General features: G+C 39.6%; 51 protein-coding genes (2 of these 51 only partly in view). 14 read left to right on the top strand and 37 right to left on the bottom strand.

Annotated elements, in window-relative coordinates; translation table 11 throughout:
• Window positions 1-638 carry the beginning of a response regulator gene (locus tag ACULLG_RS13905; RefSeq protein WP_452127402.1) on the bottom strand. Its footprint begins 2758 nt before the window's first position, so the window shows 638 of its 3396 coding nt (coding positions 1-638); its start codon is at window positions 636-638; the stop codon falls past the left edge of the window.
• Window positions 639-790: 152 nt separating this feature from the next.
• Entirely contained in the window at window positions 791-1210 is a 420-nt protein-coding gene (locus tag ACULLG_RS13900; protein WP_452127401.1) for a DUF2141 domain-containing protein, read from the bottom strand.
• Between the two features lie 207 nt (window positions 1211-1417).
• Between ACULLG_RS13900 and ACULLG_RS13895 the strand changes: the two genes are divergently transcribed.
• Both ACULLG_RS13895 and ACULLG_RS13890 read left to right on the top strand, forming a co-directional pair.
• Window positions 1418-2461, top strand: coding sequence for a serine hydrolase domain-containing protein (locus tag ACULLG_RS13895; protein ID WP_452127400.1), 1044 nt, complete (start codon window positions 1418-1420; stop codon window positions 2459-2461).
• A 109-nt stretch (window positions 2462-2570) separates the two neighbouring features.
• Window positions 2571-4733 (top strand): TonB-dependent receptor, encoded by a 2163-nt coding sequence (locus tag ACULLG_RS13890; protein ID WP_452127399.1) that lies wholly within the window; start codon window positions 2571-2573, stop codon window positions 4731-4733.
• 15 nt (window positions 4734-4748) lie between these two features.
• On the opposite strand, the gene ACULLG_RS13885 is transcribed toward ACULLG_RS13890, so the two are convergent.
• Both ACULLG_RS13885 and ACULLG_RS13880 read right to left on the bottom strand, forming a co-directional pair.
• Complete coding sequence (locus ACULLG_RS13885; RefSeq protein WP_452127398.1) at window positions 4749-5171, bottom strand: DoxX family protein; 423 nt, start codon at window positions 5169-5171, stop codon at window positions 4749-4751.
• 105 nt (window positions 5172-5276) lie between these two features.
• Window positions 5277-5756, bottom strand: a complete 480-nt coding sequence (locus ACULLG_RS13880; RefSeq protein WP_452127397.1) for a GNAT family N-acetyltransferase — start codon at window positions 5754-5756, stop codon at window positions 5277-5279.
• A 305-nt stretch (window positions 5757-6061) separates the two neighbouring features.
• Here ACULLG_RS13880 and ACULLG_RS13875 point away from each other — a divergent pair, with 305 nt between their 5' ends.
• Complete coding sequence (locus ACULLG_RS13875) at window positions 6062-7861, top strand: PorP/SprF family type IX secretion system membrane protein (RefSeq protein WP_452127396.1); 1800 nt, start codon at window positions 6062-6064, stop codon at window positions 7859-7861.
• A gap of 9 nt (window positions 7862-7870) precedes the next feature.
• Here ACULLG_RS13875 and ACULLG_RS13870 read toward each other — a convergent pair whose 3' ends face one another.
• From ACULLG_RS13870 to ACULLG_RS13835, 8 genes are all read right to left on the bottom strand, one after another.
• The gene (locus ACULLG_RS13870; protein ID WP_452127395.1) at window positions 7871-8509 is read right to left on the bottom strand and encodes a DinB family protein; all 639 of its coding nucleotides are present in this window, start codon (window positions 8507-8509) and stop codon (window positions 7871-7873) included.
• Between the two features lie 88 nt (window positions 8510-8597).
• On the bottom strand, window positions 8598-9200 hold the full coding sequence (locus ACULLG_RS13865; protein WP_452127394.1) for an FMN-binding negative transcriptional regulator: 603 nt from the start codon (window positions 9198-9200) through the stop codon (window positions 8598-8600).
• A gap of 12 nt (window positions 9201-9212) precedes the next feature.
• A complete protein-coding gene (locus ACULLG_RS13860; protein WP_452127393.1) occupies window positions 9213-9968 on the bottom strand; it encodes a DUF3179 domain-containing (seleno)protein in 756 nt (251 codons plus the stop codon).
• A 130-nt stretch (window positions 9969-10098) separates the two neighbouring features.
• The gene (locus ACULLG_RS13855) at window positions 10099-11004 is read right to left on the bottom strand and encodes a DUF4382 domain-containing protein (RefSeq protein WP_452127392.1); all 906 of its coding nucleotides are present in this window, start codon (window positions 11002-11004) and stop codon (window positions 10099-10101) included.
• A 150-nt stretch (window positions 11005-11154) separates the two neighbouring features.
• The gene (locus tag ACULLG_RS13850; protein WP_452127391.1) at window positions 11155-12153 is read right to left on the bottom strand and encodes a DUF3500 domain-containing protein; all 999 of its coding nucleotides are present in this window, start codon (window positions 12151-12153) and stop codon (window positions 11155-11157) included.
• Between the two features lie 121 nt (window positions 12154-12274).
• Entirely contained in the window at window positions 12275-13063 is a 789-nt protein-coding gene (locus ACULLG_RS13845; RefSeq protein ID WP_452127390.1) for a hypothetical protein, read from the bottom strand.
• 378 nt (window positions 13064-13441) lie between these two features.
• Entirely contained in the window at window positions 13442-14287 is an 846-nt protein-coding gene (locus ACULLG_RS13840; protein ID WP_452127389.1) for a DUF4249 domain-containing protein, read from the bottom strand.
• 4 nt (window positions 14288-14291) lie between these two features.
• The gene (locus ACULLG_RS13835) at window positions 14292-16691 is read right to left on the bottom strand and encodes a TonB-dependent receptor (RefSeq protein WP_452127388.1); all 2400 of its coding nucleotides are present in this window, start codon (window positions 16689-16691) and stop codon (window positions 14292-14294) included.
• A gap of 270 nt (window positions 16692-16961) precedes the next feature.
• Here ACULLG_RS13835 and ACULLG_RS13830 point away from each other — a divergent pair, with 270 nt between their 5' ends.
• The 8 genes from ACULLG_RS13830 (at window position 16962) to ACULLG_RS13795 (ending at window position 22521) form a co-directional block, all read left to right on the top strand.
• Window positions 16962-18104: a hypothetical protein gene (locus tag ACULLG_RS13830; protein ID WP_452127387.1), complete on the top strand. Its 1143-nt coding sequence runs from the start codon at window positions 16962-16964 to the stop codon at window positions 18102-18104.
• A gap of 229 nt (window positions 18105-18333) precedes the next feature.
• The gene (locus ACULLG_RS13825; protein WP_452127386.1) at window positions 18334-18960 is read left to right on the top strand and encodes a hypothetical protein; all 627 of its coding nucleotides are present in this window, start codon (window positions 18334-18336) and stop codon (window positions 18958-18960) included.
• Between the two features lie 2 nt (window positions 18961-18962).
• Window positions 18963-20285: a 2TM domain-containing protein gene (locus ACULLG_RS13820; RefSeq protein ID WP_452127385.1), complete on the top strand. Its 1323-nt coding sequence runs from the start codon at window positions 18963-18965 to the stop codon at window positions 20283-20285.
• Between the two features lie 126 nt (window positions 20286-20411).
• On the top strand, window positions 20412-20690 hold the full coding sequence (locus ACULLG_RS13815; protein WP_452127384.1) for a 2TM domain-containing protein: 279 nt from the start codon (window positions 20412-20414) through the stop codon (window positions 20688-20690).
• A 39-nt stretch (window positions 20691-20729) separates the two neighbouring features.
• Complete coding sequence (locus tag ACULLG_RS13810) at window positions 20730-21032, top strand: 2TM domain-containing protein (protein ID WP_452127383.1); 303 nt, start codon at window positions 20730-20732, stop codon at window positions 21030-21032.
• A 2-nt stretch (window positions 21033-21034) separates the two neighbouring features.
• Window positions 21035-21340 carry a 2TM domain-containing protein gene (locus ACULLG_RS13805; RefSeq protein ID WP_452127382.1) on the top strand — a complete coding sequence of 102 codons (306 nt, stop codon included), beginning with the start codon at window positions 21035-21037 and terminating at the stop codon, window positions 21338-21340.
• A 44-nt stretch (window positions 21341-21384) separates the two neighbouring features.
• Window positions 21385-21714, top strand: a complete 330-nt coding sequence (locus tag ACULLG_RS13800) for a 2TM domain-containing protein (protein WP_452127381.1) — start codon at window positions 21385-21387, stop codon at window positions 21712-21714.
• Window positions 21715-21765: 51 nt separating this feature from the next.
• A complete protein-coding gene (locus ACULLG_RS13795) occupies window positions 21766-22521 on the top strand; it encodes a LytR/AlgR family response regulator transcription factor (RefSeq protein ID WP_452127380.1) in 756 nt (251 codons plus the stop codon).
• Window positions 22522-22617: 96 nt separating this feature from the next.
• On the opposite strand, the gene ACULLG_RS13790 is transcribed toward ACULLG_RS13795, so the two are convergent.
• Both ACULLG_RS13790 and ACULLG_RS13785 read right to left on the bottom strand, forming a co-directional pair.
• Entirely contained in the window at window positions 22618-23802 is a 1185-nt protein-coding gene (locus ACULLG_RS13790) for an LETM1-related biofilm-associated protein (RefSeq protein WP_452127379.1), read from the bottom strand.
• A 65-nt stretch (window positions 23803-23867) separates the two neighbouring features.
• On the bottom strand, window positions 23868-24410 hold the full coding sequence (locus tag ACULLG_RS13785) for a mechanosensitive ion channel family protein (RefSeq protein WP_452127378.1): 543 nt from the start codon (window positions 24408-24410) through the stop codon (window positions 23868-23870).
• A 191-nt stretch (window positions 24411-24601) separates the two neighbouring features.
• Between ACULLG_RS13785 and ACULLG_RS13780 the strand changes: the two genes are divergently transcribed.
• Window positions 24602-25246: an OmpW/AlkL family protein gene (locus ACULLG_RS13780; protein WP_452127377.1), complete on the top strand. Its 645-nt coding sequence runs from the start codon at window positions 24602-24604 to the stop codon at window positions 25244-25246.
• A 95-nt stretch (window positions 25247-25341) separates the two neighbouring features.
• Here the strand turns inward: ACULLG_RS13780 and ACULLG_RS13775 are convergent, their stop codons facing one another.
• The 7 genes from ACULLG_RS13775 to ACULLG_RS13745 form a co-directional block, all read right to left on the bottom strand.
• Window positions 25342-26271, bottom strand: a complete 930-nt coding sequence (locus ACULLG_RS13775) for a GNAT family N-acetyltransferase (protein WP_452127376.1) — start codon at window positions 26269-26271, stop codon at window positions 25342-25344.
• Window positions 26272-26425: 154 nt separating this feature from the next.
• On the bottom strand, window positions 26426-26797 hold the full coding sequence (locus tag ACULLG_RS13770) for a VOC family protein (RefSeq protein ID WP_452127375.1): 372 nt from the start codon (window positions 26795-26797) through the stop codon (window positions 26426-26428).
• Between the two features lie 36 nt (window positions 26798-26833).
• Window positions 26834-27328 carry a nuclear transport factor 2 family protein gene (locus ACULLG_RS13765; protein ID WP_452127374.1) on the bottom strand — a complete coding sequence of 165 codons (495 nt, stop codon included), beginning with the start codon at window positions 27326-27328 and terminating at the stop codon, window positions 26834-26836.
• 80 nt (window positions 27329-27408) lie between these two features.
• Window positions 27409-27990, bottom strand: a complete 582-nt coding sequence (locus ACULLG_RS13760; RefSeq protein WP_452127373.1) for a superoxide dismutase family protein — start codon at window positions 27988-27990, stop codon at window positions 27409-27411.
• Window positions 27991-28406: 416 nt separating this feature from the next.
• On the bottom strand, window positions 28407-29627 hold the full coding sequence (locus ACULLG_RS13755; RefSeq protein ID WP_452127372.1) for a bifunctional alpha/beta hydrolase/OsmC family protein: 1221 nt from the start codon (window positions 29625-29627) through the stop codon (window positions 28407-28409).
• Between the two features lie 40 nt (window positions 29628-29667).
• On the bottom strand, window positions 29668-30366 hold the full coding sequence (locus ACULLG_RS13750) for a DUF2490 domain-containing protein (protein ID WP_452127371.1): 699 nt from the start codon (window positions 30364-30366) through the stop codon (window positions 29668-29670).
• Window positions 30366-33566, bottom strand: coding sequence for a VPS10 domain-containing protein (locus tag ACULLG_RS13745; RefSeq protein WP_452127370.1), 3201 nt, complete (start codon window positions 33564-33566; stop codon window positions 30366-30368). Before ACULLG_RS13745 ends, ACULLG_RS13750 begins: the two co-directional genes overlap by 1 nt.
• A 215-nt stretch (window positions 33567-33781) precedes the next feature.
• On the opposite strand from ACULLG_RS13745, the gene ACULLG_RS13740 reads away from it, so the two are divergent.
• Window positions 33782-34264, top strand: coding sequence for a hypothetical protein (locus ACULLG_RS13740; protein WP_452127369.1), 483 nt, complete (start codon window positions 33782-33784; stop codon window positions 34262-34264).
• Between the two features lie 89 nt (window positions 34265-34353).
• Here ACULLG_RS13740 and ACULLG_RS13735 read toward each other — a convergent pair whose 3' ends face one another.
• The 8 genes from ACULLG_RS13735 to ACULLG_RS13700 all read right to left on the bottom strand — a co-directional run bounded on the left by ACULLG_RS13735 (window position 34354) and on the right by ACULLG_RS13700 (window position 44409).
• Window positions 34354-35751: an amidohydrolase family protein gene (locus ACULLG_RS13735; RefSeq protein ID WP_452127368.1), complete on the bottom strand. Its 1398-nt coding sequence runs from the start codon at window positions 35749-35751 to the stop codon at window positions 34354-34356.
• A 190-nt stretch (window positions 35752-35941) separates the two neighbouring features.
• The gene (locus tag ACULLG_RS13730; RefSeq protein ID WP_452127367.1) at window positions 35942-36523 is read right to left on the bottom strand and encodes a YdeI/OmpD-associated family protein; all 582 of its coding nucleotides are present in this window, start codon (window positions 36521-36523) and stop codon (window positions 35942-35944) included.
• Between the two features lie 3 nt (window positions 36524-36526).
• Window positions 36527-38140, bottom strand: a complete 1614-nt coding sequence (locus ACULLG_RS13725) for a M1 family metallopeptidase (protein WP_452127366.1) — start codon at window positions 38138-38140, stop codon at window positions 36527-36529.
• A 77-nt stretch (window positions 38141-38217) separates the two neighbouring features.
• Entirely contained in the window at window positions 38218-39552 is a 1335-nt protein-coding gene (locus ACULLG_RS13720) for a M28 family peptidase (RefSeq protein WP_452127365.1), read from the bottom strand.
• Window positions 39553-39563: 11 nt separating this feature from the next.
• A complete protein-coding gene (locus ACULLG_RS13715) occupies window positions 39564-40067 on the bottom strand; it encodes a VOC family protein (RefSeq protein WP_452127364.1) in 504 nt (167 codons plus the stop codon).
• A complete protein-coding gene (locus ACULLG_RS13710) occupies window positions 40064-40681 on the bottom strand; it encodes a TMEM175 family protein (RefSeq protein ID WP_452127363.1) in 618 nt (205 codons plus the stop codon). The genes ACULLG_RS13715 and ACULLG_RS13710 overlap by 4 nt, the downstream gene beginning before the upstream one ends.
• Complete coding sequence (locus tag ACULLG_RS13705; RefSeq protein ID WP_452127362.1) at window positions 40682-42202, bottom strand: nuclear transport factor 2 family protein; 1521 nt, start codon at window positions 42200-42202, stop codon at window positions 40682-40684.
• Window positions 42202-44409, bottom strand: a complete 2208-nt coding sequence (locus tag ACULLG_RS13700) for a bifunctional alpha,alpha-trehalose-phosphate synthase (UDP-forming)/trehalose-phosphatase (protein ID WP_452127361.1) — start codon at window positions 44407-44409, stop codon at window positions 42202-42204. The genes ACULLG_RS13705 and ACULLG_RS13700 overlap by 1 nt, the downstream gene beginning before the upstream one ends.
• Before the next feature lie 100 nt (window positions 44410-44509).
• On the opposite strand from ACULLG_RS13700, the gene ACULLG_RS13695 reads away from it, so the two are divergent.
• Window positions 44510-46309 (top strand): glycoside hydrolase family 15 protein, encoded by a 1800-nt coding sequence (locus ACULLG_RS13695; RefSeq protein WP_452127360.1) that lies wholly within the window; start codon window positions 44510-44512, stop codon window positions 46307-46309.
• Here the strand turns inward: ACULLG_RS13695 and ACULLG_RS13690 are convergent.
• The 8 genes from ACULLG_RS13690 to ACULLG_RS13655 all read right to left on the bottom strand — a co-directional run.
• Entirely contained in the window at window positions 46302-47747 is a 1446-nt protein-coding gene (locus ACULLG_RS13690; RefSeq protein ID WP_452127359.1) for a pyridoxal phosphate-dependent decarboxylase family protein, read from the bottom strand. The genes ACULLG_RS13695 and ACULLG_RS13690 overlap by 8 nt on opposite strands.
• A 131-nt stretch (window positions 47748-47878) precedes the next feature.
• Window positions 47879-49690 (bottom strand): acyl-CoA dehydrogenase family protein, encoded by a 1812-nt coding sequence (locus ACULLG_RS13685; RefSeq protein WP_452127358.1) that lies wholly within the window; start codon window positions 49688-49690, stop codon window positions 47879-47881.
• Window positions 49691-49792: 102 nt separating this feature from the next.
• Entirely contained in the window at window positions 49793-50983 is a 1191-nt protein-coding gene (locus tag ACULLG_RS13680; protein WP_452127357.1) for an acetyl-CoA C-acyltransferase, read from the bottom strand.
• A gap of 20 nt (window positions 50984-51003) precedes the next feature.
• A complete protein-coding gene (locus tag ACULLG_RS13675; RefSeq protein ID WP_452127977.1) occupies window positions 51004-51378 on the bottom strand; it encodes a four helix bundle protein in 375 nt (124 codons plus the stop codon).
• Between the two features lie 42 nt (window positions 51379-51420).
• On the bottom strand, window positions 51421-53826 hold the full coding sequence (locus ACULLG_RS13670; protein WP_452127356.1) for a 3-hydroxyacyl-CoA dehydrogenase/enoyl-CoA hydratase family protein: 2406 nt from the start codon (window positions 53824-53826) through the stop codon (window positions 51421-51423).
• Window positions 53827-53839: 13 nt separating this feature from the next.
• On the bottom strand, window positions 53840-54286 hold the full coding sequence (locus tag ACULLG_RS13665) for a MarR family winged helix-turn-helix transcriptional regulator (RefSeq protein ID WP_452127355.1): 447 nt from the start codon (window positions 54284-54286) through the stop codon (window positions 53840-53842).
• Between the two features lie 140 nt (window positions 54287-54426).
• Entirely contained in the window at window positions 54427-56196 is a 1770-nt protein-coding gene (locus tag ACULLG_RS13660) for an AMP-dependent synthetase/ligase (RefSeq protein WP_452127354.1), read from the bottom strand.
• Window positions 56197-56373: 177 nt separating this feature from the next.
• Window positions 56374-57671, bottom strand: partial view of a beta-N-acetylhexosaminidase gene (locus tag ACULLG_RS13655; RefSeq protein ID WP_452127353.1) — the 3' portion only. 343 nt of this gene lie beyond the right edge of the window; 1298 of the gene's 1641 nt are visible here — the last part of the coding sequence; its start codon lies beyond the right edge, outside the window — the gene reads right to left on this strand; the stop codon is at window positions 56374-56376.

The following is a 57671-nucleotide window of genomic DNA, read 5'->3' as shown; positions in this document are numbered from 1 at the left end:
AAAGCCCGATCGTACTGTTCCATTTGCATATAGGTGTCCCCAATATTAAAGAGGCAATTGGCCATTTCGGTCTTATCACCAATTTCAGTGAAAAGATTGAGCGCACGGTTATAAGTATCCATGGCATCCAATTTTTTGCCTGTGTTTTTAAGGATTTCCCCCATCGCATTCAGGGTAGTGGCAATACTGAATGAATCATCCAATTCTTCATAAATCCTTAATATGGAATAATAGATTTCCAGGCTTTTGTCAAAATCCCCGACATCATCAAGAATAAGGGCTTTTTGGTATAGACCGTTTGCCATGGAAAAAGGATCTTTTTTGGTTTTATGAAAATCCAGAAACTTATCTATAAAACCCAGGGCTTCCGCATAGTTACCTTTTTGTCTTTCCAATACGGCGTATTGATAGTTGGCCAGTGATACGCCCCAAGGTATGTTGGCCGTCTCACTGATTCGATAAAAACTGTCAATATGTTTTTGGGCCAATTCCATGTTCCTTTGATAGGTGAGATGTTGCCATGAAATATCTTTTAAAATTTTCACCCGGGCGGAATCGGTTTGGGCATTGGGATAAATTTTCTGTAGACTATCAACAATTGCAGTTTGCGCCTTTACCGAAATAATGGAAAAGCACATAGCTAAAATTATGTGGATTGAGGTTTTTATGGTCTTGGTTTAAAGAGGTTGACGTACGGTTACTTAAATGTAACGCTTAAAGTGTAAAGCACAAAATAAAAGGGCGTACCCTTGGGACGCCCTTTAGTTGATTGATAACTAAATTTTGGTTCTTAAAATCTGATGTTGAATTTTAAATTTTCACCCTCCACTTTGAATTTGGCCGTCTCAAAGTTTGGTGGACCGTAAGACATATCGTTGCCCGATAGACCATAACTTTCCTTTGGCATTCCGTTGCTTTCAAAATCCATTCGCTTGTTCCCATTGGCATCATGTAGTGCCATAATAGCGTAGGTACCTTCGGGTACATTTTGAAAAGTAAACGATACTTTGCCGTTTTCAATGTTACTTTCTAAATTTTGAATTCCTGGGCCTTTCATAAAAGTGTTCTCAGTATGGAGGCTTACCAGCACTTTTCCATCGTCACTTAAAACGTTATCGATGGATACTTCAATGGTGTTTCCGAGATTTTCTTGGGAAAACCCTAAAAAGCAAGTCAACAATAATCCCAATGTTAGTGTTACAGTTTTCATAATGATTGTTTTTGATGTTTTTGATGCCTCAAATCTCCTTCAATCAAGAGGATTTAAAAATTTCAGGATACTGAATTGTCACTTTTATTGACTGAATTGAAACCCGGTAGGTCAGACCACGAATTAATCTATAACTGGCATATTTATTGATAAGATTTGAAACAGCTAAGGGACGAATCCAATATCCAAATAATCAAAAGCGACTACATGAGAACTCTTCTATATCCAATTTTTGCCATTTTATTGATAGCCTGCCAAAAAGACGATGCGGAAACTATACCTGAAGATTCCGAAAATCCAACCGACGTCATTCAAGATGGATTGAACATCACTCTGTTGCAAAAGGCTGTCAAAAATGCTTCGGAATCTTCCAATTTCCATGGGTTATTGGTAATAAAGGACAAGAAAGTGGTCATTGAGGAATATTTTAGGGGAAAAGGACCTGAAGATAGATTTCCAATTCGTTCCATTACCAAAAACTTTACTTCCGCTCTCACCGGAATAGCAATTGATCAAGGGTTATTGCCTGATTTGGATTATCAAATAAAAAATACATATCCGGAGCTAGCAGCAACTTCCAAGGAGCAAATCACGGTTGGACACTTATTAAATATGTCTTCCGGATTGAAATGGAACGAGGAACAAGAAGTTGTGGACTTGATCGAGTTGAAAATCCAAGACCCTATCAATGATCTATTGTCCCGTGATTTGGATACAGAGCCGGGAACTATTTTTAATTACAATACCGTATCACCCCATATTGTCACAGATATTATTGCAAAGAAATCGGGTGTTTCATTTAAAGACTATGCCATTGCCAATCTATTTAATCCTTTGGACATTTCATCATTTTCATGGGATACGGACCCAAGTGGAAATGTTTGGGGAGGTTTGGGATTGGAACTTAGGACTCACGACCTGATTAAATTTGGACAACTTTTTTTGAACAAAGGCATGTGGAATGGAAAAAGAATAATTCCAGAGGAATGGGTAAACCTTTCTTCAACCGCCCAAATAGATATACCACAGTCAACGACCAAATATAGTCTTCAATGGTATGTAGCCGATAATCTGGATCGCAAGGTATATTTTGGACAAGGTTTTGGAGGCCAGGTGTTAATGCTTATCCCAGAAGAAAACATGATGATCGTAGCCGTTCAGGAGTATCTTGTGACCTTTTCACAGAACAATGAACAGTGGAACAATTTCTTAAACAAAGTCTTCCCATTAATTTATCAAGCGATTCAATAAATCACTTTTGGCAAGAACAATTCAGTCTGGTTAAATAACAGTTCGGTAATTCAGATTGGCCGTTGTTTTTTTTCGCAAGCAATTTTGCGGTATCAAATAACGAACAGTCATGAAAAACCAGATTCTATTTTTAATCACTTTTCTATATGCAGGAATATTGGTTTCCCAAACCATGGTGTCCGGAACAGTAACGGATACCAAAAACAATCCCATAGTTGGGGCAAATGTGTACTTGGAAGGCACCTATGATGGAGCTTCGACCACAGAAGGTGGGAAATTCAGTTTTGAGACCACCGAAACAGGCACACAAACTTTGGTTATTTCCATGCTGTCCTTTGACGCCCATTATGAAATAGGAGATGTCAGATATTTTGAAAACCTACAGATTAAATTGATTGAGTCGATAAATGCTTTGACGGGAGTCACCTTGACAGCCGGGACTTTTGAAGCTGGTGACAACTCCAAGGTTTCCGTTTTAAAACCTTTGGATATTGTCACTACTGCTGGAGCTGCAGGAGACTTTGTGGCTGCTTTGCAAACTCTTCCGGGAACTACCACGGTCAACGAGGATGGACGACTTTTTGTTCGAGGAGGTTCGGCAGGGGAGACCCAAGTTTTTATAGATGGCCTTCGAGTTTTTCAGCCCTTCAATGCCACCGCAAACAATATGCCCACAAGAGGTCGATTTTCACCATTTCTATTTAAAGGGATTACATTTAGTACCGGAGGGTATTCCGCCGAATATGGTCAAGCATTGTCAAGTGTCCTCCTTTTAAACACGACCGATGTGCCCGATCAAGAGAAAACTGATATTGCCATGATGTCCGTTGGAGGGGGTGTGGGGCATACTAAGATTTGGGGCGACCAATCATTGAGCATAAACACCTCATATATTAATCTTTCACCCTACGAAACACTTATTCCTTCAAACAAGGGAGTTCGATGGAACAGCCCATACGAATCCGTCGCTGGGGAAGCCGTTTATAGGAGTAAAGGAGAAAAGAGCATGTTTAAATTGTACACGGGATTCAATCACGCCGATCTGGATATTGACCAAGAAGACATCAATTTTGAAGATTTTATCCGATTTAGATTGAAGAATAATAACCTTTATTTCAATTCGTCCTATAAATACTTTTTTGAGAATGATTGGAGTTTGAGTGCCGGAGCCGCCATTTCATGGGATACAAATAACATTGGATTGGTAGAGGATGTGGTGGAAGCAAAAGAAACAGCTTCGCATATTAAAGCCAAGGCGCGAAAGAGCTTTAGTAACAGGTTCAACATTACTTTTGGTTCTGAGTTGTTCCAAACCGATTTTGAGGAAACCTTTTCAGCTAATGATGGTTCTGTTTTTGAGAGCAATTATGACGACCAATTATGGGCAGGATTTATGGAAGCCGATATCTTTTTGAGTAACCATTTTGCCATGAAACTTGGGGTAAGGGGAGAAAATAGCTCGTTAATGGAAGATGTTACAGTTTCACCTCGCGTATCATTGGCATATAAACCAGGGGACAGGGGCCAGTTTTCATTGGCCTATGGGGATTTTTATCAAAATCCAATGTCAAACGTGGCCAAATTTGGTGAACCCCTTTTATCTGAGAAAACGTCGCATTATATTTTGAACTATCAATACGTTGGTGATGGCAAAACTTTTAGAGCGGAAGGTTATTATAAGGATTATGATAATTTGGTGAAATATGATACAGAACTGCCTCAATTTAACGCTGACTTCAGCAATTTGGGGAGTGGCTACGCCGCTGGTGTGGATGTATTTTGGAGAGATAACAAAAGCATTGACAATTTGGACTATTGGGTTTCTTATTCCTACTTGAATACGGAGAGAGACTATCAGAATTTTAGAGAACGGGCAACACCCAATTTTGCACCAAAACACAATTTCTCTCTAGTAACCAAATACTGGATGGACAAACTGAGGTCACAAGTTGGGTTTTCCTATTCCTATGGTTCGGGCAGACCTTATGATAATCCGAACACACCGGAATTTTTGGCTGAGAGAACAAAATCCTTCAACAATCTAAGCGTCAACTGGGCGTACTTGATTGACCAGCAGAAAATATTGTACTTCTCCGTAAATAATATATTGAGCTTTAACAATGTCAGCGATTATCAATACGCAAACACTCCGGATGTAAACGGAATTTACAACCGCAGAGCGATTACCCCTCCGGCGGACAGTTTCTTCTTTGTAGGTTTCTTCTGGACCATAAGCACAGATAAAAAGAGCAACCAGCTGGATAATTTATAACGCTTATACCTTAAGTTACTGTTGCATTTTTAAATAATAGTCTGCCGAGTGTTTTCCTGAGCCATACACAAAGAAAAAGATGCAGGCCAGCAAAGTGATTGTTGCCAAAATAAGATTGGTTGAATTCATCTCACCCAAAAAATTGGTCAAAACCGCACCAATTATTATGGGCAACTGTGCGGCAGCAGCCCACCGTGTAAGAAGTCCCACAACAATTAAAAAACCACCGACAAAATGAGCTGGGGCAATGTAGTGTAAAAGAATCATGCCTCCGGGCATTTCTTGAAAAGGCCTGACCATTACGGCCATTTGCTCGTGATTTGTCATAAATTCCACTCCCTTGTAAAAAAGAAATATTCCAAGGGCAACGCGCACTAAATCCAAAGGATAGTAGGTATGGGCATTTGCCCATTTGTTCAAATTTTTAACTGTTCCCATGACGTTGGAATTTTAAGAATAATCCTATAATATACTCATTTTTAATGGGATATGGAAATTATAAAAAGCTCTCAGTTCCAATAAAAATATGGGGATTGATTGGTGCTAGACCGGGCTTAAATCCAATTCCATTTGAATATCACTTCTTTCATATGGGGATGAGGTGCCGATCATTTCCCTGAAACCCAATTTCCTATATAAATTTAGCGCCGGGCCCAAGACTCGATTGCTCTCCAAATATAACTTGGTAGCACCAAGGGATTTGGCTTGTTTGATTATATGATTGCCCAATAACTTGCCTATTCCCTTACCTTGTGCTTTAGGTGACACCCCCATTTTTGCCAGTTCGTAATCAAAACCTGGCAAGTTACTTTTCATAAGTGCGCAAACACCTACGGGTTCATCGTTTAACAAGGCCACCGCAATGTAGCCCCCTTTATCCAAAATGTATTCTTTTGGATTGTTCAGGGATACCCGGTCCATTTCCTCAATTTTAAAATACTTTACAATCCATTCCTCGTTCAAAACCCTAAAAGCCTCATAATACGCTTCTGAACATGGAATAATTTTAATATTCTCGTCCATTTTAAATAAAATCATAGTAAGAAGAACAAAAATACTAGGAAATCCTTACATAAACACTGTTATAAAATGGAGGTAACTTGCTGTTTTACAAGAAAAAGAAAGAATTTGCGTTATACCAAAGTGATTATCGTCAATTAACCATGCTATTCAACGAGTAAATTGGTTTCTTAAGGATAAAACACTTATTATTACAATTAAGTTAATAGTACAACTCTTACAAGAATCCCAAATCTTGCTAATGAGACCAGACAAAAACCACATACCTGCCCCCAAACGGGTGTTTAACCTACTTAGACTTTTTAGCTATGGCTATAAAACTACCCCTGTATTTCAAAAATATCGATATAGGTCGTAATGCTCGACTTCTTCTATTGCTTTTACCGTGTTTGTTTTTCTTTGAATCAAACGCGCAGGAAGGCAATCCGTATGTTAGTTATGATGTACCCTTTCAAAATTTGTTGAAGTTCAATCGCTTTTTGATCAACCCAACATTTTCAGCCGTTCGAGAAGACAAATCGTATGTAAACCTATTTCACAGAAGTCAAAGTGCTGACTTTAATGACAACAATCAAAACTACTTTTTAAGCTATAGCGGTCGTCTTAATGATCGTGTTGGTTTAGGCCTAAGTTTGTACAATCAACAAGAAGGAGTTATCTCCAATCTTGGGGTAATGGCAAATTATTCACATGGAATTCAACTGGGCCAAAAAAGCAGCTTGAGCTTTGGTGTAAACATTCCCTATTATGTAAGCAGTTTTGATCCAGATAGGGCTATTACCGTGGATGATGACCCCTTGCTGAACGATGCGACCCAAAATTCCATCATTTCTTTTCAACCTGGTTTGAATCTCTCTTTGGGTAAATTTGATTTTGGTGTATTCGCCCAGAACCTAGTGGACTATAATATGAAATCGGGAAAATCGTTGACCGATTTCAACGAAAAAACCTTTTCAGGGCATATACAGTTTGCACATGAATTTAAAAATGGAGCAGGGATTTTTGAAGATGGAAGGCTTTTACCTTTGGCCAGAGCTCGCTTTGAAGGAAGTCAAGATCCCATTTTTGGGGGTGGATTGATTCTTGACCTACCCAAATTAGGATGGATTCAAGGAGGATATGACCAGTTTTATGGAGCCTCCGCCGGTACCGGTTTCAATTTGAACCGAAGATTGTCTTTCGGTTATAACTTTGAAAAAAACCTCAACAACAACTTTACAAATTTGGGCATAACACATGAAGTTTCCGTCGCATTTTCATTTGTGCCCAATATGTCGAGGAGCATCTTGGCATCCAATGATGAAGGCTCCACCCGAAAACCTATTGAAGGTACTTTTGTGGCAGATATTAAAAAAGAAAAGAAAAAATCCAAGAGAAATAAGCTGGAAACTGAAACTACTTTGAGACCGACCAACAAGGAAGATTTGGCTTTTTGGGAAGAACAAGTGAAACAATTAAAGGAACAACAGGAAGATAATTATGCTGTGATTAACGAATTGATCTTTAAAATGGATTCTTTGGAGAGAAATAGGCAACAAGACATGGAAAAGCGATTTGAGATGGTGATGCGCATGGTTAAAAAACAGACAGATAACAAACGCCCTGATGTTGAAGCCAATGCACAAAAACTGTATTTGGCTAAAAACACTTCAGACTTGGATTCCATTTACGATTCTTTGGAAAAAACACAGGTCGCTGCAAATACATCCACTAAACCTAAAACCAAAGTTCAGCTCAAACCAAAGGCGAAAGCGCCAACAAAGAAAGGAGCTTTTACTGGAGGAGCGTTTAAACCTGTTGAAAAGTTTATTAGTCTAGATGGCATAGGTAAAGGCCATTATATTGTTGCCAACGTCTTTAAAAATGAACGTTACCTCAAGAATTTCATGGCAGAACTAAAAGCCAAAGGCCTCGATGCGAGATCTTTTAAGAACCCAGACAATGGCCTAAACTATGTTTATTTGGCCAAATACCAAGAAAACGAAGATGCCTACGCTGCTTATAGATCAAAGATGAAAGGCGCCTATAAAGATGAAATTTGGATCATGCATGTGAACAATTCACGATACTCCGGATGGGCCGATACCAAGTTTCAGGACAACGAATAAGCAGTAGGCTTAAACACTAGGTAATCGTTTGACAATAAACTTCATTTGACCTCTATGATTGGATTCGTGTTCGCATACATGAAACCATTTACAATAGTTGTTCGTTGGTTTATTTTGAAAAAAAGGCTCTGATTTCTCCAACCAGCTATCATCTCTTTGGGCAAATTCTTGATGCGTGATTTCCCTTACTTCTTTCAATTTACCGAGATAAAAATCCACTTGATGTCCCTTGATTTCTTCTCTAGCATCTTTTCCCATAGACATTGGAACATCCCATTCAGCTTTTATTTCGTCGCTCCAAGAACCCCATTCCATTTCATTGAAGGTGTTGAGCTGATAGTATCTTTCCGTAGCGGCCAAATGTAAAAGCATTGCCCCAATAGAGTTTGATTTGTCATCAATCTGAAAATCTAATTGCTCCACGGTTAAATCTTTCACGGTATTGATTACCCAATGACGCATCATGGTCATAGTAGAAAGCAAAGTCCCAATTTCTGGTGAATATCCCTCTTTTGGGCCAATAAGGTAGAGGTCATCTATGGAACTTTTCTTTTCGTTGGAATTTCCAAAACTTTTATTTGGTGTAAGCGTAAGTCCAGCAGTGACCAAAGCAGTACCGGCCAAAAAATTTCTTCGAGATGTTTTCATGAAATAGGTGTTTAGAAGTAAAGCGTTGTTGTTTAGTTTCTTACAAGATACAAAACAGGGATCCTCTAATTGCTAAAACCTGAAATATTCAATCTTTTATAAGTTTTGCGACTGCGTTGCTTCCGTAATCTTTCCTTTCTGACAGCTCGGAAACTATTTTTGGATGATCTTGTGGTCGGGTCTGCGAAAGTTTATAGGCCGCTTGAATGTCCGTAATAGCAATTCGAAAGCCAACCACACCTTTTACCTGCCTAAGGGTTTTGGGAGATAAATCGTGAAGCGAAACTGGGTTTTTGGAATCCTTTTCGTATTTATTCACGAGTTTATCCAGTGATTCCATGGTCTCCTCTTCATTCAAAACTTTTAGTTTACCATAAACATGAACCGCAATATAGTCCCAAGTAGGCACCTCTTCTTCCTCGTACCATGAAGAGGAAACGTAGGCATGTGGACCATTAAATACGCATAAGACTTCTTTGGATTCTTGAAAAGCCTTCCATTGTGGGTTGGCTTTGGAGATATGACCTTCCAAAACATCCTTACCATTACTATCCAGATCCAATTCCAAAGGAATGTGTGTGGCCCAAGGTTTGCCATCAACCTGATTGATTAAAATTCCAAAGCTGTTTTCTCTTAAAAATGCTTTGACTTCGTCAACATTTTCATTTTTATAATAATGTGGAATATACAAGGTTGGAAAAATTCAGTTAGTATACTTTTTTACGATGTCGGAAACATCATCATATCGTTTCCAAGTTTTTGGGCGTTCGTAATCCAAACCGGATTTCATCACCTTGGCAGTGGGATAATTGTCCTTTATCTGCCCCCAGGTGGTGTCTTCCCAAAAAGTATCTTCAAGTTTTTGAAGCTTTACATTTTTAAGTGAACCTGATACTGCTTTATCGATTAGTGGCCACCAAAGACTTTCGGTTTCACGATCCCACAATACAAAACCGTCGAGCCCGTCCCATACTTTGGGGTCAAAATAGGTATATCCACTGAGTGCGAAGGTGAAAACTTTATCAGCATAAGTTCTTTTATAAACTGCTCCTAAATCTGCCAAGATGCAATAGGCAGCAAAGATGGGTTCACCATCCAACATATCATTGACCACCTCATGACGCGTTAGGTCGGCAACAGAATAGGCTTTGATATCATTTCCCTTTTTTGCCAACAAAAATCGACTGTCTGCGGTCCAAAGAGTATCCGCTTCCTGTACAGTTTGAAATTCTGGCTTTAAAAGTGCCGGAAATCGCTCACGGCCAATACCGTAATGAAATTGTGCCGGTTCCAACCCTAAATTGTCTATTACAAAGTGCTCAGTTTCGTTATCACCTCCGTACAGCAATTTAGTGCCATTTTTCTCAAAAAATTTACCATTTTCCAAGGCGCTTGGTCTTTGGGAAAATCCCAAAACTGTGAACAGTAGAAATAGTAAAGTCAGTTTATTTGGTTTCATGGGTTGCTTTTGAATTCATATGAGAAAGGTACGAAATTGTATTGACCAAAATTTGTTCAAGAGTATGAAAGACATAAAAAAAGCGGGAATTAATTCCCGCTTTTTATTTTATAAAATCTCGCAAAGGTTTTTATTCAATCACCTCTTTTTCCAATTGAAAATCTTGGACAGTTTTGTTGGCGACCGCTATTTCCACGTCAACGGTATCGCTTTTGATATACCCTTCCAATTCGGCAAACACTTTGTAAGAGCCTGCTTCCAGCCCCATAATAGTATAATTGCCATCAGCATCGCTAAAACCTGAAGTGTTTAAGGTGTCTGCTGCTAAGACGGATACCTGTGCACCCTCAAGAGCAACTTGCACTTCTTCTTCCAAAGTAGTAATACTTCCAACAAGGCTTCCGGCCGTGGAAAGGTTACTCACCTTAATTACCGGTTTAAAGTTGAATCCTTTAATACCATCTATTGATTTGGTATTGCCTTTGGCAACGAAAGAACGGCTCACATCAAAGTCCAACAACAAGTCTGCAGACAGCCCACCAGCAACAGTAATTCCTGGCTTTATGAATACTTTAATGCCGGTTTGTTCCCCACTAGGTACTTTCAGGTCAAAAGTTCGGCCATCTGTTAGGACAACGTTTACTCCTTTCACATAGATTCGCAACAGATCATATGTGCCCGCAGGAACATCTATGCTTGCAAGTTGCTCCGTAACTCCGTTGGTAAGCTCTAAAAGGTTTATATCCATTTCTTCCTCCATCAACGTAACAAAGGGAGAACCATCTCCGTCATCATCGGAATCCATATCATTGTCAGCGTTATCATCCATTTCATCATCTTCATTGTCAGTGTTTCGAGCTTCAAGCTTAAACACGGTTACATTCGCTTCAGCTACCATATCAAATGGAAAAGGGGCGTCCGTTAATTGTATAGTCAGTTTACCTGTACCATTGGCATTGGAATCGGCATCATCTGAACAGTTTATAAAGGTGAGTGCAAAGGCCATAAGAAGGCCTAGAAAGAGTTTAATTTTCATATTTGAGGCTTTTAAAACAGGGTGAAGGCACCCTTGGGGTTAATGTTTAGTGTTACCCCAAAAATGCAAATCTCTTGATTTAAAACCTTTCATATTTTAAGTTTTTCGATGAAATGCACTGATTTGTAAGCTTTTACCTTCAGTTTTTAGCTAATGGTGGTTGGAGTTTTGATAGTGTTCCCTAATTAGATCCCGTCCAAAATCACCATCAAAATCCCTCCAAACGGAATGGATGTGATTGGCATTGTTTTGAACATTGTCAAACTCAATCAAGAAACTTTTTCCTTGAATTCTATAATAATGTGGTTTTCCCGCTGAGGTAGCCCCTGCCCATCCAAAAAAGATATTTGAAATTTGTTCTTGCTTAACTCTTGCCATTCTTTTTTTAGCCAGTTCGTTTGGCATGGCGAAAATATATTCGCGAATCAGTTTCCAGAGTAACTCTTGTTGCTTTTGATTCAGGGCGTCCATGTTTATACCAATGGTTTCCAACGGTTTTACCTCCGATTCTATAAAAGTGGCAATCTCTCTCAAAGCGATTTTACGAAATATCGCCATGTTTTTTTGATTGGAATTCAAGGAATTGATCAGTTCCAACCCTAGATCTTCTTCTTGGGCCAAAACACGTTGGCCTTTTCTTTCTCCGGACAGGATTTTGGCAGGCGATGCCCCCATAAATCTTGGAGTCAAAGATATTTGGTCGCCTACCGTAGTGAAATTTAATGAAAGGTGATGACCTTCAAAGGACCAGCCCCATACATGATTGCTTTTTGGATCTCCATAAAAAGCGATATAATATTTTTCAGCATCCCTCATGTTTGAATTTCCTTCGAGTTCAAGAAGCACCTCTTCCAACGCAATAATTTTCTTGACTTTCTGGTACCCAGATTGACTAAGATGGCTTTGAAGCATGGTGTGAAAAAATTCTTTTTGGGAGGAATTGAGTTCTGCTAGCGAAACACCAGGTTTATCTAGCATGGAAGCAGGAAAAAAATGCCAGAGTTCTCTAGAATCATCCGTAAAGGCCAGCAATGCTTTTTGCTGTTGCTTTGGATTTAAGGAGTTTAGAAAATTGAGAGTTGAGGTTTGACCAAAGCTTAAGGTATAGACAAAACTAAGGATTAGAGTGGTGCATATTGTTTTGTACATGATTCGCTTTTTAGTAAAGATAGCAGAAAAGAGATGGACAATCCATGGTTGTTTTGTGATGCATATTCCAAAAAAAAAAACAGGGAGCAAACTAGCCCCCTGCTATAATTTAAAATAGGAATTATTGTCTGGCCGCGGATTGGACCGACCCGTCGGTTCCACTAAGATCAGGTCTGAATGCCCATAATTCTTGAATGTCGCCATTAGTGGTATCCCCAAATTCTTTTAAGAAGTCCATAAATGTACCTTCCCCATGTACTTCTTCATACCATTCTGGAAATTTGTCTTCTTCCGACATCCAAGAGCTGCTGTCAAAAAAGTTTACCCATGCCATGTCCTGACCATCCATATTGCTTAATTCGTTAAAATAGACTCCCCATTGCTCATCAGCGTCTTTTGTTTTAAACACTTTGGTGACTTTGTCCAAAACGCCCATAAAATCCCGCCCCTTGAAACGCTTGATATCCAGCATAAAGACAGCTAAATTTTTTAATTTGAAATCTTTGGTGAAATTGGAGTGTTTTGTATCAAATCTCCAATAGGTAACTGGAGATTCGGATAATGAATGGGCGGCAACATTGGCATTCCAATCATCATTATGTCCATTCTCATTCTGAGGAGCGTTGTCCATTGCACTCCAAGGTATGGGTCCCATACTCCAGACATATTTCCCAAAATTTTTGCCGCTCATTACAAAAAATACATTGGCCGCATAAGGTCCATCCGAATGAAACTTTTTATTGTGGGCGGCAATCCCAGCCTCAAATTCGGCTATCTTTTCGGGATGGGCGGTTAGCATTAGATTGGTAAACACTCCATAATCTTTGGTTTCTTGGGCTGAAATTAAAAAAGGAACCAGCAATAGTGCAAACAATAGTTTTTTCAGTTTTGTTGAATTAGTCGTTTTCATAAAGCTTAGAATTAAAGGTTGATATAAATTGAATTAGTCTACAAATTTGGTAATCGACATCTTGCTCAATTCCAAACAGCATGAATCAACCTACAAGTGTGCAAGTAAGGTTCTATATGAGGGAACAAACTAGGAAAGTAGTGGGGGGAGGGATATGTTAAAATCCTAGTATTCTAAGATAATAAAAAACTGGTAATGAATGGTTTAAGTAATAGGCTAATTGCTTTTTTTACCTCAATAATGAATGGTTTATATATAGTTTCCTACAACATGTGCTTACAGAATATTGAATTCCTACAATATATGGGCCACCTCAAAACAAAAATCCCAAAGCCGAAAATTCGGACTTTGGGATTGTCAACCTAAAAAAAACAAAAACTACTCGAACGTAAAACTACTTTCCACTTTTTCGGAAACCCTGAAATAGCCATATGGGGTATTATCAGGATTGTCCACATTTATGCAATTACCAACCAAGGCGACCGGGGTTGCGCTAAATGGATTTCCTGCACTCTCAAATTGTTCCACCAGCAAGCGCAAATAGTTGTGGTAGTCTTCCGAAATACCCAATAATTGAATATCCACAACATCCCCGGGTTCAAACTCTTTGATGTTTTCCTGTTCATCCTCCAATTTTTCATAGTAAAAGGTTACTTCATTCCCGTCCACAAATTCATCTTTGATGTAAAAAAGCTCGGGTAATCTATCATTCCTACTATGAAATCTGAGAAAGTAATAGTTTTCGATATCCGCAGGATCTTGAAAGGAAACATTGACTTCCAAAGCTTCGTCATCTTCACCATCTTCTGTTGATTGTGTTATGGCAGAAAACTCGCTTACGGGAAGCATGGTCTCGGTGGCGGTGTATTGTTCACCTTCATATAATATTTCCAATGTGTATGAATTTCCAACAACTGGAATAAACGTGGATGTGGTATAACGTCCATCATTTTGGTCTTGAAAGGTGAAAATCGCACCACTGTCATTGTTGGTTACTTGGACTATTGCTCCATTTACCGCCGAATTTTGTTGACGCTCGAAAAAGGGTGTGGAGGTACTCAATAAAATGGTTTGTTCATTTCCTGAGGTGCCTTTTTCCCAATCCAGTGAGGCTTCAATGGTCAACCTAATGGGGCCTTCGGGAACATCTACTTCGACAACATCAGTGCAGGAAGCAATACATAGTATTGCAATGCTAAAAAAGATTTTATAAATGCGTTTCATTGTTTTAAAATTTAAAGTTGTAGGTAACGGAGGGAACCATACCAAAAATTGCAGTTCGAGTTGCTTCATTGGCGCCGGTTTCAAAATTTTGCCCAAACGAAATGGATGCGGCATTTTTTCGATTGTAGACATTATAAATGCCAAAGACCCATTCTCCCTTCCATTTCTTATCTGGTCTTCTATTTGGTTTATAAGTGGCCGAAATATCCAGTCTATGGTAAGCCGGTAATCTATCGGCATTACGGTCAGAATAGGATGCAATGGATATGCCCTCGTATTGATATTGTCCGTTCGGATAGGTAACTGGTCTTCCGGTTTGGAAAACGGCATTGGCCCCAAAACTCCATTTTTCATTTAATTGATATGCCCCCGTAATCGAGATGTCGTGGGTTCTGTCATGCGGAGTGTTGTACCAATCCCCATTGTTGATGCCCGGACCACCTGCATTGCCACCAAATGTTCGCTGTTCCGATTTAGAAAGGGTATATGAAATCCAACCTGTTAAGGGACCTTCATTCTTCCTGAACAAAAGTTCAAGACCATAAGCTCTTGATTCCCCGTTCAAAATTTCCCGTTCAATGGTGTTGTTTCCGATGAGGTCCGAACCGTCGATATAGTCAATACGATTATCCACTGTTTTGTAGTATGCTTCCACTTCCATCGAAAACATTTTGTCCATGAAATTTCTAAAATATCCGAGGGCATACTGGTCTGACAATTGCGGTTTTATATATTTCCCACTGGGGGTCCAAACGTCAAGAGGAGTTACGGAAGAGGTGTTGGACAGCAAATGGATGTACTGGGCAGCTCTTGAATAGCCGAATTTGACCGATGAGTAATCATTAAGCTGATAGGCCAAGGCCACTCGGGGTTCAAAATTCCTGAATGTTTCCATGCTCTCATTTTTCTTATACACCGTTTCACCAATAGGGTCCGTCCTTTGGTAAAACCGCAAGGTTGGATTGTAGATCAAGGGTTGGTCATTTGCATATTCTGATAATGGTTGTCCTCCCATTCGGTTGAAATGACTGAATCGTAGACCATATTGTGCGGTAAGCCTATCTGTTAGTTTGTGCTCCGCATTGATATAGGCCGCACTTTCCAAAGCTCTTTTTTTATCGAGTTGGAGTTCGTTTATTGCAGAATTGGGACCGGTAGGTTTAATTTGCCCAGGATCAAACTCGTATTTGATCGTACTAATACCGAAATCGAGTTTAAAAGCATCGCTGAAATAATATTTCAAATCGTATTTGGCATTGTAATTTTTGATGGAGGAAATCCAATCGAACTCAAAATCCTCTATGCCCAATTCATAATCATATTTGCTATAAATGAGGGAGAGATTGGAGAACAATCGATCATTAAAAATATGATTCCATCTTAAGTTTCCGGAAGCATTTCCGTAGCTACTGTTAAATGAGCCATCGAAATCAAAAACATCCCTGCCAAAATATCCTGAAAGAAAGAGCTTGTTGTTATCGTTAAGACGGTAGTTGGTTTTAAGGTTCAGATCATAGAAGCTAACACTATTCTTTTCACCAGCCAGTTTTAGAAATAGATGTGCATAAGATCCTCTTCCGGCAATTAAAAACGAGCCCCGGTCATTGAACATGGGGCCTTCGGCGGCCAATCTGCTGGAAATTGCACCAATGCCACCGGTTAAGGCAAAATTCTTGCTGTTCCCATCTTTTTGACGCACATCCAGCACCGATGAAACCCGTCCTCCAAATTTTGCAGGTATGCCCCCCTTATAGAGTTTAAGGTCCTTTACTGCATCGGCATTAAAGACAGAGAAAAAACCGAGCATATGTGAGGTATTGTATATAATGGCTTCATCCAGGAGCACAAGGTTTTGGTCCACAGCCCCTCCGCGAACATGAAAACCACTTGACCCCTCGCCGTTATTAGTGACCCCAGGTAAAATCTGGAGGGATTTGATCACATCCACCTCACCCAAAACTACGGGCATTTGCTTTACCGTTTTTATATTGAGTTTGGAAACGCTCATTTCTGGTTTTCGAAGTATGGCCCTTTCGGGCTCTTCGGCAGTGACCTCCACTTCGTCCAGTTGTGTGGAAACCTCGGTAATTTCAATATCAATTTTTTGATTTTGGTCCAAGACCACTTGCATGGAGATCTCTTTATATCCCAAATGTGAAAACACCAAGGTGTAGGATCCCTTTGGTGCTGTTAAGGAGTAAAAACCATATTCGTTGGTAATGGCACCAATTGTTGTACCCTGTAAAAAGATGGAGGTGCCAAAAAGGGTCTCCCCGTTCATTTTGTCTTTTATGTTTCCACTGATGGTGTAATTGCTTTGGGCGTGCAGGGTAAGTGAACTTGCCAAAAGGCATAGGGCGGTAAGCAAGCGAATAGGCCTTGGCCTTTCCTTTTTTTCCTTCATTCGTTTTTTGATTTAAGATTAGATTGAATCGTTTTTTGATGTATTCCACCTAATGACAGTGGAAAAGAAGAAAGGTTGCATCTCCATAAAAAGAAATTCGTTTTGGATTGGGTTTTAACTCAAAATTGGGAGTTGTCGGCCATGTTAATCACCTTAAAATCATAAAAGTGTTGGTGTTCATATTGGCAGAAGCGTCATTTAGCTAAGAATCTGAAATAGGTAGGAAAGTTTGGCTAAATTCATTTCAAAATAAACATAACGAAGCTCAAAATGAATAAAATTCTTCTAATTGCAACAGCTGCATTGTTGTTGGTTTCCTGCAAGTCCAAAAATGCTGAAAATACGGCAACGGATGAGAAAAAGAACAAGATTCCAGTTTACGCATGGATTGGCGGACCGGGTGAAGCCACTGATGCAGAATTGACGACTCAATTTAAAGATCTTAAAGGAAAAGGGATAGATGGTTTAATGTATAATGGAGGACATGATCCTGGAACGTATAAAAGAGTTGGAAAATTGGTGAAGGCATCAGGGATGGAGTTTCACACTTGGATTCCGACAATGGTACAGGGAGAAAACCCAAAGATTGACAAAACCTGGTATGCGGTCAACAGGAATGGAGAATCAGCCTTTGAAAAACCAGCTTATGTGGATTATTATAAGTTTTTATGCCCAAGTAAAGAAGGAACCTACAACTTTTTGGCTGAACTCTATGGAGGAGTGGCCGATGTGGAAGAGGTTGATGGTATTCACTTGGATTATATCCGTTTTCCCGATGTGATTTTGGCCCGTGGGCTATGGGATAAATATGGTCTTGTGATGGATAAAGAATATGCTCCATACGACTATTGCTATTGCGATGACTGTACATCCGACTTTAAGGAAAAGACAGGAATAGACATCAAAGCTGCTGAAGATGCTACGCAAGTTGAGGAATGGAAACAATTCAGATACGACCTAATTACCAATATGGTGGGTCGTTTGGCCGATGTGGTCCATGGAAAAGGAAAAAAAATCAATGCAGCGGTGTTCCCTGGGCCGTCAATTTCAAAAAAATTGGTACGGCAAGAATGGAATAAATGGAATTTGGATGCCGTGTATCCCATGAATTACAACGATTTTTATTTAGAAGGACCTGAGTGGGTAGGAGAAATTGTTAAGGAGGAAGTTGGAGCCAGTAAAGCTGGAGTTCCTGTTTATAGTGGATTGTTCATCTGTCCTAAGCCTGAAAAGAAAGGGAATGAGAAAGATCCCGAAAATCATGGATTGCTTCCTGAAGAAATTGGTGAGGCCATTGCGGGCTCCATGAAAAATGGTGCGACCGGAATATGTCTCTTTACCCCTGGCAGAATGACCGATGCACATTGGGAGGCTTTTGAAAAAGCCATCTATAAAGATTACAGCAACCGATAACCAATATTTATAGTTGCAAAGTCCGGCTTTTCTAGTGAATTGCCGGGCTTTTTGTTTAAAAAAATTCCCCGATGCACGGCGTCGGGGTTTCAGATAATCTGTCATTCCCGCAAAAGTGGGAATCTATTCAACAGTTCAGGTGTAAAAACCAACAGTTGGGTCATAGTTTTTGGTGAGATTTACTGTTCGAAAGCACTTTTGCGGTATAAATAATTGAAAACGAACAGTCATGAAAAAACTTATTCTTCTTGTTATTTTATTTGGTTCTATCGGTGTAACATGGGCACAAGACCAATACATGAAAGGTATGGAAAAAGCCTTTCAACTTTGGAAAGACCAAAAACCGATGGAAGCCGCTAATATTTTTGAACGTATTGCAATGGCGGAGAAGGACAACTGGGTTCCCCATTATTACGTCGCCCAAATAAACACCATTTACTCATTTGGGGAAAAAGATTTTGAAAAATTGTCCAAACAATTGGAAAAAGCTAGGGAGTTTTCCGATATGGCCAAATCAATTTCACCGGACAATCCCGAATTATTGGTGCAAGAAGCCCTAATAAATACGGCTTGGATAGCATTTGACGGTGCAACATATGGCATGACCCTTTCAGGAAAAACTACACAACTTTATCAAAGAGCCCTTGAATTGGCTCCTGAAAACCCAAGAGTGGTGTTTTCAAAAGCGGAGTGGGATATGGGATCCGCCAGATATTTTGGTAAGGATACTGCACCATATTGTAAAGATGTGGAGAGAGCCTTGCAACTTTTTGCTAATTTTAACAACGATACTCCATTCTATCCTGCATGGGGAAAAGATAGGGCAGAACAGGTGTCGGCACAATGTAAGTCATAAGTATGCAAAATTTTATCAAAGTTGTCAAGGTTTCTTTATTGATAACTATAGTAGTTGCCATTCTCAGCATTTTTGTCTTTGGGAATGGCGATTATTCATTTGATAAGATCCTTAGGGATATTATCATCAGTTTTATTTTTTCATTTGGATTGACCGCGGTCAATGCATATTACCATGATTGGATGAATGTTCGCTATTCTTGGGAAAAAAGTCCTCAAAAACGATTGTGGATTGGGGCTATAGGCTCTTTCATACTTACAATTATCGCATTCGGAGCACTCAGATATATCATTCATTTTTATTACACAGGTGTATCGTTTATGGAATTTATTAAAAATGAAAAACCAGATTCCTACATCGTTGCAATTGTGATCACCTTGATAGCCTCACTTTTCACGCATGCCTTTTATTTTTATAGGGCGCTGCAGAAAAAGGAAGTGAAAAAACAGAAAATCATTGCAGGATCGGCCTCAGCTCGTTTCGACGCCTTGAAAAATCAATTAGACCCACATTTTTTGTTCAACAGCCTTAATGTGCTCACCAGTTTGATTGAAGAGGATACCGATCAAGCACAAAAGTTCACCACCTCACTTTCCAAAGTGTATCGATATGTTTTGGAGCAGAAGAACAAGGATTTGGTCACTGTTGATGAAGAGCTCAATTTTGCCCGTACCTATGTGAGACTGCTTAAAATGCGGTTTGAGGATAGTATCGTATTCGAAATTCCTGAAAAATGCACTGTTCCTGATGCTAAAATAGTCCCTTTGTCATTGCAATTACTTTTGGAGAATGCGGTCAAACATAATGTGGTAACAGCCTCCAAACCTCTACATTTAAAAGTAACGGAAGAAGATGGGATGTTGGTGGTGCGCAATAACCTCCAAGAAAAGCAGGTGGTTAAAAAAAGTAGTGGAGTCGGACTTCAAAATATTAAACAGCGCTATGGCATATTAACCGACAGGGAGGTTCTTATAGCCAAAACCAATTCCCAATTCAGTGTTGGGTTACCAATGCTTACAGAGCAAATTTCTGTTATAGAAACCCAAGAAAGTTATATAGCCGAGAAACGCTACTTAAAAGCCAAGGAAAGGGTGAAAAGCATAAAGGAATTTTATTCCAATTTAACCGCATATTGTATTGTAATTCCTTTTTTGTGGTGGCTCAATTTTAGGACTACCGACTTTTTATGGGCATTTTTTCCCACTTTGGGATGGGGTTTTGGTGTCATAGCCCATGGAATGGAAGCTTATGGATATAATCCGCTTTGGGGCAGACGATGGGAAGAGCGAAAAATCCAAGAACTGATGGACAAAGATGATTTTTAGTGTTGCCCCAGCATACTAAAAACAATTCATCCACCTAAAATAACAGTTCACGAATTCATTTTTTCATCATCCTTTGTTTATATGGAATTTTGAGATGTAATTAAAAAACATCTAAAATCAAAACATATGGAAATTCAGAATCAACACAGATACGACAGGGCGAAAGAAAGAGTAAGAGAACTCAAATGCTTTTATACCAATTTATTTGCCTATTGCCTAGTAATTCCCTTTTTAGCCTATATAAATTATAGAACCACCAGTTTTATGTGGGTTATTTTTCCGGCATTTGGATGGGGGCTTGGAATATTTTTCCATTGGATTAAGGCAACCGGATATCACCCTTTGCTGGGCAAAAACTGGGAAGAGCGTAAAATACAGGAGTACATGAACAGCGATAAATTCTAATGAATACCTATATTTATTAATCATTCAATACCAACCAGAATGGAGCAGTCAAAGAAGGAAAACAAATACATCCGGGCTAAGGAACGGGTCGATGAGCTCAAGAAATTTTATGCCAATGTATGGTCTTATATCATGGTAATTTCGGCATTGGCACTGATCAACTATTTAACCAATGAATTTCGTTATATGTGGTTTTTATGGGCCGCTTTTGGTTGGGGAATTGGAATTATATTCCATGCAATTGGGACCTTTAATCTCAATCCTTTTTTTGGCAAAAAGTGGGAAGAGCGCAAGATCAAGGAATTAATGGACGAGGATGAAAAAACAAAAAAGTGGAAATAATCATGAAAAATTCTAATCCAGAAAAATACGAGAGGGCAAAAAAACGGGTAGAGGAGATGAAAGGGTTTTATATCCATTTAATGGTGTATATCGTTATCAACACCTTTATTCTTGTCAATATTTATTTAAACACGGACGATTTTTGGCAATGGCCCCACTTTGTGACACTAGGGGCATGGGGAATTGGATTGTTATTCCATGCATCCAAAACCTTGGGATTTAACCTGCTGTTCGGTAAAAACTGGGAGGAGCGCCAAATTCAAAAATACATTGAGAAGGATAAAAAGGAAATGGATAAGTTCAAATAATGGAAAAGAAAATTGATATACAAATCAATATATAAACTAGCAGTATGAGGGATTTGGACAAATATGAACGGGCTAAGAAGCGGGTTAAGGAACTGAAAGGGTTCTACAACCATCTTAAAATCTTCTTCGTTGTCAATGTTATATTCTTTCTTTTTAAAAGCGGATGGTTGACGCCTTATATGCCGGAGGGTTTTCCTACTGAAGCATATTACTTTGATTGGATAAACGGAAACTTTATTATCTGGGGCGTTATCATTGTTGTTCATGGTTTAATTCTCATGAGAAATAAGGTGCCGTACCTAAAAAGATGGGAAGAAAAGCAGATTAAAAAATACATGGAGCAAGAAGAGGAGGAGAGCACAAAATACAATTGACAAATATCAACCTACGAACAAAACTTAGTTTTACCACTAAATCATAAATAAATGCATGCCATAATCATTGAAGACGAGAAACCTGCGGCAAGGAGATTAAACAGGTTGCTTTCAGAACTTAATGTAAATGTTTCAACAATGCTTCATTCCGTTGAAGAATCCATCGAATGGTTCCATAATAACCAGCACCCCGATTTGATTTTTTTGGACATTCAGTTATCGGATGGTCTTTCCTTTGAAATTTTTGAAATCATCGAAGTGAAAAGTGCCATAATTTTCACCACTGCATATGACGAATATGCACTCCAGGCATTCAAGTTAAACAGCATTGATTATTTGCTAAAACCTATCGATGATGAAGAGTTGGAAATGGCAGTAAAAAAGTATCAAAATTTTAAGCCAGAAAATCAAAAAATATCGGTCGATTTTAATGACATAAAAAAGCTACTTGTCAACCCCTTGGAAAGGGAATACAAAAAACGGTTTACGGTCAAGGTCGGACAACATTTGAAAATCATAAACGCGGACGAGGTAGAATGTTTCTTCAGTGAAAACAAGGGCACATATGCTGCAACTATGGATGGAAGAAATTATTTGTTAGACACTACTTTGGAGCAGTTGGAAGAGGAGTTGTCCCCAGAGATTTTTTTCAGGGTAAGTAGAAAGTTCTATGTGAATGTAAATCACATCAAGGACATCATTTCTTACACTAATTCAAGGCTTCAAATCAAACTAAATCGCTATATTGAACAAGAAATCATTGTGAGTAGGGAGCGTGTAAAAGACTTTAAGTTATGGTTGGAATAAAGTATTTTAAAATACTGATTATTAAATTTTTAAACCTAAAAATAAATAGCTATAAATTTTTCTTATAGTAGATTTTTGGCCCAAAATCCAAGAAATTTAGTCAACTCGGTTGTCGTCAAAAGCAGAAGGCAATAATTTTGGGATCAGTTTGATGAAAATGGGTAATAATACCGCTCCTCCGGGCAACATAAAAATGGCCAAAGAAGGAATGGTCTTAAAAATATCCAGCAATTGATTTTGAACTTTTTTACGCTCTTGGGCATTCAATTCTTTGGTTGCCGATTTGGATAAAAGAGAAACCAATTCCTTACTTTCGGTAAGTTCTTTTTTTAATCTTTTGCTGTTTCTCAAAATTAATTTCCCCACATTTTTCGACATCCCTTCGTAAAATTGAACGGCTACATTTTTGTCGTTTAGATACCCGATTTTTGACTTGTTTTCCCTGAAGAAGATTTGAACAAAATCCAGTGTGGATTTCACCTCTTTTTCAGACCTGTTCAGGTCCGTTCCAAGCCCCAAAATATAGTCCCATTCTTTACGGTCCAATTGCTTGTCTTCCCATAAAGTCAAACAGGCCATATCCATGAAATAATCCTTTTCACATTCTGTGAAATTTTCCTTGAACAATTCACGGTACGAGCCGTCCAAATTTGCTGGGTCCAAATCCAAATAGGTGAGTGATGAATCTAAAAGTTGCACAAGTTTATCATCCTCTTTTTGGGTCTCTTTTGAATTTAATGCTTGATACGCAATGTTGATAATTACATATTCCAAAAGTTGGGCATGTTCAATAACCGAGGTGTGGGCCTGCAGATATATTCTAAAAATTAGTACATCAACATACAACAATGAATTGGTAAGACTGTTCCCAAAAGCACGGTTAAAGGCATTACCACCTAGATATATACGGGAATCTATGAGCTTTTCAAGCTGTGATTCGGTCTGGCTACCGGTCAATATTTTGTTAAGGAACGATATTTTACTTACCTCAAGGGATTGATAATAACTGAAAACGGTGTTTACAAAACGCTCAAAATCATTATCCTTTTTCTCAAATCGGTAGGTAAAATATAGCGCAGTGAGTAGATTGATCTTGGCAATCTCATCCTCGGTCAAGTTGTGTTCAACAGTAATGAACTTGGGGATATCAATATGGATTCCATATACAAACCCTGATCTTTTAAGCTCGTGGTACAGAAGTTCAAAGTTTGGGAAGACTTTGGACTCTTCATTTACAAGGTGTCCAAATTTGTTTATCCATCCAGATGCAGAAGGGTTCATTAGGTTAATGTTTGCATCTCAAAATAAAGCAAATTAAAAGACTTTTCTACTGGAAAAATGTGTTATTATTCTGATTCAGATGGATTGGTAAGCTGAGTGCCAGTTTCACTCTGCTTTAAGATTTCGATGCCCTTTTGAATCACCAGGTTGGTGGGAATGGTGATTCTACGTCCATCATCGGTACGCATAAATAGGTAAAAACCGCTAATATCCTCTACCTTTCCGGTCCAATCAAAATCACTGTCCAAAACCCTTATTCTGTCCCCAAGACGGAGGGGATGACTAAAAAATAGGATTACACTTGCAGTTAAATTGGAAAGAATGGACCACTGCGCTACAAATCCGATACCAACAACCGCCAGAACCGAAGAAATAAACACCGAAAACTCTTGTAGGTTGACGCTCCAAATCAGGGCGACCAAAGCAATTCCTACCCCGTAAAAAAGGAGGTTGCTTAAATAAAAAATTATTTTTCGATTGTTGATATCAATAGCACTTATTTTTCCAAAACGACGAATGGCACGTTTGCTCAAAAAGTTTAATGCAAAGATTACGATTGCAACAACAACGGTGCTTAAAATTTCCTGTTGATAAGACATTGGATCCATGGCGACAATGGTTTTGTTCCTGCAAATTACCCAATTATGTTGGCAGATTGAAAAAATAATGGATTTTGTCCGTATCACCATTTTTTTGATTCCTTCAAAGAAAAAATTGACCTTAAAAATGTACAATGATAATGATCATGTTCTCCGAACAAGTGTCGAAGTAGCTTTGACAAATTTTTAAAACATAGGCAATGAAAAAACTAGTTATTTGTGCAATGATCTTACTATTGGGAGCTTCGCAATCCATGACGGCCCAAGAACCAGCAGATAATGGAAGTCCATGGCAGTTTAGACTACGCGGAATTGTGGTGACGCCAGATGAAAACGCTGATATTGAGGCTATTGGTGGAGATGTTGCGATTTCTACCACCGTAGTTCCAGAACTCGACATTTCTTATTTCTTTGATGAAAATTGGTCTTTGGAGTTGATTTTGGCCACTACTAAGCACGATGTTGAAGCTGTTGGAACAGCAGCTGGCGATATTGATTTGGGCCATGTATGGCTTCTTCCACCAACATTGACAGGACAATATCATTTTACAGGAGGTGATTTTATCCCTTATTTGGGCGCCGGTTTAAATCTGACTCTATTTTATGGGGTCGATGAAGGTCCGGTAGCAGACGATGTGGACTATGACACCGCCGTTGGATATGCGCTACAGGGCGGGTTCGATTTTATGCTTAACGACAGGTGGTTTTTAAATGCCGATGTAAAAAAGTTATTCCTGAACACTGATGCCACAGTAAACGCTACAACCGCACTTGGAGCTACCGTTGGAGCCGACGTGGATATCAATCCGTGGATTATTGGCTTTGGAGTAGGGGTGAAACTGTAATTTTTGAGTATTGATTTAGTTGATAAAAGAAACGACTTCACCATGAAGTCGTTTCTTTTTCTGTTCAATAATGGGATTGATTCATTTATTCGAAGTCATTCCAGTTTTAATCGAAATCCATAGACTTTCAATTTCACTTGTACAAAATCTAAATCCAAGGCCCATTTAAACCCGAGCTTTTCATACATCTTCCAGGCCACTTTCATATATTCCGTAGTGTGGATTATAACATTTTCGTGATTTTTCTTTTTGGCTTTTTCGATACATGTTAGACTTAGAGCCTTGCCCACCCCCAAACCTCTTCCATCTGGGTGAACAGCTAGAAGCCTAAATCCAGAAGCATTTTTCTCTAAGGGCGCGGTACCTCCTGAACCATAATATTTCATATTCCCAAAATATAGCACACCTCCAATAATTTTGTTTTGGGGAGTTATAGCAACCAAGAGTTCTACTCCGGGCTTTTTGGTGAACTCCCCAATATGTTCCAAGGTTTTGTAATAGGCTGGCTGGTCATCTTGCTTTGGAAAACCTTCAAGCCCGGCATAAACCTTAACCATAAGCTGACCAATGCGTATATGTTCTGAAGGTTCCGCGTTGCGAACAACAAAGGCTTGCTTCGAATCTGCTGGACCATAACTATTTTGATAACGTTCCGCAAAACCTTGATGATGCAGTTTTTGCTCCAGTTCGGTTAACTTTTCCAAAAAATCATCATCCACAAACCTTTCAAGCACAGACTGTATCCTATGCCATTCCTTTTCAAAACTGGGCAACAACTTTTTCCCTTTATTAGATATTTGAATAAGTGTTTTTCTTCCGTCTTGAGAATCTTTGCGAGTTTGTAAATAACCTTCTGCTGTCATCTTTCTGGTTATTTTGATTATTGCGGGATGCGAGAAACCAAGATAATTTGCAATTTCTGTAACAGATAGTTCGTTCTTTTCCTTCAATAAAAGAAAAATGACATGCCAATTGGGTTCCAACCCTAGCTTTTGGTTGGAGTAGTGTGTTATTGTGCTAGACACAATTTTTTCATTTAGTCTTTTAATGCGAGCAGTAAATCCTAAGTGCCTTAACTGAGGTAAAAAATCATATGCCATATTAAATACGTAACTAGTTACGTAAATATATAAAAATATATGAATTTATACGATTAGGTGGGCAAGGAGCTGTATGGTATTAAATATGTTGATCAATCAAAATTGCATTACCGTCAGGGTCAAGCAATGTAAAACTTCCAGGACCTGAAGAGGTCTCATCAGTTTCAGAAGCCAATGCAATTCCATGGGCTTTCAAATGTTTTTGAATTTCACGTACATCATCAAAATTGGGTATGGTCTCTGCATTTTCGTTCCAACCGGGATTGAATGTCAAAATATTGTTTTCAAACATACCTTGAAAAAGACCGATCAACGCATTTCCATTTTTTAGGATTAAGTAATTATATTCTTTGTTTCCAGCAAATACGGAAAACCCCAACTTTTCATAAAACTCCTTTGAGGTTTCAAGGTCTTTTACAGCCAAACTAATTGAAAAGGCTCCTAATTTCATCTTATTTATAGTTTTAAATACAGTATTCTATTCGATTTAATTGATTTTACCATCGTGAAAACCTGCCCGTTTCCAACTTCCATCTTGGTATACCCATATATTCGTGATTCGAAACTCACTTTCCATATCCGTGCCGTCTTTTGTATGGGAGGAATAAACCTTACCGCTCACTATGGCTGAATGTCCATGATATTCAATATCCAATTCGGTAAGGGTGTATGTGTTGATGATTAACTCACCACCCTTGACCGCTTTATCCCGTTTGATTAGGTATTTAAACCAAGATGCTTTGTCAATGGCTTTGGAGGTGCCGTTGGTATGCTTATAATTTTCTGTTACCATCGACTCAAGTGCCGGGACATCACTTTCTGAAAAAGCTCTATTGAATTGTTCTATTGTTGAAATAAGTTCCTCTTTTTGGTCCAAAGTCAGGGTTTGAGGAGCTGTTTTACAACCCATTGAAATCAACAATAACAATAAAATAGATGCCCATAAATTTTTAACAGACCACATTTGCCGTATTATCGCCATGTTCAATGCACGATTTGATGGATATTGTATGAATCGAAAAAGGGACTCCACAATTGGAATCCCTTTTTTTCAAAAAGTTTCTATTGAATAATTCCAGTACAGGCAACCCTGGCTCCTGCAGCTCCACTAGGTTGGGAGGTGAAGTCATCTACGCCTTGGTGAACTATTACGGCTTTGCCCACAATATTTTTGGTTTCATCGTCACATCCAATACACCATTCATTGGTAGCAAAATCAACTGTTGCATTGCCCTCGGCGTTGGCTACAAAATTTCCGATATCACCTTTGTGATAACCACCCTCAGCTCCCCATTTGGCATGGGGTTGAAACGTGGGGTTCCAGTGCCCGCCAGTCGATTTTCCATCCGCTGAGGAACAGTCTGCTTTTTCATGAATGTGAATGGCGTGCTCTCCTTCGGTAAGGCCGGTCAAGGACGCTTTCATGATGACATTTCCATTTTCTTCGGTAAAAGTTACATCACCGGCAACATTGCTATCGCTTTTGGATTCCATTGAAAATGTGATTGTTTTGACAGCCACAACTTCCTTTTCAACTTCTTCCACAACTTCTTCCGCAGTGGTCTCCGCTTCTTTTTTAGCTTGTTTGCAACTTAAGGCACCGACAAGGATAAAACTCATTGCCATTACTTGTATTTTTTTCATTGTGATTGTTTTAGGTTTTGGGTCAAGTTACTCATTATTTAAACAGAGGACAATAGTTTTGTTTTACAATAATGGATTAGTTTTTATCGATGAAACGCAAAAAAACACCGACGAAATACTATTTTTTACTTTACTCCGTTATTTTGTATGACGACTCGTATCAATTAATTAAACAAACTAAATAGGTGAGTACCTTAGTTCAACAACCCACTAATTACATCAATTTTCTTATTTATTGTAATAAGAGAAAATCCTTTTGTAAGGGGTACAATCAATTGAAAAAGGCGTTATACAATGGGCATATTGGTTACAACGACTACGTACGATCGTTAAAGAAAATCCATCAATCTGCGATAGAATTGGAGTTACGTTACTTCGATATTCTATATATGCGACAATAACCGCATCCCGTCTTTTTACTGCAACAGTTTTGTAATAATCTGTGTTTCACTATGCAGTGTTTTGTGCACCGGACATTTATCTGCTATTTGCATTATTCGGGCTTTTTGTTTGTCATCTAAATCCCCTGTCAACCTTATTTCTCGGTGAAAGGTGTCAATTTTGGCACTGTCCCTTTCGCAATTTTCGCAGTCTTCGGCATGTGATTTACTATAGGAGGTATGAACTTCAACGTTGTCCACTGTCCATCCCTTTCGCCTAGAGTACATTTGAATGGTCATCACTGTACAGGCAGACAAGCCAGCTGAAACAAGCTCGTAGGGTGATGGACCAAAATCATTTCCACCATAACTTTCGGGTTCGTCAGCGATCATATAATGATTTCCTACCTTCATTTGAGTGGTAAACCCATCGGCTTCATCTAAACTTGCCACTACCTGATGTTTAGTTTTTAAACGAGTGTCTTTTTTTACACCGTCATTGAGGTATCTTTTAGCCCATCCAGCTATAACCTCACCGACATATATAGAATCTTCCTTTTTGGATAGCAAGTGGTCCGCTCCGTCCAGCGAAACAAAACTTTTAGGATGATGGGCCGAGATATAGATTTCCTCCGCATTCTTTATTCCAACAGTATCATCTTGTGGTGAATGCATGACAAGCAACGGCTTTCTCAAGGATTTAGCTGTTTCCGGCAACGATTTGGTCTCCAAATCATCCAAAAATTGTTTTTTAATGGTGAAATCCCTTCCACTTAGATTGATTACCGCCTTTCCTTCCGATTGAATTTCCTCGATACCGCTTTTGAGAAGATGTTTAACATGCACTGGATTGGAAGGTGCACCAATTGTGGCGACTGCTTTTATCGACGCAATTTCGCCGGCAGCAAAAATGGAAGCGGCCCCTCCCAAAGAATGCCCCACTATGAGTGTTGGAGCCGAATAATTTTCTTTAAGAAACTGTGCAGCAGCGACCAAATCGTCTACGTTGCCCGAAAAATTGGTATCTGCAAAATCACCCTCACTTTCACCCAGTCCTGTAAAATCAAAACGCAATACCCCAAAACCGTTGGATGTCAACCCTTTACTAATGTTTTTTACGGCCAATAGATTTTTATTGCAAGTGAAGCAATGGGCAAATACCGCAAAGTTATGGGGATGACTATCCACAGGTAGTTCTAATCTCCCGACTAGAGTTTGACCTTGTTCATTCTTGAATGTTACTTTTTGTAGACTCATACCTCTGATGTGTTTTAAAGATAATCAAGTCAACAAGCCATTAGTTGTCCTTGACCTTCTTCTTAAATACACCCCTTAGGTCGGGATTAAAGAAGAAACCTATCTGTAATCGGTCAAAAACGGCTGAACTGAACTGATTCCTCAAGTATCCAAATTGAACACTGCTGTTATCGGTAATATGAACACCCAATGCACCATACAAGCGGTTTTGGCCAAACAAATTGTCCTGAAGGTTTATGAACAATTCGTCATAAAAATTCAAGAAAAATGTATCGGTAAGCGGCAAGGTCATTTGGATTCGATAGCGCGCCCTATGCTGTGTATCAGTGCGGTCCCCAAAATCCAAAAAACGCTGCTCTAATCGATAGCGGTGTTCGAAAAGGAATTCCCAAACTTTATTCTTTAGAATAAACTGCTGAAAAATACGATGTTCTTTGGTATTGGTTTCTCCAGGAAATTCTAAAAAATTGGTATCGGTGGAGATATACCCATAACCCCCGGTTGCTATGGCGGTTGGATTGATATGATAGTTTAGTCCCGTTCTAAGTAATAACTGATTGAAATTGGACGTGGTTTCATAAAATCGGAATTGTGCTTCGGTATGGATACTAAAACGTTCTGAAATCTTATTTGTTCCAAAATACATATACCAGGCACCTAATTCGTCTTCACCAGCTTGTTGGGCGTTAACAGTAATTATTGAGGTCAACAAAACCCCTAGCAACATTGTTTTTTTCATTAATCTAAAGTAAAAGTTGATATTTGTTTAAATGGTGATGTGTCCAAAGCTTCGATGGATTCTCTATACGGTTTCCAATTGGTATTGAAAAAAGAATTGGTCTTGTCCAAAGCCGATTTAAGCTCTTCCCTGGCAAATTGAATCAACCTTTTTTCAGTAGCGGTTACGCCACCTTTGCGAGTTGCCACATAAAAGTTTGCGGTGTTCAATCGTTGCATGACAGAGATTTCAGGATTACGGGTAATCCCTTGGCGTTTATCTTCTTTACCTAAATAGAGTGCTATAACCGAATCGATTTGTTTTATTATCTCCTTAGTGGTATCGATTTCCTTTTTATATTTTTCCTTGTCAAGCCCTTTGAGTTCCTTTTGGAACTTGTTAGCCAAATTTTTGCTCTCTACTAATTGTTTTACCGCGTCGGCCGCAGTTTGAATGTAGTTTTCCAACTCCTTTCCAGTAGCATATACTTCGTTTATGGATGCAGTTGAAGTTTGAAGTCTTGGATCTGTCTTGACCGTTACCTTAGTGGAATCTACTGCTTCTCCATAATTCACTTTGACCTTATAAGTCCCAGGTTTGACCCAAATACCACCGGATTCTGATTTGCTCTTGCTTATTTTTCGTGATGGTCTATCCGGGCCTTTCTCGTCAAGATTCCAATAGACTCTGTGGAAGCCTGGTTTTTTTGGAGTTTTATATTTAAGGGTTCGAATCAATTTGTCTCCATCATAGAACTCGAAGTAGATGGAATCTTTTGTTTTTTTGACTTTGTCGTCAATGATTTCCTCTTCTTTTTCTTCCTTGCCTTCCTCAGTTTTGGGCTCACTTTTTCCTTCTTTTAAATAATAGGTAATCATAGCCCCTGACTTTCTGTTTTCACCGTTGTAGAGCGCATCACCTCCAAATCGACTTCCTGTGGCCTGTTGATATGCAGCTAAATATGCATCAGGACTGTCAAAAAGACTAATATTTTTCTGTAAAATTGTTGAATTGGTTGCCAATGCCCTTAAGGGACGAATGTCATCCAAAACCCAAGCAGCTCTTCCAAAAGTCCCAATGATTAAGTCATTCTCGCGTGGTTGAATGGCCAAGTCCTTAGTGGAAACAGTTGGAAAACCTTCGGTCCACTTTTGCCATGTATCTCCTCCATTGAAAGAGACATAAAGCCCGTCGTCTGTTCCCAGGAACATCAAATTTGGATTTTCTGGGTCCTCAACAATGGATAAAGCATAGCTTTCCACATCACTGGCATCCACGATCCTTGTCCAAGTTTTACCATAGTCCCTGGTTCGGTATACGTAAGGTTCATAGTTAAACCTTCTGTAATCATTGGCCACAAGCAATGCCTCACCTTTGTTGTTTTTGGATGCTTTAATCTGGGGAATCCAGCTACCTTGAGGCAAGCCTTTTAAGTTTTTGGTTACTTCGACCCAGTTATTACCTCCATTTTGTGAATAATGAACACGTCCGTCATCCGTACCGACCCAGAGCATATCTTTTTCCACTGGCGATGGTTCAATGACCAAAATGGTACAATAATTTTCTGCGCCGGTGGCGTCCATGGTAAGTCCACCACTTTCATGTTGTTTTTGTTGTTCCTTGTTGTTGGTGGTTAGATCTGGCGAAATAACCTCCCAGGTCAACCCTTTATTGGTGGATTTATGTACAAACTGACTACCGAAATAAACCGTACTGTTGTCAAAAGGATCTTGACCAATGCCGGCATTCCAATTGAAACGAAGTTTGGTTGTTGCATCTGGAGGTGTTGGTCTTACAGTATAATTGTTTCCAGTTTTCCAATCGTATCGTGATACAAAACCTTGTTGGCTCATAGCATATCCAAACTGATTGTCATCTAAGTCTGGCACTACATCAAAACCATCACCAAATGCGATTTCCTGCCAATAGCTGTTTCGTATACCTTGGGCACGCCACACATATGCTGGGCCTCTCCAAGAGCCATTGTCTTGCATTCCTCCATATACGTTATAGGGATATTCATTGTCTATATTGATGTGATAAAATTGTGCTACAGGGAGATTTCCAATAAAACGCCATGTTTTGCCCCCATCTTTGGTGATGTTTAGGCCACCGTCATTACCGTCGATCATAAACTGACCATTCTCTGGATGGATCCACCAGGCATGATGATCCGGATGCACCCCATTGTTTACCTGATAGGCTGGCATTAATTGTGTGAAGTTCTTTCCACCATCCTCTGAAACGTTTACATAGGTAAAAATAGAGTAGACCCTGTTTTCATTTTCTGGATCGGCATAGATTTCAGAATAATAAAATGGTCTATTGCCAATATCGTTTTTATCATTGATTTTTTCCCATTTAAAACCTCCGTCCTCCGACTTATAGAGCGCATTTTTCTTAGCTTCCACCAAAGCATAAACAATATTGGGTTTGTTCTTTGCAATAGTAATCCCGATACGTCCGAGTTCTCCTTTTGGGAGACCATCTTCATCGGTCAGTTTTTTCCAGTTGGTTCCACCGTCGTGGGAAATGTAAAGCCCACTTCCGGCCCCACCTGACTTAAAAAACCAAGGATCACGTTTATGTTCCCACATGGCCGCTATCAATTTGTTCGGGTTCGTAGGATCCATTACCAGGTCGGCAACTCCCGTTTTGTTGTTTACAAAAAGGATTTTGTTCCATGTTTTACCCCCATCTGTAGTTTTGTATACTCCACGCTCAGGGTGGATTCCCCAGGGAGACCCGATGGCACCAACGTAAACAACATCCGGATTTGTTGGGTCAATGATAACTCGATGGATATGTCTTGTGTTTTCAAGGCCCATGGGTTTCCAAGATTTCCCTCCGTCAAGGGATTTGTAGATGCCATAACCACCATTAAGGCTGTTTCTTGGATTTCCTTCACCGGTACCTACCCAAATTACGGATGGATTGGATTGTTGAATTGCTACAGCTCCAATAGAAGCGGTAACCTCATTATCGAAAATAGGAACCCATTTTATTCCTCCTGAAGTAGACTTCCAAAGACCCCCGGAGGCGGTCCCCACATACATGACATCCGGATTGGAGTGGACCACATCGATAGAGGTGACACGACCACTCATTCCGGCAGGACCTATGTTCCGTGGTTTCATATCCTGAACCAAATCCATTGTAAATTCTTGTGAAAAAAGTGGGAGGGATGCCAAAAGCATCAATAGCGTAAAGTAGTGTTTCATTTTAGTTGAATTATTCGGCTAAAGATACCAAAAACAGTATGTGGAATTCTTAAAAAGGTGTTAAGGGGTTGGATGGTCTGTGCTAACTTTAAGCGTCTCATGTTTTTAATATCTTATCTGTAAGTTATTGTTTTTTAAAGGTTTAGTTGGATTTTTGATAATAAGTTCTCATCTTTAATGTGTTCCCTCCTTAATAGTCATTACAAACCAGCCTTATGAGAGTTTCATTTTTAGCCATCGCATTGATTTTATCGATGAATTCCTTTTCACAAGAAAATTCAGGGAATGTTGGAATGTTTGTTCGGGTGTTTGACCTTCAGGGGAACAAAATAGCCAAAGGGAAAATTCAATTATTGTCCGCAAACGAACTTCAATTGCAAACAAGAAAATTGTCCATAAAACTTCCTGTAAACAACATTGGTAAAATAAAAACTGGAAGGTCAGGCGGAACCAATGTTGGTATGGGCGCTTTGGCGGGAGCGTCTGTCGGATTGGTTTTAGGTGTGGCTGCTGGTGAGGATGGTGGGCTGTATGGATTGAGTTCAACAGAAGGCAATACGGCAGCTATGTCAATTCTGGGAGCAATGTTCGGCTCGGTAGCCGGCGGGCTCTCAACAATTTTCAAAAAGAATCAAAGTTTTCGGATAGATGGCGATATTGAAAAATGGAATGAATTTGTCGAAACCATAACTCCCTGAAAGGGTACCAAAAGTAGCCTTGGCAATCCATAGTTGTTACTCTTTGGCAGGAGATGATTTGAAGTCTAGGAAAATAATCTTAATGGGATTTAATTGTTAGCTGCTCTTTCAGCAATTTCTTTCAGCCTTTTTTCAAGATTAGCACTTGAAATCCATGTGCCACGTGCCATAACCCCAGAAACCTTCGTGAAGTTTTTAAGATCATCCATTGGGTTCTCGGCAAGAAGGACCAAATCTGCTTCAGTACCTTCTTTTATTTCTCCGAAGGTATGCTCCATATCAAAAAAGATGGCGGGATTGATAGTGGCGGATTGCAAGATTTCCAAGGGTTGCATTCCTGCTCTTGCCATTCCCTGCATTTCATGTTGTACGGAAAACCCTGGGACATTGAACAACTGTGGTGCGTCCGAACCTAAAAGAATCCCATGGCCATTGTCTTGAAGTTTTTTGATGAGACTTTTTCTGATGGCATCAAATTGTGCCCATTGCAAAGCATCAAAACCTGAGTTTTCCATGGTCTGTATTTTTACTCGTTTCCAATTTTCCAATGTGGATTTCGGCATGTATTTCATTTCAGGTTCTGCTAACAAACTATCAACATTAGCCGGTGCGAACCATCTTTCGAATAGGCTTTGGGTTGGGACTATCCATACTTTATTTTCTTTTGATAATTCTACTAATTCGTCAATGTTCGTGGTATCTGCCAACGCTGTGAAGTTATAACCAAAAAATCCGTTAGAGGTAGGATCCACATTTTCAGATTCAGGAACCAATCCTTCCAAAAAACCATCCACATGATCAATGGTCGCAAATTTGCTCTTGAGCGCATGTTGGATACCAACATCTACGGGAACGTGTCCAGCAAACGTGATCCCAACTTCATTGGCTGTTTTTACCAGCTGGTCAAAGACGTTTCGTTGAATGCCTGGATGAATTTTCAGAAAATCATAACCCGCCTTTTGATAAGCTGTTACTTTTTCAACAGCCTCTGCTTCCGTTTTTACTGAATTTCCATTAAGTGAGGGACTCGACGTAAATATTCTTGGACCTAAAATCACCCGATCTTTTACTTTTTGCCTAAGTGCCAAATGGTCGGGATGCCCCAACATTCCCCGGATTGTAGTGATACCCTGCGATAAATACAAAAACAATACATCTTCGAGACGTTCTTTTGAAGTGGAAGGCTGTGGAATGTGTGCATGCATCTCTGTCATCCCAGGAATAATAAATTGGCCTTCTGCGTTGATGACCGTTTTGTATTTAGAAAGATCATCAATTTCCAACGCACTGATTTCTTTTATTTTTCCAGAGTCGATGTAAATGTTTTGACCCGTCTTGACCTGCCCCGTTCGAACATCAATAATATTGGCTTTGGAAATTAGAATCAGGGAGGGACTTATCTCTTTTATTTGTTGTTTTGGTTGACATGAGCATCCCAATGTGCAAACAAGTAGAAGAAGGGTGATTTTTTTAAACGTGGCTTTCATAGTTAATGTATTTCGGATGTCTCAAAAGTTGGTCGAGCTGTGTTTTTGCAAATGTTTTTCAACCCTTGAGCACCACATATATTTTTTGGTGTTTTATATGTTTTCCAACAGCTTCAAGTCCAAAAAGGACAAGGTTGACTAAAGATACCAAAAAAGGCAGTGGAATTCTTAATAGAGCTTTTTAGGTAGGCTAGCTGTTTCTGGGGTTTCTGGATTTGATATTGGCCTCACCAAACTGGATGATTTCTTTTATCCTTTTCTGTCGGGTTTCTTCCCTTTTTGCTTGATGCAACCAATAGAGGTAGCTTTTTCGTTGGCTTCGCGTGAAATTCTGAAAATTCTGGAATGCAATTTTGTTGGCATCAAAAGCTTTTTGTAAATCTTGTGGTACTACACCATTTTCCACATCATCCAAAGCAGCCCATGAACCATTTTTTTTGGCCGCTTCAATCGTGGCAAGACCACTTTTGTGCATCAATCCAATTTTGACCAAATCTTTAATATGATCTTTGTTGACTTTACTCCAAACACTTTTGGTTTTTCTTGGGCAGAAGTACTGCCTGCGTTTCCCGTCGCCCAAACTTTTAACGGTACTATCTATCCATCCGTAACACAGAGCCACTCGAACTGCTTCTTCCCAGCGCATGCTAGGCATTGTATGTTCTACTTTGTATAATATCAGGTAGATACCTTCAGAGGAAGCATGGTGTTTGTGAAGCCAGTCCCTCCATTCAGTATCATTTTTAAAATAATGCTCAGGGTACTTGTCCAATTGTTATTTTCTTTCAGTCTCTATGTAAAAGTTGTTATCAAAGGTTAAATCTTCCCCTTTTAAGGTCTCACTTTTCCATTCGGCGTTGGGGAATATCCAATGTTCTTTTTCTTCAACAAAAATGCGTATGGGCATGTCAAAGTCCTCAACAATGTTCACATATCTATATGTTAAGGTATTCCCTGAGAGGGTGTATTCCAACGTTGGAATCATGGTGGTTCTTAGGTACTGGTTGAAGAATGCGGATAGATCCTTTCCTGTTTTTTGACTAATGTAATTTTCAATTTGCTCGGTGGTAACGGTCTGATGATAAAATTCTTTGTTCATTCCCCGAAGAATCTGTCGCCATAATTCGTCATCCTCAATGAGCTGCCTAAGTGTGTGCAACATATTGGCCCCTTTGTAATACATATCTCCAGAACCTGATGAATTTACGTGATACTGGCCTATGATGGGCCTATCATTTTGGATGTTCAATCTTGTGCCAATGACATATTCCGCGGAAGCTTTTTTTCCAAAATGATAGTCCAGATAAAGATTTTCGGAATAGGCGGTAAAACTCTCATGAATCCACATGTCAGCTATATCTTTATAGGTGATGTTGTTCGCAAACCATTCGTGCCCGCCTTCATGTATGATGATAAAATCAAACTTTAGTCCCCAGCCCGATTTGGAAAGATCGCGGCCCAAATAACCATTTTGGTAGTTGTTACCGTAGGTAACTGAACTTTGGTGCTCCATGCCCAAATAGGGAACTTCCACCAGTTTAAAGCTATCTTCATAAAAGGGGTAGGGGCCAAACCAGTGCTCAAAGGCTTCGAGCATCATGGAGGTTTGCTTGAATTGTTCTTTGGCTTCCTTCAAATTGTGACGCAAAACATAATAATCTACATCCAACTCACCTTTTTCACCTGCAAATTTTTCACCAAAATGCACATAATCTCCAATATTTACATTGACGCAATAATTGTTGATGGGGTTGGAAACAAACCATGTGTATATCTTGTCCTCTTTACTTTCATCCACCCTGCGCAGTCTTCCATTGGATACATTCATCAATGACTTTGGAACAGCTACACTTATACGCATGCTGTCCACTTCGTCATACATATGGTCTTTATTGGGCCACCAAACACTTGCACCCAAACCTTGGCAAGATGTTGCTGCAAAGGGATTTCCCTTTTTGTCCCTATCCCATGAAAAACCACCATCCCAAGGTGCTCTAACGGCTTTTTTGGGTTCTCCGGAATACTTTACGACGACATGATTAAAAGCGCCCGGCACTTGCTTCTTTTTCAATTTTACAAAATGGGCAGCTCCTTCTGAAGTAAAATCAAGTTCTTCCCCATCCTGGGAAACAGAGGCAATTTCCAAAGGCTTTTGTAAGTCTATTTGCAATACATCGGCTTCTTCCAAAACTTTGTATCGAATTACGTTGTACCCACCGATGGTCTCGGTTTCTGGGTCAACTTTGATATTCAAATCGTAATAATTCAAATCCCACCAGGCACGCTCAGGCGTAATGCTGCCCCTTAGGGTATCTTGTCTGGTGAAATTTTGCGCAAGGGATACATGTACTGCGCATAAAAAAAGAAAAAGGGTGAAATAATGTTTCATGTTGCTATCAAAACGTTTACTGTTCCTTCTGTTACACTTCGACAGGCTCAGTGTGACAGTATCTGGGGTTACATTTATTATCTGAAAATTTTATTGGGAAAGGCCACTGGACTTTCATGCCCATCTTTTCCAACGGCGGAGACTCCGAAAAAGAAATTGTCAATAACAATGCCATTTAGTGTAAATTCAGACACGTCACCTACATATTTTGAGTTGTCCCAAGTAGGAGATGTGGTGTCTCGCCAATAAATTTTATACCCGACGGCCCCTTCTATTTTGTTCCACTTTAGTTTGGCCGAAGGTTCAACAATTCCACCGATTTCAACTGTAGATGGAGCAGGGGGAGCCCAAGCTATCGATGCCAAATTTATTGCATTTACCGCCGTTAGTTTTTTTGCGTAATCAAAATTCACGTGCTCCAATACATCGCCGTAGGCAATACCATTTTCTTCACGAATGTCTTGGTGTTGTTGGGTGTAATTTTCATGGGCTTCCATTATTCTAATCCCGGCATAACCGGCATCGTTGAAGGGTCTGTGATGTCCACCTCGTCCAAAACGATCCAAACGATAGACCATCATAGGATTCATTTCGGGCATATATATTTTGGTGTTTTTGTGGACGTATCTGGCCAATTGACGGGAAATGCCATCCACTTCACCTCCATAAAAACGTCTTGCTCTTCGCTCGTCTTCTGTTTCCGTAGGGGGCACGGGTTCGGAGAAAATACGGAAATCACGATTACTGATAACTCCATCAACTCCCGTGATATTTCCAATCATGTCATTGTTTAGGATGCCAATGATTTCCCAATTATTTTGCTTGGCATGGGCCGCTAAACCTTTTCCACCAAAAAGGCCTTGTTCTTCCCCTGAAAGCCCAACATAAATAATGCTGTTTTCAAATTGGTAATTGGATAACACCCTTGCCGCTTCAAGGGTACCTGCCATACCACTGGCATTATCATTGGCCCCTGGAGAATCAGATGTAAAATTGTTAGGGTCACTAACACGGGAATCGATGTCACCACTCATTATGATATATCGATTCGGAAATTTTGTCCCTCTTTGAATGGCCACTACGTTTACCACCCAAACGTCTTTTATAATTCGAGAGCCCTCCCCTTTTTTCACCAAGTTTTTCTGATAAAAAACTTCAAGACAGCCATTACAGGTTGAGGAGGTCTTCTCAAATTCGGATTTTATCCATCTTCTGGCTGCTCCAATTCCGCGGGTTTGCGAAACGGTATCACTCAATGTGTGCCGAGTTCCAAAATTGGCCAAAGTGGTGACATCGGTTTTTATTCGCTCTGCAGAAATACTAGTGATGATGTCGTACAATCGGGAATCGGATTGTGAAAAAACGGGTGCAATACTAAATAGCAGCACCAGCAAGGAGTAAAAATGCTTCATTTGTTCTGTATTTAATTTCCAATAAGCTCAATAAAGACTCCATCTGGGTCCTGGACAAGAATAAAAGTCCTGCCATCGGGAAGTTCGATAGGCGTGTCTCCTAATAATTTAACGTTGTGTTCTCTAATTCTTTGGAGAACACTATCTACAGATTTTAGAAAAATAGTGGTGTATCGCATCCCGTTGCGTTCTTGAATGTACTTTTCAGGGCTGTTCTTCTTATTGCTAAACGACATCAACTTGTATTCCGTGGCATTGGGGTCATCGTATAGCTTCAACACCTTTACATCAAACGGAACTCCGCCGGTTAAACCGGTGCTTTCACCAAGAGGCCCCGTTACGCTAAATTCTCCAGTTTGTTTCATTCCAATTACTTGGGTATAGAAATCAAGGGAGGCATCCAAATCCGAAACAATAACTCCCAATGAAATATAGGGCTTATCAAATTCGGTTTCTTCTTGACCCAAACCAATAGTTACGGTCAGAAACAAACAGGCCAATAATATATGTTTCATTTGTAAATCTTTCTAAATTGAACCCCGTGAAAGTAGCAAAAAGGGCCGAGAAGCCCATAGATTATTCCTGGAAGTCCAAATGTTAGCCCAATTTGGAGTTTGGCCAGCACAATGGAAATAATTGCTACAACTGCGTAAATACTAAAATGTCGCGAGTAAAAGAGAAGGTTGACATCCCGGTTTTTCCTTTTTGTTTTTTGATAGGCTCTCAAATACATTATCGCGAAACAAAAAAAAATGAGCAAAAATCCTAAGCTATATAATTGAAACAAAGAGGAAAATTCTTCCATGTTCAGGCTTATACTACCTGCCCACGCTTCTAACAGCGATTTAATGGGAAAGATATAATACAGTACCAAAAACAATAAAATGGAATTTATGGCTATTATCCAGCTATCGATATAATCGGTCCGTCTGAAAAAATTGTAATGGACCGACCATATTCCAACAAGGACAAAAAAGCTAATAGCGAAACTCAAAAAACGAACCCAATCTATCTGCAAGGCTGAATCATTACTTTCTGAACCAACCGAAACTACAAGCAGTGTGGCGGCAAAAGCGAACACTGCATCACTAAAGGCTTCTATTCTACTTATTTTGTGCGGAAATATCATTTAATTTTTAATAAAGATTACCTTGGAAATCTCTCCATTTTTTACCTCATAAATTGCCACGGCCCTGAAATTGGAACCGTTGACAGTGACAAATTCTTCATCGATTACTTTATTACCGATAACAATGCGATTTTTGATTTCACAATGTAAATCAGGGGTCGATTCAAAGAATGCCTCATACGAGACTTTCATTTTGGAAGCTCCTTTTTGAAAAAGCTTATATGGGAAGTTGAAAAGTTCAATATTATCCGAATATGTGGCCATGAATGCATCAATATCCCTTGCGTTGTAGGCTTCCAACTGCGACTGTACTACGGCTTCGGAATCATTTGTTTCTCTATCTGGAAAAATGAATCGCATGGAGTCAATGAGCCCATTTTTGACCTCGTAAATGGCCACTTGATGTCCTTTGCGTCCATCGACCAGTGTGATTTCTTCATCAATTACCGTATTTCCAATTTGAATGCGATTTACTACTTCTACCTTGGCTTCTTTGGTGTTTTTATAAAAACGATCATAATTTTCGGTCATCTTTTCCCTTCCGCGATACATGGTTTCATTTGGAAAACGTTCCACAAGTACGTTTTCTGAATAACACGAAACAAAGCCCAATAAATCTCTATTGTTAAAAGTGTTTACCTGTCTGTTGATGAGTTTAGATATGGATTCTTCTGCCACAAATGCCAATCTGGTGCGGTTCTTATTGATCGCAATACGGCTAATGTTGTTGATTTCCTCTTGTTGAAATTCCATTACAGTATGCCATCCATCTACGTTTTCTGTGTTAAACTTCACCAATGATTTCCCCACCCCGGTTAGGATAGTGGTTGCATTCAACCAACAGAAATCTTGACTTTCCTCTGGAACATCCGCGATTTTTTCAATAGCTCCGGTGTTTGGGTCAAACGATTTAATTTCCCAAGGCGTTTTGGATTTTCCAACAAAACTTATTAAATCAGAATTGGGGATTTTGGAAAGTGAACGACCTACATTTTTTTGTACAGTCCGGTTGGTTCCTTCTTGAAGATTGCTAACAATAAGGTCCATTCTATTCTCAATCAAGACGGTGGCAATCAAGATATGGTCGCTGTACCAAATGTGATATCCTACTTTCTTATCTAGTATGGGTACCGATTCCCCAGTATCCATATCATATTCGTAGAGCAATTGAAGTCCGTCCAAGTCAAGCCGAATGGCAGAAACCGCATTTTTTCCCGGAATTTTTAAAGGGGAATATTCACTGCCAGTAGGTGTGTTGGAAATCCATGAAGTTGTGCTGCCGGCTTCAATATTGAATCTTCGGATATCGGTTTGGTCTTCTCTTGTTGAAGAAAAGAGAACCGTATTGTTGTTCAAAAATGAAGGTTGATTGTCATATCCTTCATTGTTCGAGATATTCTTGGGATTGGTCAATACCGGATTTCCGTGCTCTGCTGACAAATCAAACAAATACACATCTGTATTCACCTGCCCATACACTGAAGCAGTGAGCAGGAATGCAATCAATAACTTGGGGTTCATTATGTTGCTAATCTTTTTAAAAGTGTTCTTACGCGTTTGGTGCTTTCAACATGGTACTTAGCCTGGGTTTTCTTTATCCCAACTTTGACCGTTACCGCTGAATCAGGCAGTTCCTGAAACATAAATTCATCTGTCCAATCATCACCTATGGCAAGAACGAAATCGTAATCATCCTCACCTAATATACGAACGGAAGCCCTTCCTTTGTTCACATTGCTACTTTTTATTTCTACAACTTTGTTCCCGTTGAGTACGCTAATGTCGTCATTGCCTATAAGGCTGGTCAGTACCGTATTGAGTTCGGTGGCCCGCTTTGTGCCAAAATCTGGATCGGTGCTTCTATAATGCCAGGCCAACGAATAATTTTTTTCTTCAATGAAAGAGCCTGGTGTGCGATCAACGAAAGATTCCAGCACGGGTTTGATCTTTTCCATCCACTCTCCTTTTACTTTTTCTAAAAGTTTGAACTCTTCGCCTTCCTTTGAAATCCAAACCCCATGCTCCACGATCATATTGTATTTTTTGTGCAAAAACCAACGGGTAAAGGTTTGTTTGTCCCTTCCACTAATAAGATAAAGGGTGGTATTCTTTTGATTTTGAAGCTTGTCCAAAAGCTTGTACAGCTCATCATCTGGTGATGCTTTCTGAGGGTCTTTATGAAACCCAGTAAGCGTTCCATCATAATCCAAAAATAACAATCGCTTTTTGGCATTTTCGTATTTTTCACCAACCTTTTCAAGGATGGCATCAGACATCTTTTTGGATTTATGTGTAAACTCTCCTTCACTTTTTCGATTAAGGGCACCCATAAATTCATTGGCCCATACTTCAACATTATAGCGTTCTAAACGGTTTTGAAGGAACATATTGCGAGCAACTTGCTCTTCCTTCGGCATAGTTATAGCCTTTTTAAGGGTATCTGCCTGCTGCTCAAAATTGTTTGGGTTGATTAATAGGGCTTCATTCATTTCATAGGCTGATCCGGCCATTTCACTTAAAATAAGCACTCCGGTTTTATCGATTCTGGTAGCTATATATTCTTTGGCGACGAGATTCATACCATCACGTAGCGGTGTCAACCAAGCAATGTCGCTCGAAGTATATAGATCTATTAAATTTTCAAAAGGTAGCGAACGATAAAAATACCAAATGGGAGTCCAGTTAACTGTTGATAATTCCCCATTGATTCTACCCACCAATTCGTCAATTTCCTTTTTAAGCAATTGATATTGGGGTACATTAGATCGTGATGGGACAGCCAATATGATCAGACGAACTTTTTCTTTGTATTCTGGATACTTGTTTAAGAAGTATTCGAATGCGTTGATTCGTTTGGCAATACCTTTACTGTAATCCAATCGGTCAATGGATAAAATGAGTTTGGTATCTGGAGAAGCGGCTTTGTGATCATCCAATTTCATTTGAAGATCACTGCGCTTTTCATTGGTATTTTTTTTGTTGGCAACTGCGGCATCTTTGAATTTCTTGTAATCGATACCCATGGGAAATGAATCTACTTTGATGACCCTGTGATCCACGTAAATGTCATTAAAACTTACGTCAAGCCCTAAAAGCCTTCTTACGGAACTTAAAAAGTGCCGTTCGTAATCATAGGTATGAAAACCAATTAAATCGGAACCCAAAAGGCCTTCCAAAACTTCTTCACGCCAAGGTAATGTTCGGAAAATTTCATAGGAGGGAAATGGAATATGTAAAAAGAAACCTATGGATGTATTGGGTCGTTTTTCCCGAACCATTTGGGGTACCAACATGAGTTGATAATCGTGGACCCATATGGTATCGCCTTCATCTGAGTTCGCTATAATTGCATCGGCAAATTTCTGGTTTACAGTTTTATAAATGTTCCAGAACTCCAATTCAAACTCAGTATATTCCAAAAAATAATGAAAAAGGGGCCAAACAGTTCTGTTGCTAAATCCAAAATAAAAACCTTCCATTTCTTTGGTAGTGAGGTTTACTTTGGCACACCCATGTTGTTCCAAGGCCTTATCGATTTCTTTCTCAAGGGCAGGCGGAGTATCTTCTTCTGTAAGCCCTGACCACCCTATCCAAAGGCTTTCTCCACCGCTGTGAACCGATTTCATTCCCGTTGCCAGCCCTCCTACACTTGGAATTGCATTTAATCCACCGTCACTTATTTGTAGTTGAACTGGCAGTCTATTGGAAATAATTATAGTTTTACTCATGAAAGGTGATTTTAGGACAAAAATGTAATAAAATTCCTATTTTTTCGATTTATACTTAGGTAAAAACCTACAATAACCAACAGAAATACAAATCCTTACTATGGATAACCTAAATTACGGAATAATTGGAAACTGCCGAAGTGCTGCTTTAATTTCAGACACAGGTTCCCTTGAATGGTGCTGCTTGCCTCAATTTGATTCAACCTCTGTGTTTGCGAAGATTTTAGATGATAAAAAAGGAGGTAGTTTTGAAATCCACACAAAATACAATTACGTAATACATCAAGAATATCAAAGAAATACCGCCATATTGGTAACACGGTATTCGGATGGAGAAAATACTTTTGAGGTACATGATTTTATGCCAAGGTATCATAAGTTAACAGGAAAATACAACGCTCCACCCGAGATTGTTCGTTATGTAAAGCATATTTCCGGAACACCTAAGTTTAGTGTTCTATATGATCCAAAGCTCGAGTATGCTCTGGGAAAGACAGCTCACCATATCAAGAAGAACTTTATTGTCAGTTTGACCAACAAGCAAAAATATGACACCTTGTTTATGTATACCTCCTTCAATAAAAGGCAGGTTTTAGAAGGCGAGGAGATTACTATAAAAGAAGATGGTTATTTTTTGGTTTGTTACAATGAAAAAATCTTTAGGCCGACCACAGAAAAAATATCACTGGAACTTGAGCGCACCAAGATTTATTGGTTGGATTGGGTTGATAGAACGCCTACATATAAGCAGTTCAATGCGGAAATTATGCGGAGTGCCATTACGCTGAAACTACTCACCTATGATAAAACAGGTGCTGTGTTGGCTGCGGCGACTACATCTTTACCTGAAACTATTGGAGAGGTTCGCAATTGGGATTACCGATTTTGTTGGATCAGGGATGCTTCCATGGTGATAAAAGTAATGTCGGAACTTGGGCATAAAAATTCTGCTAGAAGATATTTACAGTTTATCATCGATTTGATGCCTGATAAGGATGAAAAGTTACAGATCATGTATGGCATTAATAGAGAAAAAATGCTTACCGAAAAGACCTTGGACCATTTGGATGGATACAAAGGATCTAAACCGGTCAGGATTGGTAATGCGGCCTATAAACAAAAGCAAAACGACATTTATGGTATTCTAATGGATGTTATTTATGAGCAATTGGTGACTTTTGAGAATGATATTGAAAATGGGGAAGATTTATGGAGCATCACCAAAGGAATTGTTTGGATCGTAAACAAACACTGGAGAGAACCAGATAAAGGAATTTGGGAATTTCGAGGAGAAGACAGGCATTTTACCTTTTCGAAGGTACTGTGTTGGGTAGCGCTCGATAGGGCAATCAAAGTCGCAAAAATCTTTGGGAAAGAACGAAAGATCAATGAATGGATGTTACTTGAGCAGGAAATAAAAGAGGACATCCTTGAAAATGCATGGAATGCCGATATCAACGCGTTTGTACAATCCTATGGGTCCAATCATTTGGATGCTTCAGTGTTGCTGATGGAGTCCTATGGGTTTGTAGACGCCAAAGACCCAAAATTTGTGAGTACGGTCAGAGCTATTGAAGAAGATTTAAACAATGATGGATTGCTGTACCGCTATAAAAATGAAGATGATTTTGGACTTCCTTCGTCCTCATTCACCATATGCACATTTTGGTTCATCAACAGTTTGTTTAAAATAGGGGAGGAAGATAAGGCTTTGGCCTATTTTGAGCGTTTATTGGGGTACAGTAATCATCTTGGATTGTTTAGTGAGGATATCGATTTTAAGAGCAAGCGTTTACTCGGAAACTTCCCCCAAGCTTATTCTCATTTGGCTTTGATTGAATGTGCCATCAACTTCTCCAGGAAAAAAAGCGAGGAAAAGATTCTAGAATCGATTAGTTGATTTGATTTGCCAATGGTTTTTCTGCAGCAACCTTGATTTTTTCCAATAGGGACTTCAGGTGTTCAATGGTTGTAAAGGGATTCATCAAAGTTGTTCTGAGATAGTGAATATCTTTTAATTTGGTCTGGACCAAGTAAAACTCCCCATCTTCCAACAGCTGTTGTCTAATGGATTGATTTAAAACATTCGATTCTTCCACTGATAAACCGGAAACTACATATCTGAAGCATAAAATATTGGACATAGGTTCTACGGCAAGCTCAAAATTTGTTTCCTCTTTTATCGTGTTTGCAAATTCTTTTGCCAAATCGTATTGTCGGGTAACATAAGAATCAAAAGCTTTTTTACCATACAATTTCATCAGGATGAACCAATGCAGGCACATCATATTTTTGGTGCACTCAAAGGTTCTACGCCCGCTATTGTGCCATTCGTGTTCTTCAGTTTCATTTAGAAGATAATCTGCATTTAGACTGAAGGTATGATTGGAATGTGACTTGTTTCGAAACAATAAGGCAGTTGTAATTGTGGGCATCATCATCATTTTATGGCCGTCAATTACCATGGAATCTGATTTTTCGGTTCCTTCGAGCAAATGCTTGTATTTTTCTGAAAATATGGCAGCTCCTCCATGGGCACCATCCACATGAAACCACAAATTGTACTTTTCCGCAAATTTCTGTATCACTTCCAAATTGTCGTACGCCCCTGTGGCGGTTGAAGGTGCACTGCCTACAATAGCGAAGATTTGTATGCCTTGGGATACACTTTTTTGATAGTATTCCTCCATTTTTCCAACATCCATGGAAAAGTCTGCAGCTGCTGGAACCTTGATGATGCCTTTCTCACCCAATCCCATAATTTTTGCTGCCCTGTCCACACAATAATGGGCTTCTTCGCAGACCATAATTCCCAGCGGATGGGAATGTCCTTCATTCCAAACATCGTGCGGAACTTTGGCCTTCCTGGCCGAAAGTAAGGCTGTCAGATTGGCCAGAGTTCCCCCTGAGGTTAAAAATCCACCTGAGTTGGAGCCATATCCGATGGTTTCACACAGCTTTTCGGTAACAATTCGTTCAATGGCATTGGGAGACATTCCCATTTCATAAACAGCCATGCCATTGTTTAACAAATGGCTTAAAATACCGGTCAATACGGTAATTGGGGCGGTAACACCCACCTGATGCCCAACATATTTTGGATTGTGGGTATGGGTGGTTCTATTTAGAATTTCAGAAAAGAAATCTTCTTCATTTCCCTTTTCCAAAAAATCCCTCCAGAAACGAAGCTCATTTTCTGGCTCATTCCAGTTTAAGGTTTTTTGTTTTTTGCCAGAAATGGAACTTTCCAGATGATTTGATACCAGGGCAAGTAATCGTTCACTTTGTTTTCGGAAATTCTGGGAGTCGTAAAGTTGGTGTAAAACAGATTCCTTCATGGGATAAAGTTACTTTCTTTTTTACTTGAATTTTCTTCTATCCCTCATTCGTTATTGTTAAAAAAGACATAAAAAAAACCGCCCCAAGCGGAGCGGTTTCCAAAATCAGCTTTGTTTAAGCATTATTTGAATTAGTCAAAGGTATACCCGTTATCCGCAGCTACTTTGTCCGCAATCTGTGTGCGTAGCGCTACGACATTGGGTTGATTTGTATATTTCGTAAAACGTTTAAGTCCCATTAACATCATTCGTTGTTCATCACCTTCGGCAAAGCTTACAATAGCTTCTTTTCCTTTTTGATTGATGATATCCACTGCCCTGTATAAATATAATTTGGACATTGCAATCTGAGCAGATTGGGAATCTTCTCCAAATCTCTTAGTATTTTTCTCAGTGCGCAAGATAGTTGATTCTGCCAAATAAACCTGTATTAAAATATCCGATGCAGACATTAAAAGCATTTGGTGTTCTTCCAAGCTTGGCCCAAATTTTTGCACAGCACTTCCGGCAATCATTAGGAAGACTTTTTTCAATCTAGAAATTAAATCTTTTTCTTCTGAAAATAGCTCTGAAAAGTCAGGAGTATCAAAAGATGGAATGCCCATCAATTCCTCACCCACAGCTGTGGCAGGCCCTAACAAGTCAACATGCCCCTTCATTGCCTTTTTTACCAGCATGCCAACGGCCAACATTCTATTGATTTCGTTGGTTCCTTCATAAATTCTTGAAATACGGGCATCTCTCCATGCGGATTCCATTGGGGTATCTGCGCTAAAGCCCATTCCTCCAAAAATTTGAATTCCTTCATCGGTCGTGTGTTGTACATGTTCCGAAACGGCAACTTTAAGGATGGAGCATTCTATAGCATATTCCTCAACACCTTTAAGTTCAGCCTCTTGATGCGAATTGCCATCGGCTTCCCGAATTGTTATTCTGTCCTCGATATTTTTGGCTGCACGATAACATGCAGACTCGTCAGCATAAGCATTGGTGGCCATATCAGCTATTTTTGCTTTGATGGCACCAAAATTTATGATTGGTGTCTTAAACTGAATACGTTCGTTAGCATATTTTGTAGCTTCGGAAAGTACTCGTCTTTGAGCTTCCAAACAGGCCGCAGCCAATTTTATTCGACCCACATTAAGGGCATTCATCGCAATTTTAAACCCATTGCCTCTTTCCGAAAGCATATTTTCAACCGGAACCTTGGTTTCATTGAAGAACACTTGTCGAGTAGAGGAGGAGTGAATTCCCAGTTTCTTTTCTTCATCACCTAAGGTGATACCGTTCTCAAGGTCATTTTCAACAATAAAGCCAGTGATATTCTTATCGTCTTCAATTCTAGCAAAAACAATAAAGAGATTACAGAATCCAGCATTGGAAATCCACATTTTCTGTCCAGTGATGCTGTAGTGTTTGCCATCTTTTGATAGTACAGCTTTGGTTTTTCCTGAATTTGCATCGGAACCAGCACCAGGTTCTGTTAAGCAATATGCGCCAAACCATTCGCCAGAGGCCAATTTGGGAACATATTTCTGCTTTTGCTCTTCTGTTCCATAAAGCGTAATTGGCATGGTCCCTATACCCGTGTGAGCTCCAAAAGCGGTACTAAAAGAGCCTGTAGCACCAGAAATATAGTCGCACACCAACATGGTCGATACAAATCCCATTCCCATTCCACCATAAGCTTCAGGGACAGCAACGCTCAAAAGCCCAAGTTCACCTGCTTTTCGCATAGTTTCTTCGGTATAGGCGTAATCTTTCTTTTCAAATCGTTCCCAATGGGCCCAAAGCTCTCTGTCTACAAATTCTTTGGTGCTCTCCCGCATCATTTTTTGCTCTTCGGTAAGGTCTTCAAGCGTAAATACGTCTTCACATTTGGTCTCTTTCACCAAGAATTGTCCGCCTCGTAGGATGTCTTTATTTAGGGTCTCAGTACTCATTGTCTAAAAGTATTTAGTATTAAGTATTTGGTATTGAGTGTTGATTTTCTATTGTAGTACAAGCTTCCTGTTACTCAATACTCAATACTCATTTCTCTTTATCTAGTTTAAAAATTCGTAAATACCCGCGGCTCCTTGTCCTGTACCAACACACATGGTCACCATTCCGTATTTGCCTTTCATTTCTCTTTTACGCATCTCATCAAAAAGTTGCACAGATAATTTGGCACCTGTACATCCAAGAGGGTGCCCAAGTGCTATTGCACCACCGTTTACGTTGATAATATCCGGGTTCAAGTCCAATTCTCGAATTACAGCCAGTGATTGGGACGCAAAAGCTTCATTCAGCTCTATCAATTCTACATCATCTTGTTTTAGACCAGCCTGTTTCAACGCTTTTGGAATGGCTTTTACGGGACCAATACCCATAATTCGAGGTTCAACACCCGCAGCAGCATAGTTGACCAAGCGTGCAATGGGTTCCAAATTCAATTCTTTCACCATTTCCTCACTCATGACCATTACAAAGGCCGCACCGTCGCTCATTTGGGAAGAGTTTCCAGCTGTAACGCTTCCACCGGCAGCAAAAACAGGGCGAAGTTTATTTAAAGTGGGAATGTTGGTTCCCTTTCTAGGCCCTTCGTCCTTATTTACAGTGTAGGAAGTAGTTTCTTTTTTTCCGGCTTCATTTACAAAGGTGTGTTCTACGTCAATAGGTACAATCTGATCTTGGAACCGATTTTCCTCTTGCGCTTTTAAAGCTTTCATATGGGAACTGTAGGCAAACACATCCTGATCTTCTCTTGAAATGTTGAATTGTTTTGCCACCGCTTCGGCCGTAAGACCCATGCCCCAATAGTAATCTTCATGACCTTCTTTGGCAGTTGCATAATCCGGAGTTGGTTTGTAACCACCCATGGGAATATAGCTCATGCTCTCGGAACCACCAGCGATTATACAATCTGCCATTCCGGATTGAATTTTTGCGGTTGCAATACCAATGGTTTCCAGTCCTGATGCGCAATAGCGATTTACAGTAACTCCCGGAACATCATCTATGTTCAATCCCATTAAGGAAATCAGTCGTGCCATGTTCAAGCCTTGTTCGGCCTCTGGCATGGCATTCCCTACGATAACGTCATCGATTCTTTTTTTATCGAGTCCGGGCAATTCTTTCATCATATGTTCAATGGTCTCGGCAGCCAGCTCATCGGGTCTTTTGAACCTGAAAAGACCTCGGGGTGCCTTGCCAACGGCAGTTCTATATGCTTTTACTATGTATGCTGTTTTCATTTTTATTTAGATAGTAGTTTTTAGTACTGAGTATTGAGTTCTGCTTCAACCAAACTTTTTTGAAGACTATAATTCATCTTTTGTATTTCAATACACAATTCAATAACAGATTGAATTTTCGTTTTTTCAATGAGATTCAATTCGATTAAAAGAATCAGCTGAGTATGTAACTCATAGCATGAACCATTGGCTATGCCCAGAAAATGTTTGAATTCTTTTTTTGAGTTTCTTCCTGCACCTTCTGCAATATTTGATGAAATTGATACGGCACTTCTTTTTAGTTGTGAAGTGAGTCCAAATTTTTCATCATTTGGAAGTTCAGCCACAATGATAGAGACCATTTTGGCCAGCTCGATGGCTTTATTCCAAACTTTTAAATCTTCTATTTTGTGCATATACTCAACTACTCGATACTTTAATCTCAATACATTTCGCAACTAGTTGCGAAGTGGTTTTCCTGTTTTCAACATATGTTGGATACGCTCCAATGTTTTTCTTTCGGTACATAGGGAAAGGAATGCTTCGCGTTCCAAATCCAACAGATATTGTTCGCTAACATAACTGGCTTCGGATAAATCTCCACCTGCCATGACATACGCCAATTTATCAGCAATTTTCTTATCGTGCTCAGAAATATAGTGCCCGGCTTCCATGGAATCTGTTCCTACCAAGAACATACCCAAAGCCTGTTTCCCCAGCACTTTTACATCTTTTCGTTTTGGAGGTTGTGTGTACCCTGCTTCAGCCATCAATTTGGCATATGCCTTGGCCGTAGCTATTTGTCGGTCTTTATTGACAACCACTACATCTTTTCCTTTTTGAAGGATTCCCAGATCATAGGCTTCATATGCTGATGTTGATACTTTTGCCATTCCAATGGTCAAGAAATATTCTTGCAGCACATTCAATTCCACATCATTTTTTCTAAAAGTATCGGATGCTCGCAAGGCCATTTCCTTGGATCCACCACCACCTGGAATAACTCCAACTCCAAATTCGACCAAACCAATATAACTTTCTGCCGCTGCTACTACTTTATCGGCGTGTAATGTCAACTCACATCCACCACCTAAACACATTCCATGTGGAGCAGAAATGGTCGGGATGGAGGAATAGCGCATGCGCATCATGCTATCTTGGAAATATTTGATGGCCATATTCAATTCATCATATTCCTGTTCGACAGCCATCATAAAAATCATTCCAATATTGGCGCCCACAGAAAAGTTTGCAGCTTGATTGCCAACTACTAATCCCTGAAAGTCTTTTTCTGCTAAATCAATGGCTTTGTTCAATCCCGCCAATACATCTCCGCCGATGGTGTTCATTTTGGATTGGAACTCCAGATTGAGGATTCCATCTCCCAAATCTTCAATAACAACACCACTATTTTTAAAGACCTCGTTGGACTTTCTAATATTGTCCAGAATAATAAAGGCATCTTGGCCAGGAACTTTTTCCATGGCTTTTTTGGGAATGTCATAAAAATAGGTGGCTCCATCTTTGACGGAATAGAATGAATCAATTCCAGCTTCCTTCATATCTGTTATCCATGAAGCGGCTTCCAAGTTTTCAGCCTTGATGAATTCCAGACCTTTTTCCAATCCAACGGCATCCCATATTTGGAAAGGTCCATGTTCCCAACCAAAACCTGCTTTCATGGCATCATCTATTTTATAGAGCTCATCTGAAATTTCAGGAATTCGATGCGAAACATAAGCGAAAAGTGCTCCAAAGCTTTTCCTATAAAATTCTCCGGCTTTGTCTTTTCCACCTGTCAACACTGAAAAGCGGTCAACTACTTTGTCGATGGTTTTGGTCAATTCCAACGTGGCGAACTTGGCAGTCTTTTTTGAGCGGTAATCCATGGTATCCAAATCCAAGGTCAGGATTTCACTTTTACCGCTGTCGTCCTTAACTTTTTTATAAAAACCTTGTCCAGATTTGCTGCCCAACCATTTGTTGTCGACCATGGTTTTGATGAAATCTGGCAATTGGAAGAGCTCCAAACGTTCATCGTCCTTGCAATTTTCATGGATTCCGTTGGCAACGTGCACCAAGGTATCCAACCCGACAACATCCACTGTACGGAAGGTTGCCGATTTAGGTCTGCCAATAACTGGTCCGGTGAGTTTATCCACTTCCTCAACGGTCATTCCCAAATCTTTCACCGCATGGAAAAGACTTTGGATACTGAAAATACCGATTCGGTTCCCAATAAAAGCAGGTGTATCCTTGGCTACCACGGAGGTTTTTCCCAAGAACTGCTCACCATATCCATTTAGAAAGTCCAAAACTTCCACGGAAGTCTTTGGCCCTGGGATGATTTCAAAAAGTTTAAGGTATCGTGCTGGATTAAAAAAGTGTGTGCCGCAGAAGTGTTTTTGAAAGTCTTCACTTCTTCCTTCGCTCATAAATTTAATGGGTATCCCAGAAGTGTTGGAAGTAATCAAGGTGCCAGGTTTTCTATATTTTTCCAAATTTTCAAACACCTGTTTTTTGATATCCAAACGCTCTACAACCACTTCAATGATCCAATCTACTTCGGCAACTTTCGAAATGTCATCTTCAAGATTGCCAGTTGAAATTCTACTGGCAAATTTTTTATGGTAAATAGGGGAGGGTTTGGATTTAAGTGCCGCAGCCAAGGAGTCATTGACCAAACGGTTTCGAACCGCTTTGTTCTCCAAGGTCAATCCCCTTGCTTTTTCTTTGTCGCTGAGCTCTCGAGGAACTATGTCCAACAATAAAACTTCGACACCGATATTGGCAAAATGGCAGGCTATGCCACTACCCATTATACCGGAGCCTATAACGGCAACTTTATTGATATGCCTTTTCATTTATGAGCTAGAATTAATTAGTTGTTTTTGTATAAATTTTCTTTTCAATAATCAGTTTGTTGATGATTTCAGCAGTTCTAAAAAAGCTTTCCAACTCATCTTCCGAAACATTCTCCCGAACCACTTCATTGAAGCGCAACACCACATCTTTGGAGTCTTTTCTTTTTTCCAATCCTAAAGCGGTTAAGTGTATTAGCACACCACGTCCGTCTTTTGGATTTGGTTTTCTTTGGATATAACCTCTTTCCTCAATGTTCTTTAAAATACGTGATAAGCTTGTTGCTTCCATTCCCATTTTAGGCCCCAAGGCGGTACTTGGCGTTCCTTGTTTTGGATCAATGCTCAAGAGTGTGAATCCGATTGCCATTGTGAGTCCGTAGTGTTTTGCTTCTTCATTGTACATCTTGCTTACGGCTTGCCATGTGGCCCTTAATGCATAATCGATGGTCAACTCTTTCATAAATCCGGTTTGGTGTCATCAAATATACAAAAATTTATTATGCATGCATAATAAATAATTATTATTAAATGATGAAAAATAAAAAGGCCCAAAAATGAATTTGAGCCCTTAAGAATTAGGTTGGAAAGTGGTACGTTGGTCTAGTGACCATATATATTGTTATAAAGATCGATGTATTTTTCCCGGATGATTTTTCTTCTAAGTTTCATGGTAGGGGTGAGGTGACCATCGTCGACACTCCACACATCGGGAGTTAATCTAAATTGTTTTACTTTTTCCCATTTGGCAAAGTCTTCATTGGCCAAATCAATTTCTTCCTGAATACGGGCGATGACTTTTTCATTTAATATGATATCGGAGTTTTCGCCCAGTGTAATCTCGTGCCTGTTTGCCCATTCATATAAAAATTCAAAATTGGGTTGAATCAAGGCGGCGGGCATTTTTTCACCTTCACCCACAACCATGATCTGCTCAACAAAACGAGATTGTTTAAACCTATTCTCCAAAAGTTGGGGAGCCACATATTTCCCTCCGGAGGTCTTGAACATCTCTTTTTTACGGTCTGTAATTTTCAAAAACCCTTCAGCATCAATTTCACCAATGTCACCAGTGTGAAAATAGCCTTCCTTCAGAACTTCGGCTGTTTTGTCAGAATCCTTGTAATATCCCATCATCACATTAGGTCCTTTACAAAGGATTTCGCCGTCATCTGCAATTTTCACCTCTACACCCTCAATAATTCTACCTACAGATCCAATTTTCCATCCATGGTCACGTTGATCGTTCACCGAAATTACTGGAGAGGTTTCTGTAAGTCCGTAACCTTCCATAACCGGAATCGCAGCAGCCCCAAATACCCTGCTCAATCTAGGTTGAAGCGCTGCGCTACCAGACACCATAATATCCAGGTTTCCACCTAGTGCTTCTTGCCATTTGCTAAAAATTAGTTTACGGGCAATTCCCAGTTTCTTTTCGTATAGCCAACCGTTCTTGCCATAGGGCTCATATTTTAAACCCAATTCCACTGCCCAAAAAAACAGCTTCTTTTTCACTCCGGTGAGTTCGGTGCCCTTCATAATTATTTTATCGTAAACTTTTTCCAGTAGTCTTGGCACCACTGTCATTACATTGGGTTTAATCTCTTTTAAATTGTCGCTTATTTTTTCCAGATTTTCAGCAAAATAAACCTGTACCCCACAATACTGGTACAGATACAATATCATGCGCTCAAAAATGTGGCAAACGGGTAGAAAACTTAGCGATTTACCACCGGAATCGAAAGGAACCCTTTTTTCGCTTGAAACCACATTGGAAACAATATTATTATGTGAAAGCATTACACCTTTTGGTCTTCCTGTTGTTCCAGAGGTGTAGATCAGGGTTGCCAAATCCTCAGGTTGTACTGCTGCTTTGCGCTCCTCCACGGTTGGCTGACTCGCAATATCCTTTCCCAATTCAAGAACTTCGGTCCAGTTCTTACAGTTTCCCAAATCATCAAAAGAAAACACATCCTTCAATTTTTTGAGTTTAGAACTTACCGATAATACTTTTTCCAGAACTTCTGAGCAGGAAACGAAACAATATTTGGCCTCGGAATGATTTAGTACATACTCATAATCCTCTTCAGAAATGGTTGGATAGATTGGGACGTTTTGCGCACCCAATTGTAAAATACCGATATCTACAATATTCCATTCGGTTCGGTTGGTCATGGAAATTATGGCAACTTTGTCATTGGGTTCCACTCCCAGTTTTAGCAAACCTCTACTAATTGCGTTGGCTTTGTCTATATACTCTTGGGAAGAGGTTGAAACCCATTTTCCATTCACCTTGGTCACCAGGGCATTGGACAAATTGTATTTTTCATGTGAATAGTAAGGGAAATCGAATAAGCGGGTAACTTTTTGCATAGTAAGTTTCTGTAAAGTAATTGCAAAATAGGGAAAGGAACCGGGATTTTAAAATGGAAAATTCAATTATATCCCCCTTTAATTGAAAACCAATCAATCTTGAGGGATTAAAAAAGGCCTTCAATGTGAAGGCCCAATTTGGTTGGTATTTAATTAAATATGAGTGAAAATTGATGATTATTCCTCCAAGACTTTGGCATAATTGATTCCTAAGGCATCCCATTCCTTTTGTTTGATTTTTAAAGCTGTTTTAAAACTTTCAAAATCCTTGTTCTTTGGCTGGGTCCACCCAACTTCGGCATAGGCTGCAATTCTTGGATAGGTCTGACGCTCCACATCTTTGTTCGTTGGGGTCCATTCGCTCCACATTTGACAACCCAGACCATAGATGTTCTCATGGTATTGGGACTCCAAACCTTCCGGAATAGGGTCGAAACTGTATGCTTTTTCCAACGAAATGCTTTCATAATTGTAGTCCAAATAGGTATTGCTGTGCAGGGAGTTTACGATGCCGTACCCTTTTTGAGCGGCTTCGGTGGCCAGATTAAGGTCCCCCTTCCAAAAATGCACAACGGTATTCTTGGCCAGTTCGGTCTGGGCCTCTTGATCATGTTTTTTTTCCTCAAAATCGCCATGGATGTTTTTGCCCATAATCTCATTCCAACCCATCATACGACGTCCATTTTGTGCTATAAATTTGGAAATTTTATTGGTAAACTGGATTTGAAGGTCTGCAGCGGTCTGTATTTCATGAGCCTTCATATAATCTTGTACGTGCTTGCTTTTGTTCCAGACTTCATAACCTACTTCATCACCGCCAATATGAACCACTTCCGAAGGAAAAAGTTCAAAAAGTTCCAGTAAAATATCCTTAACAAACTGCTCCACTTTTGGATTGGTCACATCATAATTGTCGTAATGACGTCCAAATTTAACAGGCACATCAATATCCTCTCCTGCCGTTCCCAACCAAGTATATGCAGCGATGGCAGCGCTGCTGTGACCAGGAATTTCAAATTCTGGGACAATGGTAATATGTCTTTCCGCTGCATAGTCCACCAATTCTTTGATTTCTTCTTGGGTATAAAATCCACCATGAGGTTCACCGGATAATTTTCCACTTTTCCAGGTTTCAATTTCCGAATCTGTTCTAAAACCTCCTACTTCGGTTAGTTTGGGATATTTTTTTATTTCGATTCGCCAACCCGCATCGTCCGTGAGGTGCCAATGAAAAATATTCATTTTAAGTGAAGCCATTTGGTCCAAAATTCCTTTTACAAAATCAGCACCATGAAAATAGCGAGACTCATCCAACATATAGGCCCTCCAACCAAACCGGGGCGCATCGTTGATGGTTAGGGCAGGAATAAGCCAAGGGGATTCATCGGAATCCTTGATTAATAATTGCTTTAAGGTTTCACCGGCATAGAAAAAACCAGTGGAAGTACTTGCTGAAATATTGATGCTTTTTGGAG

The organism is Flagellimonas sp. 2504JD1-5 (assembly GCF_053618295.1).
Note: the sequence above shows the minus strand (reverse complement) of the source record. Positions and strands in the feature narration are given on the sequence as shown.

What these genes read in the sequence shown, in the direction of transcription:
- ACULLG_RS13750 (WP_452127371.1), bottom strand. Translation starts at nt 30,366, where the DNA reads ATGAAAAAAACAATGTTGCTAGGGGTTTTGTTGACCTCAATAATTACT.
- ACULLG_RS13870 (WP_452127395.1), bottom strand. Translation starts at nt 8,509, where the DNA reads ATGAAAACATCTCGAAGAAATTTTTTGGCCGGTACTGCTTTGGTCACT.
- ACULLG_RS13900 (WP_452127401.1), bottom strand. Translation starts at nt 1,210, where the DNA reads ATGAAAACTGTAACACTAACATTGGGATTATTGTTGACTTGCTTTTTA.
- ACULLG_RS13780 (WP_452127377.1), top strand. Translation starts at nt 24,602, where the DNA reads ATGAAAAAACTAGTTATTTGTGCAATGATCTTACTATTGGGAGCTTCG.
- ACULLG_RS13850 (WP_452127391.1), bottom strand. Translation starts at nt 12,153, where the DNA reads ATGTACAAAACAATATGCACCACTCTAATCCTTAGTTTTGTCTATACC.
- ACULLG_RS13855 (WP_452127392.1), bottom strand. Translation starts at nt 11,004, where the DNA reads ATGAAAATTAAACTCTTTCTAGGCCTTCTTATGGCCTTTGCACTCACC.
- ACULLG_RS13820 (WP_452127385.1), top strand. Translation starts at nt 18,963, where the DNA reads ATGCAAAATTTTATCAAAGTTGTCAAGGTTTCTTTATTGATAACTATA.
- ACULLG_RS13740 (WP_452127369.1), top strand. Translation starts at nt 33,782, where the DNA reads ATGAGAGTTTCATTTTTAGCCATCGCATTGATTTTATCGATGAATTCC.
- ACULLG_RS13790 (WP_452127379.1), bottom strand. Translation starts at nt 23,802, where the DNA reads ATGAACCCTTCTGCATCTGGATGGATAAACAAATTTGGACACCTTGTA.
- ACULLG_RS13660 (WP_452127354.1), bottom strand. Translation starts at nt 56,196, where the DNA reads ATGCAAAAAGTTACCCGCTTATTCGATTTCCCTTACTATTCACATGAA.
- ACULLG_RS13800 (WP_452127381.1), top strand. Translation starts at nt 21,385, where the DNA reads ATGAGGGATTTGGACAAATATGAACGGGCTAAGAAGCGGGTTAAGGAA.
- ACULLG_RS13830 (WP_452127387.1), top strand. Translation starts at nt 16,962, where the DNA reads ATGAATAAAATTCTTCTAATTGCAACAGCTGCATTGTTGTTGGTTTCC.
- ACULLG_RS13700 (WP_452127361.1), bottom strand. Translation starts at nt 44,409, where the DNA reads ATGAGTAAAACTATAATTATTTCCAATAGACTGCCAGTTCAACTACAA.
- ACULLG_RS13895 (WP_452127400.1), top strand. Translation starts at nt 1,418, where the DNA reads ATGAGAACTCTTCTATATCCAATTTTTGCCATTTTATTGATAGCCTGC.
- ACULLG_RS13685 (WP_452127358.1), bottom strand. Translation starts at nt 49,690, where the DNA reads ATGAGTACTGAGACCCTAAATAAAGACATCCTACGAGGCGGACAATTC.
- ACULLG_RS13705 (WP_452127362.1), bottom strand. Translation starts at nt 42,202, where the DNA reads ATGAACCCCAAGTTATTGATTGCATTCCTGCTCACTGCTTCAGTGTAT.
- ACULLG_RS13805 (WP_452127382.1), top strand. Translation starts at nt 21,035, where the DNA reads ATGAAAAATTCTAATCCAGAAAAATACGAGAGGGCAAAAAAACGGGTA.
- ACULLG_RS13810 (WP_452127383.1), top strand. Translation starts at nt 20,730, where the DNA reads ATGGAGCAGTCAAAGAAGGAAAACAAATACATCCGGGCTAAGGAACGG.
- ACULLG_RS13785 (WP_452127378.1), bottom strand. Translation starts at nt 24,410, where the DNA reads ATGGATCCAATGTCTTATCAACAGGAAATTTTAAGCACCGTTGTTGTT.
- ACULLG_RS13715 (WP_452127364.1), bottom strand. Translation starts at nt 40,067, where the DNA reads ATGAAACATATATTATTGGCCTGTTTGTTTCTGACCGTAACTATTGGT.
- ACULLG_RS13860 (WP_452127393.1), bottom strand. Translation starts at nt 9,968, where the DNA reads ATGAAACCAAATAAACTGACTTTACTATTTCTACTGTTCACAGTTTTG.
- ACULLG_RS13845 (WP_452127390.1), bottom strand. Translation starts at nt 13,063, where the DNA reads ATGAAAACGACTAATTCAACAAAACTGAAAAAACTATTGTTTGCACTA.
- ACULLG_RS13760 (WP_452127373.1), bottom strand. Translation starts at nt 27,990, where the DNA reads ATGAAAAAAATACAAGTAATGGCAATGAGTTTTATCCTTGTCGGTGCC.
- ACULLG_RS13745 (WP_452127370.1), bottom strand. Translation starts at nt 33,566, where the DNA reads ATGAAACACTACTTTACGCTATTGATGCTTTTGGCATCCCTCCCACTT.
- ACULLG_RS13720 (WP_452127365.1), bottom strand. Translation starts at nt 39,552, where the DNA reads ATGAAGCATTTTTACTCCTTGCTGGTGCTGCTATTTAGTATTGCACCC.
- ACULLG_RS13875 (WP_452127396.1), top strand. Translation starts at nt 6,062, where the DNA reads ATGGCTATAAAACTACCCCTGTATTTCAAAAATATCGATATAGGTCGT.
- ACULLG_RS13680 (WP_452127357.1), bottom strand. Translation starts at nt 50,983, where the DNA reads ATGAAAACAGCATACATAGTAAAAGCATATAGAACTGCCGTTGGCAAG.
- ACULLG_RS13725 (WP_452127366.1), bottom strand. Translation starts at nt 38,140, where the DNA reads ATGAAACATTATTTCACCCTTTTTCTTTTTTTATGCGCAGTACATGTA.
- ACULLG_RS13835 (WP_452127388.1), bottom strand. Translation starts at nt 16,691, where the DNA reads ATGAAGGAAAAAAAGGAAAGGCCAAGGCCTATTCGCTTGCTTACCGCC.
- ACULLG_RS13670 (WP_452127356.1), bottom strand. Translation starts at nt 53,826, where the DNA reads ATGAAAAGGCATATCAATAAAGTTGCCGTTATAGGCTCCGGTATAATG.
- ACULLG_RS13795 (WP_452127380.1), top strand. Translation starts at nt 21,766, where the DNA reads ATGCATGCCATAATCATTGAAGACGAGAAACCTGCGGCAAGGAGATTA.
- ACULLG_RS13675 (WP_452127977.1), bottom strand. Translation starts at nt 51,378, where the DNA reads ATGCACAAAATAGAAGATTTAAAAGTTTGGAATAAAGCCATCGAGCTG.
- ACULLG_RS13885 (WP_452127398.1), bottom strand. Translation starts at nt 5,171, where the DNA reads ATGGGAACAGTTAAAAATTTGAACAAATGGGCAAATGCCCATACCTAC.
- ACULLG_RS13880 (WP_452127397.1), bottom strand. Translation starts at nt 5,756, where the DNA reads ATGGACGAGAATATTAAAATTATTCCATGTTCAGAAGCGTATTATGAG.
- ACULLG_RS13665 (WP_452127355.1), bottom strand. Translation starts at nt 54,286, where the DNA reads ATGAAAGAGTTGACCATCGATTATGCATTAAGGGCCACATGGCAAGCC.
- ACULLG_RS13815 (WP_452127384.1), top strand. Translation starts at nt 20,412, where the DNA reads ATGGAAATTCAGAATCAACACAGATACGACAGGGCGAAAGAAAGAGTA.
- ACULLG_RS13890 (WP_452127399.1), top strand. Translation starts at nt 2,571, where the DNA reads ATGAAAAACCAGATTCTATTTTTAATCACTTTTCTATATGCAGGAATA.
- ACULLG_RS13755 (WP_452127372.1), bottom strand. Translation starts at nt 29,627, where the DNA reads ATGAGTCTACAAAAAGTAACATTCAAGAATGAACAAGGTCAAACTCTA.
- ACULLG_RS13690 (WP_452127359.1), bottom strand. Translation starts at nt 47,747, where the DNA reads ATGAAGGAATCTGTTTTACACCAACTTTACGACTCCCAGAATTTCCGA.
- ACULLG_RS13735 (WP_452127368.1), bottom strand. Translation starts at nt 35,751, where the DNA reads ATGAAAGCCACGTTTAAAAAAATCACCCTTCTTCTACTTGTTTGCACA.
- ACULLG_RS13765 (WP_452127374.1), bottom strand. Translation starts at nt 27,328, where the DNA reads ATGGCGATAATACGGCAAATGTGGTCTGTTAAAAATTTATGGGCATCT.
- ACULLG_RS13695 (WP_452127360.1), top strand. Translation starts at nt 44,510, where the DNA reads ATGGATAACCTAAATTACGGAATAATTGGAAACTGCCGAAGTGCTGCT.
- ACULLG_RS13825 (WP_452127386.1), top strand. Translation starts at nt 18,334, where the DNA reads ATGAAAAAACTTATTCTTCTTGTTATTTTATTTGGTTCTATCGGTGTA.
- ACULLG_RS13770 (WP_452127375.1), bottom strand. Translation starts at nt 26,797, where the DNA reads ATGAAATTAGGAGCCTTTTCAATTAGTTTGGCTGTAAAAGACCTTGAA.
- ACULLG_RS13710 (WP_452127363.1), bottom strand. Translation starts at nt 40,681, where the DNA reads ATGATATTTCCGCACAAAATAAGTAGAATAGAAGCCTTTAGTGATGCA.
- ACULLG_RS13840 (WP_452127389.1), bottom strand. Translation starts at nt 14,287, where the DNA reads ATGAAACGCATTTATAAAATCTTTTTTAGCATTGCAATACTATGTATT.